This is a genomic window from Pseudomonas sp. HP_14 (assembly GCF_055283875.1).
Map to the genome: position 1 here is coordinate 173,015 of NZ_JBTOQI010000001.1, position 57,671 is coordinate 230,685.

Annotated in this window: 47 protein-coding genes and 1 pseudogene (2 of these 48 running past the window's edge); 25 read left to right on the forward strand and 23 right to left on the reverse strand. The window is 57.7% G+C overall.

The genetic code is table 11. The features are described from left to right. The 6 genes from ACYASS_RS00715 to ACYASS_RS00740 form a co-directional block, all read left to right on the forward strand. Positions 1-2,313 carry the 3' portion of a TonB-dependent receptor plug domain-containing protein gene (locus ACYASS_RS00715; RefSeq protein WP_463584665.1) on the forward strand. Its footprint begins 120 nt before the window's first position, so only the last 2,313 of its 2,433 coding nucleotides appear in the window; its start codon lies beyond the left edge, outside the window; its stop codon occupies positions 2,311-2,313. A gap of 473 nt (positions 2,314-2,786) precedes the next feature. Then, complete coding sequence (gene mexE / locus ACYASS_RS00720; protein ID WP_243247592.1) at positions 2,787-4,028, forward strand: multidrug efflux RND transporter periplasmic adaptor subunit MexE; 1,242 nt, start codon at positions 2,787-2,789, stop codon at positions 4,026-4,028. 12 nt (positions 4,029-4,040) lie between these two features. Beyond that, a complete protein-coding gene (locus tag ACYASS_RS00725) occupies positions 4,041-7,232 on the forward strand; it encodes an efflux RND transporter permease subunit (protein WP_463584666.1) in 3,192 nt (1,063 codons plus the stop codon). Further along, entirely contained in the window at positions 7,232-8,629 is a 1,398-nt protein-coding gene (locus ACYASS_RS00730) for an efflux transporter outer membrane subunit (RefSeq protein ID WP_463584667.1), read from the forward strand. Before ACYASS_RS00725 ends, ACYASS_RS00730 begins: the two co-directional genes overlap by 1 nt. Positions 8,630-8,816: 187 nt before the next feature. Next, positions 8,817-9,902: a HEAT repeat domain-containing protein gene (locus ACYASS_RS00735; protein ID WP_463584883.1), complete on the forward strand. Its 1,086-nt coding sequence runs from the start codon at positions 8,817-8,819 to the stop codon at positions 9,900-9,902. A gap of 368 nt (positions 9,903-10,270) precedes the next feature. Further along, a complete protein-coding gene (locus ACYASS_RS00740) occupies positions 10,271-10,633 on the forward strand; it encodes a histone-like nucleoid-structuring protein, MvaT/MvaU family (protein WP_243247595.1) in 363 nt (120 codons plus the stop codon). Between the two features lie 451 nt (positions 10,634-11,084). Here ACYASS_RS00740 and ACYASS_RS00745 read toward each other — a convergent pair whose 3' ends face one another. After that, entirely contained in the window at positions 11,085-11,636 is a 552-nt protein-coding gene (locus tag ACYASS_RS00745; protein ID WP_463584668.1) for a DUF4946 domain-containing protein, read from the reverse strand. Between the two features lie 152 nt (positions 11,637-11,788). Here ACYASS_RS00745 and gloA point away from each other — a divergent pair, with 152 nt between their 5' ends. Then, on the forward strand, positions 11,789-12,310 hold the full coding sequence (gloA, locus tag ACYASS_RS00750; protein WP_463584669.1) for a lactoylglutathione lyase: 522 nt from the start codon (positions 11,789-11,791) through the stop codon (positions 12,308-12,310). 65 nt (positions 12,311-12,375) lie between these two features. On the opposite strand, the gene ahpF is transcribed toward gloA, so the two are convergent. Next, positions 12,376-13,938, reverse strand: coding sequence for an alkyl hydroperoxide reductase subunit F (gene ahpF / locus ACYASS_RS00755; RefSeq protein WP_463584670.1), 1,563 nt, complete (start codon positions 13,936-13,938; stop codon positions 12,376-12,378). Between the two features lie 135 nt (positions 13,939-14,073). Next, positions 14,074-14,637 (reverse strand): alkyl hydroperoxide reductase subunit C, encoded by a 564-nt coding sequence (gene ahpC / locus ACYASS_RS00760; RefSeq protein ID WP_027902690.1) that lies wholly within the window; start codon positions 14,635-14,637, stop codon positions 14,074-14,076. A gap of 379 nt (positions 14,638-15,016) precedes the next feature. Between ahpC and ACYASS_RS00765 the strand changes: the two genes are divergently transcribed. Beyond that, positions 15,017-16,000: a DNA-binding protein gene (locus ACYASS_RS00765; RefSeq protein ID WP_463584671.1), complete on the forward strand. Its 984-nt coding sequence runs from the start codon at positions 15,017-15,019 to the stop codon at positions 15,998-16,000. Here ACYASS_RS00765 and ACYASS_RS00770 read toward each other — a convergent pair. From ACYASS_RS00770 to galU, 3 genes and pseudogenes are all read right to left on the reverse strand, one after another. Then, positions 15,997-17,655 (reverse strand): annotated as a pseudogene (locus tag ACYASS_RS00770) (hybrid sensor histidine kinase/response regulator); the annotation flags it as partial. The gene ACYASS_RS00765 and the pseudogene ACYASS_RS00770 sit on opposite strands and share 4 nt — an antisense overlap. A 145-nt stretch (positions 17,656-17,800) precedes the next feature. Further along, positions 17,801-19,159, reverse strand: a complete 1,359-nt coding sequence (gorA, locus tag ACYASS_RS00775; protein ID WP_463584672.1) for a glutathione-disulfide reductase — start codon at positions 19,157-19,159, stop codon at positions 17,801-17,803. 100 nt (positions 19,160-19,259) lie between these two features. After that, positions 19,260-20,093, reverse strand: a complete 834-nt coding sequence (gene galU / locus ACYASS_RS00780) for a UTP--glucose-1-phosphate uridylyltransferase GalU (RefSeq protein ID WP_087264076.1) — start codon at positions 20,091-20,093, stop codon at positions 19,260-19,262. A gap of 402 nt (positions 20,094-20,495) precedes the next feature. Here galU and ACYASS_RS00785 point away from each other — a divergent pair, with 402 nt between their 5' ends. Both ACYASS_RS00785 and ACYASS_RS00790 read left to right on the forward strand, forming a co-directional pair. Next, positions 20,496-20,684 (forward strand): hypothetical protein, encoded by a 189-nt coding sequence (locus tag ACYASS_RS00785; protein ID WP_243247601.1) that lies wholly within the window; start codon positions 20,496-20,498, stop codon positions 20,682-20,684. A gap of 106 nt (positions 20,685-20,790) precedes the next feature. Beyond that, positions 20,791-21,072, forward strand: a complete 282-nt coding sequence (locus ACYASS_RS00790) for a hypothetical protein (protein WP_243247602.1) — start codon at positions 20,791-20,793, stop codon at positions 21,070-21,072. Positions 21,073-21,078: 6 nt separating this feature from the next. Here the strand turns inward: ACYASS_RS00790 and ACYASS_RS00795 are convergent, their stop codons facing one another. Continuing rightward, positions 21,079-21,429 carry a hypothetical protein gene (locus ACYASS_RS00795; RefSeq protein WP_463584673.1) on the reverse strand — a complete coding sequence of 117 codons (351 nt, stop codon included), beginning with the start codon at positions 21,427-21,429 and terminating at the stop codon, positions 21,079-21,081. 167 nt (positions 21,430-21,596) lie between these two features. On the opposite strand from ACYASS_RS00795, the gene ACYASS_RS00800 reads away from it, so the two are divergent. The 3 genes from ACYASS_RS00800 (at position 21,597) to alkB (ending at position 23,051) form a co-directional block, all read left to right on the forward strand. Beyond that, entirely contained in the window at positions 21,597-21,902 is a 306-nt protein-coding gene (locus ACYASS_RS00800) for a DUF1883 domain-containing protein (RefSeq protein WP_243247604.1), read from the forward strand. A 25-nt stretch (positions 21,903-21,927) separates the two neighbouring features. Beyond that, positions 21,928-22,110, forward strand: a complete 183-nt coding sequence (locus ACYASS_RS00805) for a hypothetical protein (RefSeq protein WP_243247605.1) — start codon at positions 21,928-21,930, stop codon at positions 22,108-22,110. A gap of 263 nt (positions 22,111-22,373) precedes the next feature. Then, positions 22,374-23,051, forward strand: coding sequence for a DNA oxidative demethylase AlkB (gene alkB, locus ACYASS_RS00810; protein WP_463584674.1), 678 nt, complete (start codon positions 22,374-22,376; stop codon positions 23,049-23,051). Here alkB and ACYASS_RS00815 read toward each other — a convergent pair. The 4 genes from ACYASS_RS00815 to gnd are packed head-to-tail and all read right to left on the reverse strand — an operon-like array spanning position 23,035 to position 28,214. Next, positions 23,035-24,855 carry a glycoside hydrolase family 15 protein gene (locus ACYASS_RS00815; protein WP_463584675.1) on the reverse strand — a complete coding sequence of 607 codons (1,821 nt, stop codon included), beginning with the start codon at positions 24,853-24,855 and terminating at the stop codon, positions 23,035-23,037. The genes alkB and ACYASS_RS00815 overlap by 17 nt on opposite strands. 38 nt (positions 24,856-24,893) lie before the next feature. Continuing rightward, positions 24,894-25,712, reverse strand: a complete 819-nt coding sequence (locus tag ACYASS_RS00820; protein ID WP_463584676.1) for an HAD family hydrolase — start codon at positions 25,710-25,712, stop codon at positions 24,894-24,896. Then, positions 25,705-27,237 carry a glucose-6-phosphate dehydrogenase gene (zwf, locus tag ACYASS_RS00825; protein WP_463584677.1) on the reverse strand — a complete coding sequence of 511 codons (1,533 nt, stop codon included), beginning with the start codon at positions 27,235-27,237 and terminating at the stop codon, positions 25,705-25,707. Before zwf ends, ACYASS_RS00820 begins: the two co-directional genes overlap by 8 nt. Continuing rightward, the gene (gnd, locus tag ACYASS_RS00830; protein ID WP_122663415.1) at positions 27,237-28,214 is read right to left on the reverse strand and encodes a phosphogluconate dehydrogenase (NAD(+)-dependent, decarboxylating); all 978 of its coding nucleotides are present in this window, start codon (positions 28,212-28,214) and stop codon (positions 27,237-27,239) included. The genes zwf and gnd overlap by 1 nt, the downstream gene beginning before the upstream one ends. A gap of 332 nt (positions 28,215-28,546) precedes the next feature. Here gnd and ACYASS_RS00835 point away from each other — a divergent pair, with 332 nt between their 5' ends. Beyond that, the gene (locus ACYASS_RS00835; RefSeq protein WP_243247611.1) at positions 28,547-28,720 is read left to right on the forward strand and encodes a DUF6026 family protein; all 174 of its coding nucleotides are present in this window, start codon (positions 28,547-28,549) and stop codon (positions 28,718-28,720) included. Between the two features lie 253 nt (positions 28,721-28,973). Here ACYASS_RS00835 and ACYASS_RS00840 read toward each other — a convergent pair whose 3' ends face one another. Further along, a complete protein-coding gene (locus ACYASS_RS00840) occupies positions 28,974-29,465 on the reverse strand; it encodes a GNAT family N-acetyltransferase (RefSeq protein ID WP_463584884.1) in 492 nt (163 codons plus the stop codon). Between the two features lie 597 nt (positions 29,466-30,062). Between ACYASS_RS00840 and glgA the strand changes: the two genes are divergently transcribed. The 10 genes from glgA (at position 30,063) to ACYASS_RS00890 (ending at position 44,179) form a co-directional block, all read left to right on the forward strand. Continuing rightward, on the forward strand, positions 30,063-31,652 hold the full coding sequence (gene glgA, locus ACYASS_RS00845) for a glycogen synthase GlgA (protein ID WP_243247613.1): 1,590 nt from the start codon (positions 30,063-30,065) through the stop codon (positions 31,650-31,652). 14 nt (positions 31,653-31,666) lie between these two features. Beyond that, positions 31,667-33,481, forward strand: coding sequence for a malto-oligosyltrehalose trehalohydrolase (gene treZ, locus ACYASS_RS00850; protein WP_463584678.1), 1,815 nt, complete (start codon positions 31,667-31,669; stop codon positions 33,479-33,481). Next, positions 33,471-35,549 (forward strand): 4-alpha-glucanotransferase, encoded by a 2,079-nt coding sequence (gene malQ, locus ACYASS_RS00855; protein WP_463584679.1) that lies wholly within the window; start codon positions 33,471-33,473, stop codon positions 35,547-35,549. The genes treZ and malQ overlap by 11 nt, the downstream gene beginning before the upstream one ends. After that, positions 35,546-38,326 (forward strand): malto-oligosyltrehalose synthase, encoded by a 2,781-nt coding sequence (locus ACYASS_RS00860; protein ID WP_463584680.1) that lies wholly within the window; start codon positions 35,546-35,548, stop codon positions 38,324-38,326. Before malQ ends, ACYASS_RS00860 begins: the two co-directional genes overlap by 4 nt. Before the next feature lie 15 nt (positions 38,327-38,341). Beyond that, entirely contained in the window at positions 38,342-38,794 is a 453-nt protein-coding gene (locus ACYASS_RS00865) for a DUF2934 domain-containing protein (protein ID WP_463584681.1), read from the forward strand. Between the two features lie 160 nt (positions 38,795-38,954). Beyond that, a complete protein-coding gene (glgX, locus tag ACYASS_RS00870) occupies positions 38,955-41,150 on the forward strand; it encodes a glycogen debranching protein GlgX (protein ID WP_463584682.1) in 2,196 nt (731 codons plus the stop codon). Beyond that, positions 41,147-42,166, forward strand: coding sequence for an acyl-CoA dehydrogenase family protein (locus ACYASS_RS00875; protein ID WP_463584683.1), 1,020 nt, complete (start codon positions 41,147-41,149; stop codon positions 42,164-42,166). The genes glgX and ACYASS_RS00875 overlap by 4 nt, the downstream gene beginning before the upstream one ends. Then, positions 42,163-42,924, forward strand: coding sequence for a PIG-L deacetylase family protein (locus ACYASS_RS00880; protein ID WP_243247620.1), 762 nt, complete (start codon positions 42,163-42,165; stop codon positions 42,922-42,924). The genes ACYASS_RS00875 and ACYASS_RS00880 overlap by 4 nt, the downstream gene beginning before the upstream one ends. After that, positions 42,921-43,520: an SAM-dependent methyltransferase gene (locus ACYASS_RS00885; protein WP_463584684.1), complete on the forward strand. Its 600-nt coding sequence runs from the start codon at positions 42,921-42,923 to the stop codon at positions 43,518-43,520. Before ACYASS_RS00880 ends, ACYASS_RS00885 begins: the two co-directional genes overlap by 4 nt. After that, positions 43,517-44,179 (forward strand): glycosyltransferase family 2 protein, encoded by a 663-nt coding sequence (locus ACYASS_RS00890; RefSeq protein WP_463584685.1) that lies wholly within the window; start codon positions 43,517-43,519, stop codon positions 44,177-44,179. Before ACYASS_RS00885 ends, ACYASS_RS00890 begins: the two co-directional genes overlap by 4 nt. Positions 44,180-44,219: 40 nt before the next feature. On the opposite strand, the gene ACYASS_RS00895 is transcribed toward ACYASS_RS00890, so the two are convergent. From ACYASS_RS00895 to ACYASS_RS00910, 4 genes are all read right to left on the reverse strand, one after another. Then, positions 44,220-45,263: an alpha/beta hydrolase family protein gene (locus ACYASS_RS00895; RefSeq protein WP_463584886.1), complete on the reverse strand. Its 1,044-nt coding sequence runs from the start codon at positions 45,261-45,263 to the stop codon at positions 44,220-44,222. 528 nt (positions 45,264-45,791) lie between these two features. Continuing rightward, positions 45,792-46,349 carry a LysR family transcriptional regulator substrate-binding protein gene (locus ACYASS_RS00900; protein ID WP_463584887.1) on the reverse strand — a complete coding sequence of 186 codons (558 nt, stop codon included), beginning with the start codon at positions 46,347-46,349 and terminating at the stop codon, positions 45,792-45,794. 11 nt (positions 46,350-46,360) lie between these two features. Further along, complete coding sequence (locus ACYASS_RS00905; protein WP_243247073.1) at positions 46,361-46,645, reverse strand: LysR family transcriptional regulator; 285 nt, start codon at positions 46,643-46,645, stop codon at positions 46,361-46,363. Between the two features lie 186 nt (positions 46,646-46,831). After that, positions 46,832-47,437: a DJ-1/PfpI family protein gene (locus tag ACYASS_RS00910; RefSeq protein WP_122663430.1), complete on the reverse strand. Its 606-nt coding sequence runs from the start codon at positions 47,435-47,437 to the stop codon at positions 46,832-46,834. 134 nt (positions 47,438-47,571) lie between these two features. Here ACYASS_RS00910 and ftrA point away from each other — a divergent pair, with 134 nt between their 5' ends. After that, positions 47,572-48,525 carry a transcriptional regulator FtrA gene (gene ftrA, locus ACYASS_RS00915; protein WP_463584686.1) on the forward strand — a complete coding sequence of 318 codons (954 nt, stop codon included), beginning with the start codon at positions 47,572-47,574 and terminating at the stop codon, positions 48,523-48,525. Here ftrA and ACYASS_RS00920 read toward each other — a convergent pair whose 3' ends face one another. The 7 genes from ACYASS_RS00920 to ACYASS_RS00950 all read right to left on the reverse strand — a co-directional run. After that, positions 48,526-49,716, reverse strand: a complete 1,191-nt coding sequence (locus ACYASS_RS00920; protein WP_463584687.1) for a serine hydrolase domain-containing protein — start codon at positions 49,714-49,716, stop codon at positions 48,526-48,528. After that, complete coding sequence (locus ACYASS_RS00925; RefSeq protein ID WP_463584688.1) at positions 49,679-50,833, reverse strand: iron-containing alcohol dehydrogenase; 1,155 nt, start codon at positions 50,831-50,833, stop codon at positions 49,679-49,681. The genes ACYASS_RS00920 and ACYASS_RS00925 overlap by 38 nt, the downstream gene beginning before the upstream one ends. A gap of 128 nt (positions 50,834-50,961) precedes the next feature. After that, complete coding sequence (locus ACYASS_RS00930) at positions 50,962-51,594, reverse strand: LysE family transporter (protein ID WP_463584689.1); 633 nt, start codon at positions 51,592-51,594, stop codon at positions 50,962-50,964. Between the two features lie 55 nt (positions 51,595-51,649). Further along, positions 51,650-53,395, reverse strand: a complete 1,746-nt coding sequence (locus ACYASS_RS00935) for an FAD/NAD(P)-binding protein (RefSeq protein ID WP_463584888.1) — start codon at positions 53,393-53,395, stop codon at positions 51,650-51,652. Positions 53,396-53,406: 11 nt separating this feature from the next. Further along, on the reverse strand, positions 53,407-55,425 hold the full coding sequence (sbnA, locus tag ACYASS_RS00940) for a 2,3-diaminopropionate biosynthesis protein SbnA (RefSeq protein WP_463584690.1): 2,019 nt from the start codon (positions 55,423-55,425) through the stop codon (positions 53,407-53,409). Position 55,426: 1 nt separating this feature from the next. After that, positions 55,427-56,743, reverse strand: a complete 1,317-nt coding sequence (locus ACYASS_RS00945; RefSeq protein WP_463584691.1) for a SidA/IucD/PvdA family monooxygenase — start codon at positions 56,741-56,743, stop codon at positions 55,427-55,429. Further along, a protein-coding gene (locus ACYASS_RS00950) for an ABC transporter substrate-binding protein (protein ID WP_463584692.1) crosses the window boundary here: on the reverse strand, positions 56,740-57,671 show its 3' portion. 103 nt of this gene lie beyond the right edge of the window; 932 of the gene's 1,035 nt are visible here — the last part of the coding sequence; the start codon falls outside the window, past its right edge — the gene reads right to left on this strand; it ends in the stop codon at positions 56,740-56,742. Before ACYASS_RS00950 ends, ACYASS_RS00945 begins: the two co-directional genes overlap by 4 nt.

The following is a 57,671-nucleotide window of genomic DNA, read 5'->3' on the forward strand; positions in this document are numbered from 1 at the left end:
AGCACCGTTACGGTGATCTCCACCGGCGTACGTGGACAACAGCGGACAGTGGCAGACAGTCCTGCGCCTATTGACATCATCAACAGTGATCAACTGCTAAAAACGGGCCGCGCAGAACTCTCTGAAGCGATCGCCAAACTGCTTCCCTCCTTCAATTTCGGCACCAATATCGCGGGCTACAACTCGGTGACCCGGCCGCTGAGCAATCGAAGTCTGGGGCCGGCTTACACGCTGGTACTGGTCAACGGCAAGCGGCGGCACAATGGCGCAGTGGGTCAGCGAGGCTCTATCGATAACAGCGGTGCCAACGCAGTGGATATCGATCTGATCCCGGTCAGCGCCGTGGACCATATCGAAGTGCTCAAGGACAGCGCTGCCGCTCAGTATGGTTCTGACGCAGTTGCTGGCGTGATCAACATTATTCTCAAGGCCGGTGATTCCGGCGGGCACTATGAAAGCACCTACGGCAAGCTATTCTCGGGCGCTGGAGAAACCCTGAAGATTGCAGGTGACCAAGGCTTCACCCTTGGCGAAAAAGGCTTTTTCCACTTTTCAGCGGATGCCCGCAAACGAGGTGAAGCCTCCTGGAACGACAAGGCGGACAGTAGCGTTCGGGCGTTCAGCGACCCGGCAAAAGAAGCGTCCTGGGACCGCGTGGCCATCAAGAACGGCGATCCGGATTTGAAGGCCTTTAACCTCGCTTACAACGCCGAATTACCGCTGGAAGATCTGACGTTGTACTCCTTCACCACCTATGGCGAGCGCGACGCAGAGGCAGCTAACTATTTTCGCCTCCCCACCGGCACGGCATCGGTGCCCGAAGTGTTCCCCGACGGTTACTACCCGTTGAACAACATCAAGGATACCGATTACCAGTTTCTGTTCGGTGGCAAGGGTGAGGCCGCCGACTGGAACTGGGACCTGAGCACCACCTACGGACGGAACAACGTTCACCACTCCAGCGACTTGAATATCAATCCGTCACTGGGCACGGCGTCGCCGACCAAATTCGACAATCTGGCGACTTTCCGCTTTGAGCAATGGGTTAACAACCTGGACTTCACCCGTCGCTACGACAGCCTGTTTCAGCTGACCCCACCTGTGCAAGTATCAGCGGGGCTGGAACATCGCTGGGAACGTTTCAGCACCTTCGCGGGTGCTCCGCAAGCCTATATTACCGGCACCTACCCTGCCGCCTCTGGCGCTCAGGCGGCCGTGACCATTCGCCCGGAGGATGAGGTCAACCTGATTCGCAACAACTATGCGGGCTACCTGGACCTTGGCTTTGATCTGACGGATCGCTGGTTTCTCGACGTCGCGGGGCGGGTTGAACATTACGACGACGATTCAGGCAATACCTTTGGCCTGAAAGTGAACTCCCGTTACGAACTGACCGATACGGTTGCCGTACGTGGCACTGTCGGCACCGGCTTTCGTGCCCCTTCCCTGACCCAGATCGGCTATACGGTTGCGGACAATCGGGTCGCTGTCGATGTGAACGGTAACGTGGTCCCGGCCGTGACCCGCCTGACCCCGTCAGGCAGCAACCTGGCCGCAGCGTTGGGCGGCGATGATCTGAAACCGGAGAAGTCGCGCAACCTCGGGCTGGGATTGACCTGGCAGCCGGCACCGCGAACCAGTGTTACGGCGGATGCTTACCTGATCGACATTGATGATCGAATTGCACTGACCAGCAACATTTATGATCAGGGCAACGGGGTGATCAACGGCATCCTCACCGCTCAAGGCGTTCCCAGTGGAACGTGGGTCAACTATTACACCAACGCATTCGACACCCGTACGCGGGGTCTGGATATCGTTGCCGACCACACTACCCCGCTGGATGCCTGGGGGGAGGTGCGCTGGAGCCTAGGCTTCAACTGGAACAAAACCACTATTGAAGGCGTGCGTGATACGCCTGCTGCGCTGGCCAGTTCCGGTGTCACCCTGGTAGGTCGTGATCGCGAAGGCGATCTGACCGAAGCATCACCCAAGACCAAATGGATACTGGGCGCCAACTGGAAGGTCGATGACCTGGCGGTAAACCTGCAGACCAGCCGATACGGCGCAGTCAAGACACTGGCCGTCAATCCCAGTGGCGATCGTAGCTTTGGCGCCAAGTGGATAACCGATCTGGACGTCAGCTACACCTTTATTGATCAACTGACGGTAAGCATCGGCGGGACCAACATCTTTGACGTGCGGCCATCAAAAAATGCGGTTTACAGCAACCTCGGCCTGGCACCGTATGGCAACCCGCCGTTCTATCCGGGTGGCGGTTACTGGTACACCAAGCTGGCTTATGATTTTTGATTCGACCCCGCCATCCTTGTTGGAGCGAGGCTTGCCCGCGAAGAACGATTTCCCGGTAAAGCTGATACACCGCAGCGACTGATTCGCGGGCAAGCCTCGCTCCAACGGACTAGCCGGGCTATATGGGGGATTCTATGTTTGCCTGCAATCCCGAAGGACCGGCCGGGCGGCGCTCCGCTTTAACCGGTCCTACGCAAAAGCAAGCTCATGTGGGAGCTGAGCTTGCTCGCGATGAACGATTACGCGGTGTGGCTACTGGCTGCGTCTCATGCATCGCGAGCAAGCTCAGCGCCTACAGTGAATGGCTTGCAAAATTCTCGCCTGCAGCGCAATGCTGTGAACCGCTGGATTGTTACGCCTGCCGAGATACTCAATATCATTCCGAATGATATTAACTTTTGTTTCATTCGATTCGTGCAATACAACCCTCAAGAACAGAATCCGCCCATCTTAATATTCCGGCGGACATTCCCATGGCTCAGAAATTCAATCAATTGCGCTTTCCACTCGCCGCGTTGGCGCTGGTGGTGATAAGCGCTTGCGGCGGAGCGCCTGAAGCGACGGTCGCGCCTGCGGCAGCCAAAGTCAGCGTTGCCAAGGTTCTGGAACAACCCGTCAACGAGTGGGATGAGTTCACCGGCCGCCTCGAAGCCCCCGAAACCGTAGAGATTCGCCCTCGCGTATCCGGTCAGATCGATGCCGTAGCCTTCACTGATGGCGCGCTGGTCAAGAAAGGCGACGTGCTGTTCCAGATCGACCCTCGCCCGTTCCAGTCAGAAGTGCGCCGCCTTGAAGCACAACTGCAGCAAGTTCGCGCGACGGCAACCCGCAGTGAAAACGAAGCCCAGCGTGGTGAGCGCCTGCGGACCAACAACGCTATCTCCGCTGAACTGGCTGATTCGCGCACCACCACTGCACAAGAAGCCCGTGCCGGTGTAGCGGCCATTCAGGCCCAGCTGGACCTGGCAAAACTCAACCTGAGCTTCACCCGCGTGACGTCGCCTATCAGTGGTCGCGTCAGCCGCGCCGAAATCACGGCCGGTAACATCGTAACCGCCGACGTGACGCCGTTGACCAGCGTGGTTTCCACCGACAAGGTTTACGCCTACTTCGACGCCGATGAGCGTGTCTTCCTTAAATACACGGAGCTGGCTCGCAAAGGCCAACGTGGCCAGACCACTCCGGTGTACCTGGGGCTTTCCAATGAAGTTGGCAACCCACACCAGGGCCAGATGAACTTCGTCGACAACCAGGTCAACCCGCGTACCGGCACCATTCGCGGTCGCGCTGTATTCGACAACAGCGACGGCAGCTTCACCCCGGGCCTGTACGCACGGGTCAAACTGGTTGGCAGCGGTACCTATTCCGCGGTGCTGATCAACGATGAAGCGGTCGGCACTGATCTGGGCAAGAAATTTGTGCTGGTCATGGACAAGGACAACAAGCCCTCTTACCGCCCGGTTGAGCTGGGGCCAAAAGTGGAAGGTTTGCGCATCGTGCGTAGCGGCCTGAGCAAAGACGACACCATCGTCGTCAAGGGCCTGCAACGTGTGCGTCCAGGCCAGCCGGTTACCCCGGAAGTCACTCCGATGGCCAGCGCCGAGACACTCGCCGCGCTACTCAAACAACGCCAGGCTCTGGAAGCCAGCAACTTGCCGCAAGTGAAGCCTAAAGCACCTGAAAAAGTTGCCGGCATCGCCGCGCCACGCGGTTAAGGGAAACCACTGATGAACTTCTCTCAATTCTTTATCTCGCGTCCGATCTTCGCGGCAGTGCTGTCGCTGTTGATCCTGATCGCCGGGTCGATTTCACTCTTCCAGTTACCGATCAGTGAATACCCCGAAGTCGTACCGCCAACCGTGGTCGTTCGCGCCAACTTCCCGGGGGCCAACCCCAAGGTGATCGGCGAAACCGTCGCGGCTCCGCTGGAGCAGGCGATTACCGGTGTCGAAAACATGCTGTACATGTCTTCGCAATCCACCGCCGACGGCAAGATTACCCTGACCATCACTTTCGCGCTGGGTACTGACCTGGATAACGCGCAGGTACAGGTTCAGAACCGCGTGACCCGAACCGAGCCGAAACTGCCCGAAGAAGTGACGCGAATCGGTATCACCGTGGACAAGGCGTCGCCCGATCTGACGATGGTGGTCCACCTGACCTCGCCGGATAAACGTTACGACATGCTTTACCTGTCCAACTACGCCATCCTCAACATCAAGGACGAGCTGGCTCGCCTTGGCGGTGTCGGTGACGTGCAGTTGTTCGGTATGGGCGATTACTCGTTGCGAGTCTGGCTGGATCCAAACAAGACGGCGTCGCGTAATCTGACCGCGACCGACGTTGTAAACGCTATTCGCGAGCAGAACCGTCAGGTCGCTGCGGGCCAGTTGGGCGCACCGCCCTCGCCTAGCGCTACCAGCTTCCAGATGTCAGTGAACACTCAGGGCCGTCTGGTCAGCGAAGAAGAATTTGAAAACATCGTGATTCGCTCCGGCGCCGATGGCGAAATCACTCGTCTGCGTGATGTCGCGCGCATCGAACTGGGTTCCAACCAGTACGCCTTGCGCTCATTGCTGGATAACCAGCCTGCTGTGGCGATTCCAATCTTCCAGCGACCTGGCTCCAACGCCATCGACATCTCTAACGACGTTCGGGCGAAGATGACCGAGCTGAAACAAAACTTCCCTGAAGGCATGGATTTCAGCATCGTTTACGACCCGACGATCTTTGTTCGCGGCTCGATTGAAGCGGTTATTCATACCCTGTTCGAAGCGTTGATTCTGGTTGTGCTGGTGGTGATCCTGTTCCTGCAGACATGGCGTGCTTCGATCATTCCATTGGCTGCGGTACCGGTATCGCTGATCGGTACGTTCGCCGTGATGCACATGTTCGGCTTCTCACTCAACGCGCTATCGCTGTTCGGACTGGTTCTGGCCATCGGTATCGTGGTCGACGACGCCATCGTGGTGGTGGAAAACGTCGAGCGAAACATCGGACTCGGGCTGACCCCGGTCGAAGCCACCAAACGGGCCATGAAAGAAGTGACAGGGCCAATCATCGCCACGGCACTGGTGCTGTGTGCGGTGTTCATCCCGGCCGCGTTCATCTCCGGATTGACGGGGCAGTTCTATAAGCAGTTTGCCCTGACGATTGCGATTTCCACGGTGATTTCGGCCTTCAACTCCCTGACTCTTTCTCCGGCGCTGTCAGCCGTGCTGCTCAAGGCTCACGACGCGCCAAAGGATCGTTTCTCGCGCGGCCTCGACAAGATATTCGGCGGTTGGTTGTTCCGACCGTTCAACCGCGTGTTCGAACGCGCCAGTAACAGCTATGTAGGAATCGTCGGTCGAGTGATCCGCAGCAGCGGCATTGCCCTGGTGCTTTACGGCGGCCTGATGGTGCTGACCTACTTCGGTTTCGCCACCACACCGACAGGCTTCGTGCCGCCTCAGGACAAACAGTATCTGGTGGCTTTCGCCCAACTGCCGGACGCGGCCAGCCTGGACCGCACCGAAGACGTTATCAAACGCATGTCCGACATTGCCTTGAAACAGGAAGGTGTTGAAAGTGCGGTAGCGTTCCCTGGCCTGTCCATTAACGGTTTCACGAATAGCCCGAACGCCGGCATCGTGTTTGTGACCCTCAAGCCTTTTGAAGACCGTAAAGAAGCCAGCCTGTCGGCGGGTGCCATCGCGGGTGCATTGAACGGCAAGTTTGGCGAGATCCAGGACGCCTACATGGCGATCTTCCCGCCACCACCGGTACAAGGTCTGGGCACCATCGGCGGTTTCCGCCTGCAGATCGAAGACCGTGGCAACCTCGGTTACGACGAGTTGTACAAAGAGACGATGAACATCATCGCCAAGAGCCACAGCGTGCCGGAGCTGGCCGGGCTGTTCACCAGTTACACGGTGAACGTGCCGCAAGTCGATGCTGCCATTGACCGTGAAAAAGCCAAGACCCACGGCGTGGCCATCAGCGACATTTTCGACACCCTTCAGGTGTATCTGGGCTCGCTGTACGCCAACGACTTCAACCGTTTCGGTCGTACTTATCAGGTCAACGTTCAGGCTGAACAACAGTTCCGTCAGGATGCCGACCAGATTGGTCAGCTCAAGGTCCGCAACAACCTTGGCGAGATGATTCCACTGGCGACCTTTATCAAAGTCAGCGATACCGCTGGCCCTGATCGCGTCATGCATTACAACGGCTTCATCACGGCTGAAATCAACGGCGCTGCGGCTCCGGGTTACAGCTCGGGCCAGGCTCAGGCGGCGGTGGAAAAACTGCTCAAGGACGAACTGCCTAATGGCATGACCTATGAGTGGACCGAGATCACGTATCAGCAAATCCTGTCAGGCAATACCGCGCTGCTGGTTTTCCCGCTGTGCGTACTGCTGGCCTTCCTGGTGCTGGCTGCTCAGTACGAAAGCTGGAGCCTACCACTGGCGGTGATTCTGATCGTACCGATGACACTGCTGTCGGCCATCACTGGTGTGATCCTGTCCGGTAGCGACAACAACATCTTTACCCAGATCGGACTGATCGTATTGGTGGGACTGGCCTGTAAGAACGCGATCCTTATCGTCGAATTCGCCAAGGACAAGCAAAGCGAGGGCATGTCGCCGCTGGAAGCCGTACTGGAAGCGTGCCGTCTGCGTCTGCGTCCGATCCTGATGACCTCCTTCGCGTTCATCATGGGGGTTGTGCCACTGGTGTTCTCCAGCGGTGCCGGTGCAGAAATGCGTCACGCCATGGGTGTAGCGGTGTTCTCGGGGATGCTCGGGGTGACTTTCTTCGGCTTGCTGCTGACACCGGTGTTCTACGTGCTGATTCGTAACTTCGTCGAGCGCAAAGAGGCGCGCAAGGCAGCCAAGGCACAGAGCCTGCAAACCCTGAACCCGGAGGCGCATTGATGAATTCGTTAAAGCTGTTCATGCCGAGCCTGCTGGTTCTCGCACTGGCGGCCTGTGCGGTCGGCCCTGATTACAAGGCACCCGATACCGCTGCAGCCAAGGTCGCTTCGGCGGAGAAAGGTAATTATGACCGCAGCCATCAGCAAACCGTCTGGTGGCAGCAATTCGACGACCCGACGCTTAATCAGTTGGTCGCAAAGTCGCTCAACGACAACCGCGAACTGCGCGTCGCCTTCGCCCGCCTCAAAGCGGCCCGGGCGATCCGCGATGATGTCAGCAATGACGCCATGCCCGTGGTGACCAGCCGGGTCAGCAGTGATCTCGGCAAAGGCCAGCAACCTGGCATCACCGAGCGCCGGGTCAGCAGTGAACGTTACGATCTGGGCCTGGACATGGCCTGGGAACTGGACCTGTTTGGGCGGATCCAGCGTGAACTGGAAGCCAGCGAAGCCGATCAGGACGTTGCCGAGGCCAATCTGTATCAGCTTCAGGTCACCCTGATCGCTGAAGTGGTAGATGCCTATGGCCAGTTGCGCGGTGCGCAGCTACGTGAAGGCATTGCCCGGGAAAACCTGAAAAACCAGCAGGAATCCCGCGGTGTTACCGAGCAACTGCGCGATGCCGGTGTGGGTAACGAACTTGATGTCGTGAGAGCGGACGCCCGCCTCGCCGCCGTCGAAGCTTCGGTCCCACAACTGCAAGCTGAGCAGGTTCGTCAGCGTAATCGCATTGCGACTTTGCTCGGTGAACGCCCGGAAAGCCTGAGTGTTGATCTGAGCCCGGCGAAACTGCCCGCCATTGCCAAAGCACTGCCCATTGGTGATCCGACGCAGTTACTGCGTCAGCGTCCAGACATTCGCTCGGCAGAGCGCCAACTGGCCTCCTCGACTGCGCGGATTGGTGTCGCAACCGCTGATTTGTTCCCTCGAGTCAGCCTGAGTGGTTTTCTGGGCTTCACCGCGGGACGTGGGTCGCAGATCGGCTCCTCAGCCGCACGGGCATGGTCGTTAGGGCCGAGCATATCCTGGGCAGCTTTTGATCTGGGCAGCGTGCGAGCGCGAATCCGGGGCGCCGATGCAGATGCTGAAGGCGCGCTGGCCAACTACGAGCAGCAAGTGCTATTGGCACTGGAAGAGTCGGAGAATGCGTTCAGCGACTATGACAAACGTCAGCAGCGTCTGGTCTCTCTGATCCGGCAAAGTGAAGCCAGTCGTGCGGCTGCCAGCCTGGCGTCGATCCAGTATCGCGAAGGCACCGCAGATTTCCTGGTCCTGCTGGACGCGGAGCGCGAGCGTCTGGCGGCCGAGGACTCACAGGCTCAGGCTGAGATTGAGCTGTATCACGGCATTGTCGCTATCTATAAAGCACTGGGCGGAGGTTGGCAGCCACAGGCTTGATGGATTGAATGCTTGAACCAGGAAGCCCCGATTTCGGGGCTTTTTGGTGTCTGGCGTCTAGTGATATGTACCCATAAATCACTAAATGTAAGAGCTATAGATACCGGTCACTCAACATACACCGTTTGACACCAAGCCATCCCTCCACGAAGCTGCAAGCCGTAAAGAAATGGATATCGGTGTGCTCATGCCTTTTCGAGGCTACTTTTCAAAAAACACTGCCCGTCGCCGTATCGGACTGGTAGCCGCTTTGATTCTGATCGTGCTGGCAGGCGTTGTTTACCTGACACGACAATGGTCAACCCCGCCTGCTCCGCCAGTGCTTAGCCAGACTTACGGCGAGGCCCTGGAAATTGCACACAACGGAAAGCCTGGCGCTGCAAGGGTCCTCTATCAGCACCTGGCCCGCACCGACCTCTCCGACATTCGTCGCGCCAGCCTGCTGGCTGAACTCGCAAACTACCCAAGTCCTCAGGCATTAAGGTTGCTGGATGCGGCACTGCAGAATGATTCGGTGCTGGTCCGCCAGGCAGCGATTGGCGTCACGCAAAAAATGCTACCTGACGGCAAGCGCAGTATTCTGCTGGGGCCAATGCTCGAGGATCGGGAGCCTGCGGTTCGCTTCGACGCAACATGGGCGCTGCTCGACCTGTCTCCGGATGAACTGGGCCTGTATTACGCAGCCTTGCAGCACAGTGTTGAACTCTGCGTGACCGCCCTAAAGGCCCAGCCCCCTTCGGGCACCAGCCAGGTGCAACTGGCACGTTTGCTCGCGCACAACGGTGATAAACCCTCTGCGTTGGCTGCCCTGCAAGTTGCGATGGACTTGGAGCCAAAAAACCTCGAAGCATCCATCGCCTACCTGGAGCTACTCGACCAGCCAGGGCAAACCGAACGTGCACGCCAGCTGCTGGCCCGCCTGCTGGCCCAACATCCGCAGTCCTCCAGGCTACAACATGCCTTGGGCATGTGGCTCCTTGACCACGAACAGAGCGAATACGCGCTGCTTGCACTGGCCAAGGCGGTTGAACTGGAGCCCGACAATACGTCTTACCGCTATGATCTGGCGGTAGCACTGCACGACCTTGAGCAACTTGAAGCCGCGCAGAAACAATTGGCAGAAATCCTCCAGCGCCAGCCTGCCAACCGCCAGGCAAGGATAATGTTGATTCGATACTGGAAGGAAACCGGGCAACTGCAAAACGTACAGGTACTGCAAGCCGAGCTTGAGCAGCAAAACCCGGATGACCCAGCCCTGCAACAGGGGCTTTAGCTGTAAAGGACTGCCGAGCGAAAAAAATACGCTGTTTGGGGTAGCCGCTAATATCAGAAATAACTTACAGCCGAGTTCATCTGATAAGACAACGTGAGTGGCGCGGCCACCAACTCTAGTCATTCACGTCGCTAGTTAATTGCATCAAAACTATTTTCTAACTCAAAAAAAAAGTGCATGATTTGCACGCTACTGATTTAAAACCACCTTTTTTCATCACAGCGAAGCGACAGGAAAGCGTTAATCCCTCGGGGAAAAACGCGACCTTGGGTTCCGTTAAGGCACCTTCAATACACGCACTCTTCCCAAGCGCTTGTCTTATCGTTTTGTGACGCTGGTAACAGCCAATCACCGTCGGAGTATGTTATTTGTCCAGACTTGCCGAGTTTCGCGCAGCAGAAAAAGCCCTTCAGGAACAGCTGGCTCAGCTGGAGTCCTTGAAGAATGATGCGGGCCTGAAAAAGGAGATCGAGTTCGAACAGAAGCTTCAGGCTTTGATGAGCAGCTATGACAAGGGTCTGCGCGACATCATTACGATCCTTGATCCAAAAGGCTCGTCGTCCCTGCCCGTAGCAGCCGGGCCAAAGCGCCGTCGCGCACGCGTCGTCAAGGTTTATCAAAACCCGCACACCGGTGAACTGATCGAGACCAAAGGTGGTAACCACCGCGGCCTGAAGTCCTGGAAAGAGCAATACGGTGTTGAAACCGTGGATTCATGGCTTCGCGCCTGATCAAACTCTGCCCGTTAAAAAGCCCTGCCTCTGCAGGGCTTTTTTTATAAAAACGACAAGTCTCTGACGTCAGATATAACTCTTTAAGATTAACCGCTGTTCGCGTGTCGCCTGCGCTCTGGATATAGTTCGAATTGAGTTACGCGGATCACGATGCCTATTACTGTTCAGCCTGCGAGTACGATACCTATGTATATGCACGGCTCGTCGCCGTCCTCGACACGCATATGCCGCAACGGCCATCAGCAATCCACGCTAATAACAACCAGCATTATCATTGGTACTTGTCAGAATATTCCGATATTTATAAGTACGGGCGTTCCAGATTTTTCTCACGGGCTTCACGTTTTTTTCACAGACCGTCTTCCACTATAGAGGCTGCTAAAGGATTAGCGCCCCATGCCCGCTTCGGCGGGCCTCTTTTTGCCTGAAATTCGTGCATGCCACGGATTCACTGCGCTCCGCCTAGCCGCAATGTATTGCGAATCTGCATGGCTTCATCACTGGTAGCCGCGTAACCGGCAGCAGAACCTGCGTATGACAGCGACCATGCTGTATCAGCGGTCGCCGCGGCCACCAGTGTCTGAGTCATGACGTGCACCCCGTTCTGAGTGATCGTACAGCTGGTCTCCATTGCGGGTAGCTTGCTGAGCTCCGTCGCGTGAATGCGAGTACAGACGCTCTGGAAGCCACTGCGCGCGAAATTCACCTGTACAGCCTTACGCATTTCCAGCAGCACGCCCTCGACATTCACCTGATGGCCTGATTGCAGACGGGACTCGGTAAGCTCCATGACCATGACCGGGTTACCCGCCTCGTCATTTTTGGCTGCCCGTTGCCTGGATTGAGGCGAAGGCTGCCCGGCAACGGGCTGAGTAGCGCCCAGCTCTTCAACCTGCCAGCCGCTCGGCCAGATGATAACCGCATCACCCGCGTGAGCCCCTCCGACGACCAGCGTCAGAAAAAAACCAATGAATGAATATCTGTATCGCGGGTCAATCATGAGGGCACCACCCAAGTACATAGGCGACAAAGTCTGACCGCCCGCAGCTTCGGGAACAAGGGCTGTCACGCGGCAATTGAGTCGCAGGTTTGGCTTCGACGCGGGCGGCCCGTATCATTTGCCCATACAGAAGACCTCAACCGGAGATATCCATGAGTTTGCAAGACCTTAATACCTTCCCTGGCGTAACCGCAGAGCCTGAGGTTGCGACCCGGCAATTCGTGTTCAACCACACCATGCTGAGGGTCAAGGACATTACCGCGTCACTGGACTTCTATACTCGCGTATTGGGTTTCAGTCTGGTTGAAAAGCGTGACTTCCCCGAAGCCGAATTCAGCCTGTATTTCCTGGCACTGGTCGACAAAAGTCAGATTCCTGCAGATGACGCGGCTCGTAACGTGTGGATGAAGTCCATTCCCGGCATTCTCGAGTTGACGCACAACCACGGCACCGAAAAAGATCCAGCGTTTGCCTACCACAATGGCAACACTGACCCTCGAGGGTTTGGGCACATATGCATTTCCGTGCCGGACGTGCATGTTGCCTGCGAACGCTTTGAAAAACTGGGCGTGAACTTCCAGAAGCGCCTCGCTGACGGGCGCATGAACAGCCTGGCATTCATCAAGGATCCGGACGGCTACTGGGTAGAAATCATCCAGCCGACACCACTGTAAGCACAAACAAAAAGGGCCTCATGAACAATCATGAGGCCCTTTTTTATTGCCTGAACATTATGTGGTTACGCTGGCGCAGAGGTTCGGATCAAGTGATCGAATGCGCTGAGAGAGGCTTTGGCACCCTCCCCCAGGGCAATGATGATCTGCTTGTAAGGCGTGGTGGTGACGTCGCCTGCAGCAAAGATACCTGGAAGCGAAGTTTCCCCACGGGAGTCGACAACGATCTCGCCGCGTGGCGACAGCTCGATACTGCCTTTGAGCCAATCGGTGTTGGGCAACAGACCAATTTGCACGAAGATACCTTCCAGTTCTACCGTGACTTCCTCACCGTTCACACGGTTTTTGTAACGCAACCCGTTGACCTTCTGCTCATCGCCGGTGACCTCAGTGGTCTGCGCGTTGGTGATAACCGTTACGTTAGGCAAACTGGTCAGCTTGCGCTGCAACACGGCGTCAGCCCGCAATTGCACATCAAACTCCAGCAATGTGACGTGAGCCACGATACCGGCCAAATCAATGGCAGCTTCGACGCCGGAGTTACCGCCGCCAATCACCGCAACACGCTTGCCTTTGAACAACGGGCCATCGCAATGCGGGCAGTAAGCAACACCTTTGTTGCGATATTGCTGCTCGCCCGGAACGTTCATTTCCCTCCAGCGTGCGCCAGTGGCGAGAATAACGGTCTTGGCCTTGAGGCTCGCGCCGCCGGAAAATTTCACTTCGTGCAGGGCGCCGTCCTTGCCGGGAATCAGTTGGTCTGCACGCTGCAGGTTCATGATGTCCACTTCGTATTGCTTGACGTGCTCTTCAAGCGCTACAGCCAGCTTCGGACCTTCAGTGTGCTGCACTGAAATGAAGTTCTCGATAGCCATGGTGTCCAGCACCTGACCGCCGAAGCGCTCAGCCGCCACACCGGTACGAATACCTTTGCGCGCTGCATACACGGCCGCTGCTGAACCAGCCGGGCCACCGCCAACTACCAATACATCAAACGCTTCTTTGGCATTGAGTTTCTGTGCCTGACGATCACCAGCACCGGTGTCGATTTTGGCCAGAATTTCTTCCAGACCCATACGGCCCTGACCAAACAGTTCACCGTTCAGGTAGATGCTCGGCACCGACATGATATGGCGATCGGTGACTTCGTCCTGGAACAGCGCACCATCAATAGCGATGTGTTTGATGTTCGGGTTGAGCACTGCCATCAGGTTCAGCGCCTGCACGACGTCCGGGCAGTTCTGGCAAGACTGGGAAAAATAGGTTTCGAATGTGAATTCGCCTTCAAGTGCGCGAATCTGTTCGATGGTGTCTGCGCTGGCCTTGGATGGGTAGCCGCCAACTTGCAGCAGTGCCAATACCAGCGAAGTGAATTCGTGGCCCATCGGGATACCGGCGAATCGCAGGCTGATGTCTTGTCCCGGGCTGTTGAGCGAGAACGACGGGGTACGCACGTCGGTGCCGCTGTCATTAAGGGTAATGTCTTTCGAAACGCTGATCACGTCATTGAGCAACGCCAGCATTTCCTGGGATTTCGCGCCGTCATCGAGGGACGCGACGATCTCGACCGGGCGGGTAAGACGCTCCAGGTACGATTTCAGCTGGGCTTTAAGATTGGCGTCCAACATGCGGGCGATTCCTTTAGCAATTAGAAAAACAGGAAGTAGAAAAAACAACGCCCAGGCGATAGTCGCCCGGGCGTTGTTTGGGGCGATGCGGTTTACGTGCTTAAGCGCTCAGCGCCCCAAGCCGGTTCATACGGCTTAGATCTTGCCAACCAGGTCCAAAGATGGAGCCAGAGTGGCTTCGCCTTCTTTCCATTTAGCTGGGCAAACTTCGCCTGGGTGTGCAGCAACGTACTGAGCAGCTTTGACTTTACGCAGCAGCTCGGAAGCGTCGCGGCCTACACCACCGTCGTTCAGCTCAACGATTTTGATCTGACCTTCTGGGTTGATCACGAAAGTACCGCGGTCAGCCAGACCGGCTTCTTCGATCAGTACGTCGAAGTTGCGGGACAGGATGTGAGTCGGGTCGCCGATCAATGGGTACTGGATTTTGCCGATGGCTGGCGAAGTGTTGTGCCAGGCAGCGTGTGCGAAATGGGTGTCAGTCGACACGCCGTAGATTTCAACGCCCAGTTTTTTGAAGTCGGCGTAGTTATCAGCAAGGTCTTCCAGTTCGGTCGGGCACACGAAGGTGAAGTCTGCTGGGTAGAAGAAGACGACAGACCATTTGCCTTTGAAGTCAGCTTCAGACACGTCTACGAAAGAGCCGTTCTGGAATGCAGTGGCTTTGAACGGTTTTACCTGGCTGTTGATGATAGGCATCGGTGAATCTCCTAGTGGGTTGTTAATTCGATGAGACAGAGCTTACGCATAATGGCCTATGTAGGCTCATTGGCAAACCTCATGTGCACGATTGGTTTTGACTATAAGGGAGGCTTATTAATAGAAGGAAAGGTAATTTCGCTTTTGAAGGTCAAAAGGCCCGCGAAGGCTCAAGCTCGGCAATTTCTCCACCTCCCCCTCCCCTGATCTCGCACCCTTGGGCGAACTTTCGATTCGCGGCCAGCGTGCGAGACGCCGAAAACAAGGCTCTTAACCTGCACCGGCAAATAACCAGCCCAAAAAAATCGATTCGCTATAGCAACTCAAATAGTATGTAATTACAGGGTACATACCACAGTATGAAATAAAGGATCACGAAATGGCTCGCGGCGGCATCAACAAGGCATTGGTACAGGCAGCAAGACTTGCGCTACTGGCCCGCGGTGAGCACCCCAGCATCGATTCAGTACGCATTGAAATGGGCAACACCGGCTCGAAAACCACCATCCATCGCTATCTGAGAGAGCTGGACGAAAGCGATCGGGCAGGCACAACACCTTCGGACATCACTGATGAGTTGACCGAACTGGTCACCCGCCTCGCGCATCGCCTGCAAGGCAAGGCCCAAGAGACCATTGATGAGGCTCAGTCGCGCTTCGATGTAACGTGCCATCAGAAGGATGAAGCACTGCATCAGGCACACCGTCAGCTCGAAAAGATGACCGCGCGCTGGAATCGCAAGACCGAACAATTGAAGGAGCAGGCAACGACGCTGCTTGCCACCCGCGAACGACTGCAGACGGAGCACACCCAGAATGCTCGTCTGACTCAAGCCAATCAGGATTTGATGAATCGACTCGCAGACAAAGACGAGCAGATTCGCTCACTGGAAGAAAAAAACCTGAAAGCCCTCGAATCCGCAAAACAACAGCGTGAGCAAGAGCAGCGACGATACGAGGAGCACGCTCTAGAGCTGCAGACAGAGTTGCGTCAGACGCAAAGCCTGGCGACGCAACATCAGCAAGATATCACCCGGCTTACGCGGGACAATGAGCGACTATTGGCAGAGAACCGCAGTGCTCAGCGAGAGCAGGATGCTCACAATGACCAGCTAACCAAAGCCTCGGCTCAAGCTGCCAGCACGCTGGAACAGTTACAGAGCACGCAAACCCGCTGCACCGTGCTTGAAGAGCGCGCTCGCCTCGCACAACAGGACAGCGCCGAGGCCCGGCAGCAGCTTACTGATCAGCTGCAGCAGAATCGGGTATTGGAGTTGATATTGATCAAGACCGAGCTGGCACTGGAAGGCTTGCGAAACGATCATTCCACAACGACCGCCCCCTCAAAGCATCACCCCGATTAGCCCTGATCGTGGCGCTCAAGCATGGTCCTGACGCGCAAACCCAACTCATCCACGGTAAACGGCTTGGTCATCATGTCCATGCCGCACCCAAGGAAGTCGCCTCGAACCTGAGCCTCTGGCGCATAACCGGTCATGAACAGCACGCGTAAATCAGGCCGATACTGCCTGGCTATTTCGGCGAGCTGACGACCATTCAAGCCCGGCAGTCCCACATCGCTGACTAACAAATCAATACGCTGCTGCCCCTGCAAGTAAGGCATGGCAGCCTTGCTGTCGCCCGCCTCCAGAGTGGAATAGCCAAGCTCATGCAGCACATCAACCACCAGCATGCGCACAGGCTCTTCGTCTTCAACCACCAAAACACACTCGCCGCTGACCGCTCGCGGTGCCTCCAGCCCAGTCACGACTGCCGTGATGCGCTCACCAAGGTCTTGATCACAAGACAGGTAAAGATGAACCGTCGTGCCCTGCCCCTCGACACTGTCGATCACAACATGACCACCCGTTTGCTTGACGAAACCGTAGACCATCGACAAACCAAGACCCGTACCCTGGCCGATAGGCTTAGTGGTGAAGAATGGATCAAAGGCTCGATCCAGAACATCGTCAGGCATACCTGATCCGGTATCACGCACACTCAGACGAACATATTCACCAGGCGAAACCTCTCCCGAGCGCCCCTCAACCCTGACATGCTCACTGGCAACCGTTAGCTGACCACCGTCAGGCATCGCGTCCCGAGCATTGATGACAAGGTTCAGCAACGCGTTTTCCAATTGATGTTCGTCGGTACTGGTGAGCTGCAGCCCCTCGCTCAGCTCGATACGCAACTCAATGCTTTCGCCGGTCGTGCGGGCCAGCAACTCCTGCATGGATGTCACCATCTGATTCACATCGACAGCACAGTTGTTGAGCGATTGTCGACGGGCGAAAGCCAGTAGCCTGTGAGTCAGAGCCGCAGCGCGATTGGCTGAGGTCATGGCCGCACTGATGTAGCGATCAATCTCTCCCGTCCGGCCAGCAGCAATGCGTCGCTGCATCAAGTCCAGAGCACCAAGTACGCCGGTGAGCATGTTGTTGAAGTCGTGGGCGATACCGCCGGTTAGCTGGCCGATGGCGTCCATTTTTTGCGCATGACGCAGGGTTTCTTCGGCCTGCTCACGCTCGGCCATTTCGATTTGCAGCAGCTCGTTGATACTGGCCAGCTCACGAGTACGCTCGGCCACTCGCAACTCGAGGCTCTCATTGAGCTCGCGGAGCGCTTCTTCTGCATTGACCTGGGCGGTAATGTCAGTGTGAGTACCAAGCCAGTGGGTGATATGCCCATGCTCATCGCGGATCGGCAAGGCGCGAGCCAGAAACCAGTTATAGCCACCGTCCTTGCCGCGTAGCGGGAACGTGTCTTCCCAGATCGAGCCCGTTGCGAAGCAGTGCACCATCCGCGCGGTGACCCGATCAACATGCGCCGGGTGATGAACCGAGCGCCAGCCCAGCGCCCGCATGGCTTCCAGAGAAGCCCCGGTATAGTCATACCAGCGCTCGTTGTACCAATAAATATTGCCCGCGGAGTCCGCCGTCCATGCCAACTGACTCATATTGTCGGCCAGGCTACGGAATTGACGCTCGCTCTCCAGCAACGCGTCAATGTTGCGCATGGGGCCTATATCTTGCTCATCGAAGGTCAATGGCATTGCCGCCCAATAGTATTGACTGCTCATCGCAGGTGTCCTTCCTGGAATATATGATCGACCCGGCCTTCATCCTGAATCCCGGGCATAGCTCTATCTACACAAACGGCGCCTAACGATCAACCGGGGAGCGCATGGTGACAAACTCTTCAGCGAGTGTCGGGTGCACACCCACCGTATCGTCAAACTGACGCTTGGTCGCGCCAGCCTTCAATGCAATGGCCAACCCCTGAACGATTTCACCCGCCTCCGGACCGACCATGTGGCAGCCGAGCACGACGTCTGTGTCGGCGTCGACGACCAGCTTCATGAGGGTACGTTCCTGGTTGTCAGTCAGGGTCAGTTTCATCGGACGGAAGCGGCTTTCAAAAATCCGCACGTCATGACCCGCTTTTTTTGCATCTTCCTCGGTCAACCCAACAGTGCCGATGTTCGGCAGGCTGAAAACGGCGGTCGGAATGTGCATGTAGTCCACAGCGCGATAATCTTCCGGCCTGAACAGGCGTCGGGCGACGGCCATGCCTTCAGCCAACGCTACAGGCGTTAATTGAACTCTGCCGATCACATCACCGATAGCCAGAATCGATGGTTCGCTGCTCTGGTAATTATCGTCGACCTCGACGAAGCCATTCTTGTCCAGTTTGACGTTGACGTGCTCCAGACCGAGATTGTCGAGCATAGGTCGACGCCCGGTGGCATAGAACACGCAATCAGTGTTCACTTCTTCCCCGCTTTTGAGGATGAGTTGCAGTCTGCCATCGGATTGTTTTTCAATGCGTTCGATATCGGAATTGAACCGCACATCCATACCGCGCTTGGTCAGCTCCTCGTGCAAGTGGGTGCGAATGCTGCCATCAAAACCGCGCAGGAACATTTCGCCGCGGTACATCAGCGTGGTATCCGCCCCGAGCCCATGAAAAATCGAGGCAAACTCGACGGCGATGTACCCGCCGCCCACGACCACGATGCGCTTTGGAAGCTGCTTGAGATAAAACGCCTCATTGGAGGTGATGGCGTGCTCGCGACCCGGGATATCCGGCACCTGCGGCCAGCCTCCGGTAGCGATCAGAATATGTTCGGCGCTGTAAATCTGGCCATTGACCTCAACTTCATGAGGCCCTTTGAGCGCCGCATGGCCTTCGAGCAACGTAACGCCGCTGTTAACCAACAAGTTGCGATAGATACCGTTGAGATGCTGGATCTGCCGATCCTTGTTGGCAATCAACGTTGCCCAGTCGAAGCCGGGTTCACCGGTTGACCAGCCGAAGCTTTTGGCCTGCTCGAAATCCTCAGCGTAATGGGCGCCATAAACCAATAGCTTTTTGGGTACACAGCCCACGTTGACACAGGTGCCGCCCAGGTAACGGCTCTCGGCCACCGCCACGCGCGCACCAAAACCCGCAGCGAAACGCCCGGCGCGAACACCGCCAGAACCGGCACCGATTACAAAGAGGTCAAAGTCGTAAGCCATGTAAATCTCCTAAGCAGAGCTACAGCATATCAGCCAGAAACGACAAAGCCACCCGAAGGTGGCTTTGTCCTACAAGCAAGTCTGAAGAATTCTCAGAGGCTTAGCTGCCTTTCTTGTAGAAATGCTCGAAGCAGAAGTTGGTTGCTTCGATGTAGCCTTCAGCGCCACCGCAGTCGAAACGAGTGCCTTTGAATTTGTAAGCCAGCACGTTGCCTTCTGCTGCCTGCTTCATCAAAGCGTCGGTGATCTGGATTTCACCACCCTTGCCTGGCTCAGTGGCTTCGATTTTCGCGAAGATGTCCGGCGTCAGGATGTAACGACCAATGATCGCCAGGTTGGAAGGTGCATCTTCCGGCTTTGGCTTTTCAACCATGTCGGTTACACGAAACAGACCCGGCTTGATTTCTTCACCGGCGATAACGCCGTATTTCTGCGTTTCGTTCGCAGGTACTTCCTGAATGGCGACGATTGAGCAGCCATAGTGCTTGTGCAGCTTGACCATCTGGGCCAGCACGCCTTCGCCTTCAAGGTTCACGCACAGGTCATCTGCCAGTACGACGGCAAAGGCTTCGTTACCGATCAATGGACGACCGCTGAGGATTGCGTGGCCCAAGCCTTTCATTTCGGTCTGGCGAGTGTAGGAGAAGCTGCACTCATCGATCAGCTTGCGGATACCAACCAGGTATTTTTCCTTGTCAGTACCTTTGATCTGGGTTTCCAGCTCATAGCTGATGTCGAAATGGTCTTCCAATGCGCGTTTGCCGCGACCGGTGACAATGGAAATTTCGTTAAGGCCCGCAGCAAGAGCTTCTTCCACGCCGTATTGGATCAGTGGCTTGTTGACCACTGGCAGCATCTCTTTAGGCATGGCTTTGGTCGCTGGCAAAAAGCGAGTGCCGTAACCGGCTGCGGGGAACAAGCATTTCTTGATCATAAAAGTCCTTCATGAGGGCTATTGGCGTTAGCGGCGCAGTCTAATCAGGCGGCGATCACCTTACAATGCCCCGCCTCTGGCCTTTCGATGCCATGGTAGAGGAATCCTCGAGCAGATAGTTCCACTCGATTTCAGATTTAAGAACATCAGAGAACACTTAACGCTCAATGCCATACCCGCCGAACCCGCTTCATTCGAGCTAAAAGGTCCCGGCTACGCGGGTTGATTCACCCAGCCAGGACTGCATTGAAAGGCCCTTCCAAGCGTAGCCCATCACCATGCAGCGCGTAGGACTATTCCTTGACTGATACCACGCAGACGCCCTCCTGACACGACGCAGGAGACAGCAATACAAGCCGGGCTTTATGATGTGTGGCTGCACACACCAAAGAGACTGCTGCAATGTCGCAAGAAAAAAACGTAAACGGTTACCTGATTAAAAAGCTTCAGGACGGCCAATGGTGGGCCTGCTCTGCAGACGGGGAAGCGATAGCGGGCCCATTTGCCAGCGAAGAAGCCGCCGTTGAAGTCGCCGCTGTGTTGCAGGACCAGCCAAAAGCCGCACGTCGACGCCCCTCAAACAAAGCCTGATCGCAAAAGCGTTGAATGATGTCGGAACGATGGCCCCGATGTTCAGTCATAGCACCAACGACGTTTGACGCACCTTATCCCCGTCTCATTCAAGAAGTACGAAAACATGATCAGAGTTTTGTCCATTATTGCTGTACTGGCCCTTACCGGCTGCGCAACCGCCTCTAACACCTACCTCAAAAACGGCCGACAGGGCCTGAACATTGACTGTTCGGGCGAGGCGATGTCATGGGCAAGCTGCTACGAAAAGGCAGATGCATCCTGCGCAGGTACTGGCTATGAAATCGTGGGCACCGACGGCACGCCGCGCCCTCCCGAAAGTGACAAGACCCTCGGGGTTGACGTAGGCAACTACAAAAATCGCAGCGTGCTGGTCGTGTGCAAATAAAAGGGTTTAACCCGAGATGCAGAATGTCGCTGCATGCTGCACATCCTTGGGGCGGATCGGCACATTGGACAGCCGCTCGTAAACCTTGATCGAACTGCCGCCTGAACGGTTTTCGACATCCAGAACTGCGGCAGGATCCTTACTGAACTTCTGCGCGACAATCACCCGCAAGCCGTCGTGGTGTGGCTCTATCAAAGGAGGCTTGCGGCTGTCGGCAATCTTGCCAACGAAACACTCGGTATATTCCTTGGGAGTTTTGCCAGACATCACGTTCATGGTCGCTGGGGTATGTTCGATATCTGCGACGGTGGCACAGCCAGTCATCGCCAGAGCCAAAATTACGACAGCCAATTTCATACAATCCTCCCGGTAAAAGTGCTACGACAAGCTTGGCGGGAATTAAATCCCGTATAAAGTCGTTTTTAGCGCGCAGACTGCAATAAAACCTGAATCGCTGATAAATGCCGACCCGCGTCATGCTATCGTTTTGATTTTTCGAAAAAAGCCTTACGCCGGAGACACCCATGAAATTCGTACACCAGCGCGAGCACCTCAATGAAGACGACCTGGTCGTCATCGAGTGTTCTCAGCTCTGCAATATTCGCCTGATGAATGACTCGAACTTCCGCACCTTTAAAAACGGCGGACGCCATACCTATCACGGCGGTGCGTTTGACAAATTTCCGGCCAAGATCGCCGTCCCCAGTACCGGATTCTGGAACATCACCATCGATACTGCGGGGCGCAAGATGGATTCCAACGGTGGGCGCAAGACCAGTTTTACGCACTCAATCAAAATTGTCCGTCGTTCAACGTCTCGACTGAGCTGATCGTACCCATACTGAAGGAGCCAACGTGAACACGCCTGCCCCAAGAACTACCAAATTTGCTGTCAGCTACAAACTCAACGGCGAACGCCGCTTCGAGTTCGCTCAATTACAGTCGGCATCTGTAGAAGAAGCAAGGAATGCCCTGCAAAAAATGCACGGCGATAGCAGCGATGTGATCAGCGACGTAAAAGTCAGCAAGGCCCTTTAATTCCGCCATTGAAAAAGATAGCAAACGCTCTGCGGAAGCTGCGCGGGCGTCTAGGTCACCCCTTGGCCTCGCGGCAAACGGGCGGCCTGTAGGAGCCAACTTGTTGGCGAGACATCAGGCCTGCCTGGTCAGAAAGTCCGCCTCGCCAACACGTTAGCGCCTACCGAAAGTGCATTTCAATTCAGGGTTCTTCTACAGTTCGATAGGAGCCGCGCCGCGCAGTATCGCAGCAGACATTGGGTCCGTAGGAGCCCCCCAACGCCATGAAACGGGAAAGCACAACACCGACCACGTTCGACCTGTTCGCCGAGGAGCCAGCACCCAGCTCCGGCACCGAACAGATCGGTCCCTGCTCATGGGTATTGCGCGGCCTGGCACTACCTGAAGTCGATACCTTGCTGGCAGCACTGGAAGACATTCTGATCAGAGCGCCTTTCAGGCATATGGTGACGCCGGGCGGTTTCACCATGTCGGCGGCGCTGAGCAGTTGCGGCAGCTTTGGCTGGATGACCGACCGTACGGGCTACCGCTACACCCCAACCGACCCCCAGAGTGGTTTGCCATGGCCGGACATTCCAACGGATTTCATGATGTTGGCCCAGCGCGCAGCGCATAAGTGTGGTTTCAATGGGTTTGTTCCGGATGCCTGCCTGATCAACCAGTACATCCCCGGCGCCAAAATGTCTTTGCACCAGGACAAGGATGAAAAGCACTACGAATGGCCAGTGGTATCGGTTTCTCTGGGGTTGCCTGCAATCTTTCTGTTTGGCGGACATCAGCGCCACGACAAACCCCAGCGGATACCGCTCATGCACGGCGACGTGGTGGTCTGGGGTGGTGAGGACCGGCTGCGTTTTCATGGCGTACTGCCCATCAAACCCGGCCATCACCCCTTGCTTGGAGAACAGCGCATCAACTTCACGTTCAGGCGCGCGTTTTAACCTCACCAGCAGCGCGGGACTTCACCGGGCAGATCACCCGATGCAGGTTGAGCGCAGTGTTAATAATGCCAATATGGCTGAACGCCTGAGGGAAGTTGCCCAGCATGCGCTGTTCGCGAGGGTCGTATTGTTCGGCGAGCAGACCCAGGTCGTTGCACAGCCCGCACAGTCGATCAAATAATGCAGCAGCCTCCGGCTCCCGCCCCATGAGCACATAGACATCGGCCAACCAGAACGAACACACCAGAAACGTCCCTTCGTGCCCCGCGACGCCATCAACGCTGTGCTCGGTGTCATATCGCAACAGCAAGCCGTCCTGAATCAGACTGCTCTCGATGGCCGCAACGGTACCCACCACGCGCGGATCGTCGGCCGGCAGAAACCCCGTCAAGGCTATCTGCAGCAGGCTGGCATCCAGCGCGGGCGAGCCATACGTTTGGGTAAAGCTGCCGATGGCCGGGTCATAACCGTTAAGGCACACATCGGCATGAATATCGTCAGCCACCTTGCGGTAATGATCCGCCAGTGCCCGATCTTCATCACCTTGCGCCAGCTCGGCGAGCAACGTGGCGTTTCGGTCAAACGCCACCCAGGTCATGACCTTGGAATGAGTAAAGTGGCGAGGCTCGGAGCGAATTTCCCAGATGCCCTTATCCGGCAAGTGCCAGACTTTTTCGAGAAACGGCATGATCACTCTGGAAATCGCAATGCTGCGCGGCGGTCGCGGCAAACCGCCCTTGATCGCCTGAATCATGGCGTCGGCAACTTCGCCATAGACGTCCAGTTGCATTTGCGTGGCGGCTCCGTTGCCTATGCGTACAGGGCGCGAAGCCTCATAACCGTTGAGCCAGGGCAACTCGAATTCTGGCAACCGCCTTTCACCACCAAGCCCGTACATGATCTGGATCTGTTCGGGATTGCCTGCAACCGAGCGCATCAACCATTCACGCCAGGCCGCTGCCTCCTCGAAATAACCGAGATTCATAAACGCCAATAGCGTCATGGTCGCATCGCGCAACCAGCAATAGCGGTAATCCCAATTGCGCTCACCGCCCAACTGTTCCGGCAGCGAGGTGGTGACTGCCGCAACAATGCCGCCCGTGGGCTGGTAGGTCATCGCTTTCAACGTGATCAACGAACGCTTGACCTGCGCGGTCCATGGCCCCACCTCGGGACAGCGATCCGAGAACTCAAGCCAGAAGTACTCGGTTGCCGCCAGAGCAGACTCGGCGTCGACCCCCTCGTGAACAGGTTCGTAAGACGCCTGATGGCTCAGCACAAACGCCTCGCGCTCCCCAGCGTCGATACGGAAATGGCAACCGGTGTGATGATCAAGCGCCTTCAGGGGTTCTGGCGCGTGCAGCACCAGCATTTCCGGCCCTGCTACTGCACTCAGGGTCTGACCACCCTTATTTTCAACCCAGGGCACGCTGCTGCCGTAATCAAAGCGAATAGCCAGATCCATGTCAAAAAACACATGCCCGCTCAGGCCGACGACAATCCGTACGACATGGCTGCCCTCGCCCGGCGGCATGAAATCGACCAGCATTGCCCGCCCGGTTGAAGTTTCAAACACGGTCTCGAGAATCAGCGTGCCTTCCCGATAGCGCCGTTCGGTACTGATCAACGGTCCGCTGGGGGCTATTTTCCAGCGCCCGTTATCCGTGTCGCCGAGCAAGGCAGCGAAACACGCAGGCGAATCAAATCGAGGGAAGCACAACCAGTCCAGCGAACCATCTCTGGCCACCAGCGCGGCCGTTTTGCAGTTGCCCAACAGTGCGTAGTCTTCGATCAACGCGGCCATGAACAAGCATCCGTAATCAGTTGAGCATCAACAGCCAATCAGCGTGGCAGCAGGTAGCGCTCGATAGCGCTGGCAACTCCATCTTGCAGGTTAGTACCGGTGACGACGTCGGCCTCGTTGCGCACGCTCTCTTCAGCCTGGCCCATGGCGATTGAAAGCCCGGCTTTGTGAAACATGGCAACATCGTTACCTCCATCGCCAATTGCCGCAGTGTGGGCCATGTCGACACCCGACTGCCCGGCCAGAATGACCAGAGCATTGCCCTTGTTGGCGTCCAGAGCTGTTACATCGAGGTAATACAACTGTGAACGCGCAGCATGCGCCTGCCCTGCGATCAAGGGATTGAGTCGACTTTCAAGCTGCTTCAGCAAGTCAAAATCGGTACTGGCGGCGACAATCTTGTCGACGCGATCCAGCCACGGCTCGAAGCTTTCAACCTGGACCGGCTCGTAGCCCAGCGTCGTAAGTTCATGCTCGACGTAGGCACCTTCCGGGTCGATCAAAAACCATTGATCATCGGCAAATACCCATACCGCCACCTCGTATCGGGAAAACAATTCGATACAGGTTCGGGCGGCCACCGGGTCGATACGGTAGGCAAACAGGACACGCCCATCTGGGGCAACGATATTGGCGCCGTTGAACCCGGCTGTGGGTAACTGGACGCCCAGCGCTTCGATCTGTTGCCGCATGGCGCGTGGTGGACGACTGCTTGCCACCGTAAAATGGATTCCGGCATCACGCAGCCTCGCAACAGCGTCAATAGTCGCTTGACTCAAACTGTGATCAGGCCGCAGCAATGTCCCGTCGATATCCGACAGTACAAATCGAATGTTTGATTGATGCTCTTCAGGCATTGATATCCCGCCATTCTCGACCGTCTTTGCCCAGCAACGTATCCGCCGAAGTGGGTCCGTCCTCTCCAGCGGCATACAGCTCGACCTGAGGGTTGTTCTTCCAGGCATCCAGAAATGGCTGTACGGCACGCCATCCGTTTTCAATGTTATCAGCACGCTGGAACAGGGTCTGATCCCCGGTCAGGCAGTCGTAGATCAAGGTTTCATAGCCGGTAGACGGCTGCATCTCGAAGAAATCCTTGTACTCGAAGCCCAGCTCGATGTCTTCCATATGCAGGTTGGGCCCGGGACGCTTGGCGTACAGGTCAAACCACATGCCCTCGTTGGGCTGGATCTGAATGCGCAGATAGTTGGGTTTGATGCGATCAATCTCGGTATCACGAAACTGTGCATACGGCGCTGGCTTGAAGCAGATAGCAATTTCGGTGCTGCGTTTACTCATGCGCTTGCCGGTGCGCAGGTAAAACGGCACCCCGACCCAACGCCAGTTGTCGATCATGACCTTGAGTGCAACAAAGGTTTCAGTGGTGCTGTCAGGATCAACCTTGTTTTCCTGACGATAGCCCGGCACCTCCTCATCGCCCTTGCGGCCTTGCGCGTATTGGCCACGGACAGAGTTGGCCAGGGCCTCCTCTTCACTCCAGGGCCTAATCGCGCCGACGACCTTGGCTTTCTCACCGCGAACCGCGTCTGCACCGAAGGCGGCTGGCGGCTCCATGGCAACCATGGCCAGCAACTGGAACAAGTGATTGGGAACCATGTCGCGCAGTGCGCCGGTATGCTCATAGAAACTGCCACGCGTCTCGACCCCGACAGTTTCCGCTGCGGTGATTTGCACGTGGTCAATGTAATGGTTATTCCAGAACGACTCGAACAGAGCGTTGGAAAAACGACTGACCAGAATGTTCTGGACCGTCTCCTTGCCCAGATAGTGGTCAATCCGGTAGATCTGCTTCTCGGTCATGACCTTGAGCAGACACTCATTGAGTGCAACAGCGCTGGGCAGATCCGAGCCAAACGGCTTTTCGATCACAACCCGACGAAATGAACCAGGCTCCTCGCTCAATAACCCGGAGGAGCCCAGCCGTGTAGCCACTTCGCTGAAAAAACGCGGAGCAGTGGCGAGATAGAAGACGGCGTTGCCGGTACCGGTGCTGTTGATCTTCTCGGCAATATCGCCATAAGTCGAGTCCTCGAGAAAGTCGCCCTGTACGTAGCTGATCCGTCCTGCCAGCTTGCGCCAGAGTTCAGGATCGAGGGGATCCTTGCCGTCGTCCGCGACCTTGCTGGCGGCCTCCTGACGGATGAAATCCTCAAGCTTCTTTGCAAAATCGACGTCGCTGATCGCGTTATGGTCCACGCCGACGATATACAGGTTTTCATCAACCAGACCGTCCCTGCTCAGGTTGTAGAGCGCCGGCATAAGCAGGCGCTTCACAAGGTCCCCATGGGCACCGAACAGGAACAGCGTGGTGGGTGGCGCAACTTCAGGCTTTTGCCGGGTACTGCTGCGCGATAATCCCATTACTTGGGACCTTCCTTGTGACCACCGAAGCCAAAGCGCATTGCCGACAGCATCTTGTCGGCATAAGAGCTCTTCTGGCGGGAGCGGAAACGGGCAAACAGAGCACTGGAAAGAACCGGAACGGGTACCGCCTGCTCCATCGCGGCTTCGATTGTCCAGCGACCTTCGCCACTGTCAGCCACGGCGCCGGAGTACGCATCGAGTTGCGGGTCAGTGGCCAGAGCATCAGCCGTCAGATCCAGCAGCCACGAAGACACCACGCTACCCCGACGCCAGACTTCAGCGATATCGGCCATGTTCAAGTCGAAACGCTGCTCGGCAGGAAGGTTCTCGGAGTTCTTCTGCTTGAGGATGTCGAAGCCTTCGGCGAAGGCTTGCATCATGCCGTACTCAATACCGTTATGGATCATCTTCACGAAGTGGCCAGAACCCGCCGGGCCGGCGTGAATATAGCCACGCTCGGCACGGTCATCGGCAGAGGTGCGACCTTTGGTGCGTTCTACCGAACCCATGCCTGGGGCCAGCGTGGCGAACAACGGATCCAGACGCTGAACCACATCAGCTTCACCGCCAATCATCATGCAGTAGCCACGCTCAAGCCCCCATACGCCGCCGGAAGTACCCACGTCGACGTAATGAAGGCCCTTGGCTGTCAGCGCCTGCGCGCGACGGACATCGTCCTTGTAGAAAGTATTGCCACCGTCGATGATCACATCATCAGCATCCAGCAACTCACTCAGAACATTGATGGTCTCTTCAGTCGGCTCACCGGCAGGAAGCATGACCCACACGGCGCGGGGCTTTTCCATGGCCGCTACCAGCGCGGGCAGATCGGCTACGGCAATCGAACCTTCCTTGGCCAGAGCGCTGCGCGAAGCTTCATCACGATCGTAAACCACGGTAGTGTGGCCATTGAGCATCAGGCGTCTTGCAATATTGCCGCCCATGCGGCCCAGTCCGATGATTCCAAGTTGCATGCTGGTGCTCCGTAATTCGCAAAAACAAAAAATGTTACCTCATTGTACAGCTCACTTCGTTGTGAGCCAGCCATGAGCATGATTTTTAAGGCCCTGTTTTGCCGCTAGACCAGAGCCTGCGGGGCCTGTAGTATGGCCAATAGACACCAGCGCGAATGTGACGATTATTGAGATCAAGAAACGTTCGCGACAATTGAAAATAAAAAAGTTCCATTTTCCCGCAAAAGAAATCAGAATTGCCGCCGATAGAGAGGTAAGCAGAGGCGAGTCGGCGCATCGATAGTCATTTGCCAGGACCTTTCATGTTGAATCCGCCATTTGCGAGGTGAGCAATGGGCACTGTACTACCGGCAACTGCACCACAAACTCTCTATGTCACTGTCCGTCGTGACGAACTGCGCCAGCTTAAAGAAGAGCGCGAACAATTGCTGAGCAAGGTCGCTCATTTGAGCCTCATGCTGCAACAAGCGCAATTGATGCACTCCGGCACTGCCCTGCAAGCCTGAGCCCTGCCTGCTCGTTGCCTCTGTGTAACGTAGCCTGACGAATAGCGGCAAGCCCGATCGGCCGGCTTGCCCCCCCGGCAATATTCTCCCCTGAATCCCTTTCTTTCTTCGGCGACATCTCTCTATAGGTGCGACGTCTGCTGCGCGATAGTTCGTTTGCTGCACGCCTTCAGAAGCTCCGACCCGACACCCTGTCTAACGTTCAAACCCGCCAGCGGTTTAACGGACAAGTGATCAGGCCGGTTATAAGCAATTAAAGCGTCTTCTGCCAGAACATTGCCTTGCCCATCTGCGGATCCAGCTCATAACCCGCAAAACCAAGCTTGCGATAGGCTCCCTGGGCAATCAGGTTACCCTCCAGCACCTCAAGCGTCAGTTTGCAGCACCCACGCTGGCGAGCGATTTCTTCTACCTTGGCGAGCATCTTCTGACTGATGCCCAGGCCTCGGTACTGCCCCAGTACCGCGACATCGTGAATATTGACCAGCGGGCGACACTGGAAAGTTGAAAAACCCTCAAAGCAGTTGATCAGCCCGACCGGCTCCCCGGAAATAAAAGCCAGAACGCTGAACGCATGTGGACGCTTGGCCAATTCGATCGCCAGTTGTTGTTGGGTATCGGCCGACAACGACTCACCACCTCCCATAACATCCTCGGCGTACTGATTGAGCATGAAGCCAATCGCTTGCGCGTGTACCGGGTTGGTGTAACTGGCTTGCAGTACCAAAACTTCAGGGCTATCCATTACGTCCTCTTGCAACTGCTTGATCACAGGCATGGTTGACTCGAACCGAGCCGGGTCGTCGATTCTATCCCGCCATGCGCGAAAATGTTTCGATCAACTCAGAGGAAAATTCTACAGACGCCCTAATAACAGGCGACCCACGCACCATGAAATAGCGCTTGTGGCTGTAGGGGATGATTCTTGCCCCATGTAGTCTCCTTCAATGCACTTGTCGGAGGCGCCCGAGGCATCATCGTCAAACAATCCGACGATCGGTAATTCTCGTGCTCCACAGCAGGTTCTTCGCTCTAACAAAGAGCATTGAGTCATCTGGCCACTAGTTTTTCTGGATTATCACACGCCCCACACCCGCCTCCGAAGCCCATTCCAGACATTTCCCACAAAAAAAGTCGAAACTTTCTCTTGAGCCCACAGGTCATCTCTTAAGAGCGCCTATGCTGTTGGCTATGCCCGCATTTTGGCGCTACCAAGCTGTCCGTGAATCACGCAAACAGTAAATGGGTACTGATCTTGCGTAGCGCATGTGTGCTCGGCCATAGGACATGGCCAATAACAAATCTAATGCAGTACCAACACTGTATTGAATGGGAGAAATCGATGATTAGCGCCGCTGTCAAAACCCAGAAGGGAGAGAGTTTTAATCAGCCGGCCAGCGAGCTGACTCATCTGCCGGTCTTCGCTACGACGAGCGTTCCACAGCTGCAGCTGCCTGCCGTTTCACAGCCAACAATAGTGGCAAGCAACAGACGCAAAGTCTTGTTTGTCACTTCCGAGCTGGCTGACCTGGTGAAAACCGGTGGGCTTGGTGATGTTTCTGCTGCACTGCCGCGAGCCATGCGTCACCTGCACGACGTCCGAGTGCTGATTCCCGGCTACCCGCAAGTGCTGAATAGTGGCAACCCGATTCATGTGATCAGTCAGTTAGGCGGTCATGCTGCCCTGCCACCCTGCAAGATCGGCCGTATGGACATGAAAGACGGTCTGGTGATTTATGTGCTGATTTGCCCTGAACTGTATGAGCGCGAAGGGACGCCTTATGCGGACAATCAAGGGCGTGACTGGTCCGATAACCATATTCGCTTCGCCCGTCTGGGACTGGCTGCTGCAGAATTCGCTGCGGGTGCGGTAAAAACCCAATGGTGTCCAGAGCTGGTTCATGCCCACGACTGGCCAGCGGGTCTGGCTCCTGCCTACATGAAGTGGCGCGGGCAGACGACACCGACCATCTTCACCATCCATAACCTGGCTTATCAAGGCACCGTGAGCACAGCGTCCAGCCGCGAGCTGGGTATTCCGGATGAAGCGCTCAGCGCAGACGGTATGGAGTTTTACGGCAAGCTCTCGTTCATCAAAGCCGGTATGGCCTACTCCAGCCATATCACCACGGTCAGCGCCACTTACGCCAAAGAAATTACCACCCCTGAATTCGGTTGCGGCCTGGAAGGCTTCCTTCAGCACAAAGCCAATCGTGGCCAGCTCAGTGGTATCCCGAATGGCATCGACGCCAGCTGGGATGCGGCAACTGATGAGCATCTGATTTGCCACTTTGCGCCCAACGAATGGCAGCGCAAGGAGATCAACGCCGATCACGTCCGAGAGTTGTTCGAGCTGGAGCCGTCTACCGGCCCGCTGTTCGCCGTCGTTTCGCGACTGGTTTATCAGAAGGGCCTGGACCTCACCATCGGCGTCGCCGAGCACATCGTCAACAATGGCGGCCAGATCGCAATCATTGGTCGTGGCGAGCCTGAGGAAGAGGATGCCATGCGAGCCCTGGCGGAACGCTTCCCTGGCCAGATTGGCGTGCGTATCGGCTTCAACGAGACCGACGCCCGTCGCATGTTCGCTGGCAGTGACTTCTTGCTGATGCCTTCACGTTACGAGCCATGCGGGCTGAGCCAGATGTATGCGCAGCGTTTCGGTTCGCTACCGGTCGCCCGCAACACCGGCGGTCTGGCTGACACCATTGAAGATGGCGTCACTGGTTTCCTGTTCGACGAGTCAACCGTCGAAAGCTACACCGAAGCATTGAACCGTGCATTCAAGGTGTTCTCCAACCCTGCACTGATCAACGCCATGCGTTGCCGGGCAATGGCAGCACCTTTCAACTGGCACCAAGCGGTAGAGCCTTATGCAGAGCTCTATCAGGACCTGCTGAAAAAGAATGTGGGTACTGCTCTTCACTATTGATCAAGGAATAACGGATGCCTTTGCGTACGGACGAGAGCTGGCGCCACGGCGCCGTCTTGCTGGATTCTGGCTATACTCGGTTTGCCCTCTGGGCGCCCGACGCCTACTACGTCAGTGTTGAACTTGAGGGTGGCCAGTCTCTGGCCATGCTCCCTCAGAACGAAGGATGGTTCATTCTCGAGGCCCGCTGCCCAGCGGGCACTCGATACCGCTACAACATCGACGGGGAACTTGAAGTCCCCGATCCCGCCTCACGTGCCCAATCCTCAGACGTCCACTCGCACAGCGTGGTGGTCGACCCTCTCGCCTACGAATGGCAAAACACCGGCTGGCAGGGGCGTCCCTGGCATGAAGCGGTCATTTATGAGCTTCATGTGGGTGCGCTGGGCGGTTATGCGGGGGTAGAAGCCCATCTGGAACGTCTCGCCGAACTGGGTGTGACCGCCATCGAGCTCATGCCGATTGCGCAGTTCCCCGGCACACGCAACTGGGGATACGACGGTGTTTTGCCTTATGCGCCGCAATCCTCTTACGGTACGCCGGAGCAACTCAAACACCTGATCGATACCGCGCACGGTCACGGCCTGATGGTGATTCTTGACGTCGTTTACAACCATTTCGGCCCCGACGGCAATTATCTGGGCCGCTACGCCAAAGGCTTCTTCCGTAACGACGTGAAGACGCCATGGGGCGATGCCATCGACTTCCGGCGTCGTGAAGTACGCGACTTCTTTATCGACAATGCGTTGATGTGGCTGCTGGAGTATCGATTCGACGGCCTGCGAATGGATGCAGTACACGCCATCAATGATGCGACCTTTCTCCAGGAGTTTGCCCACAAGATACGTGAGCAGATCGATGCTCCAAGGCACGTTTGGCTGAACCTCGAAAACGAGTTCAATCAGGCCAGCCTGCTCGAACAAGGCTATGACGCACAATGGAACGACGACGGGCACAACACCTTGCACGTGCTGTTGACTGGCGAAACGGACGCGTACTATTCGGACTTCGCCCATCAGGCCACTGACAAGCTGGCCCGCTTGCTGAGTCAGGGCTTTGTCTATCAGGGCGAACCCACCCGGCACGGCCACACCCGTGGTGAGTCCAGCAGTCATCTGCCGCCCAGTGCTTTCGTATTATTCCTGCAGAACCATGACCAGATCGGCAATCGTGCTTTCGGCGAACGCTTGCCGCAAATCTGCCACGGTCCTGCGTTACGTGCGGCCACCGCGTTATGGCTCCTCTCCCCCATGATCCCCCTGATGTTCATGGGCGATGAGTGGGCTGCCAGCGAACCGTTTCTGTTCTTCACCGATCATCACGGCGAATTGGCTGATGCGGTGCGCGAGGGGCGGCGTGGGGAGTTTGCGGACTTTGCGGCGTTTGCTGACGAAGAAAAACGCGACCATATCCCGGACCCGAATGACCCGGCGACATTCGAAGCGTCCAGACCGGCGTTTGACGCGGTGTACCTGGAAACCGATAAGGGCACCGATCACCAAAACTGGCTTGAACTCTATCGACAACTGCTGGCAATCCGTCACCAGCAAATCGTGCCGCGTTTGCCCGGCAGTCATGCATTGGGCGCAGAAGTGCTAAGCGAAGGTGCGGTTTCCGCTCGCTGGCAAATGGGCGACGGCGCAGTCCTGCGTATTGACCTCAACCTGACAGAACATGCGGTCACCGCTCCCGAATGGAAAGGCGGCAATGTTCTTTTTGAAACCCTGCCACATGCGGCAGAACTTTCCCGACGAGGCATCCTCAATCCATACACGGCCATTGTCAGCCTGATAGCAACCGATGTTCTGGAGGAACAGGATGAGCAATGAGCAATTGGAGAACCTGGCGACCGAAGCAGGCTTATCGGTCGACTGGATTGATGCAAACGGTCGCGCGCAACGCGTCAGCCCCGAAGTCCTGAGTAAAGTACTGGGCTGCCTGGGCTTTGCGGCTGATGACAACCTGCAGATCGACGCCAGCCTGCAGCGCCTGAAAAACGCTCATCACCAGCAGACACCACCGCCACTGCTGACCGTAGACCATGGCAGCAACCTCGACTTGAGCGCCTGGTTCGAACCCGGCACGCCGTTCGTGCTGCATCTGGAAGACGGTGCAACCATCGACGCCAACCTGACCGCCAATGCCGCCCTGCCCGGTCTGGCCCCGGTCGGCTATCAACAACTGAACATTGCCGGTCAGCACCTGACGATTGCCGTAGCACCTGCAAGCTGCTTCAGCCTGGCCCAGGCGAAAGACAGCCGAGTCGCTCGCGCATGGGGCCTGACGGTGCAGTTGTATGGTTTGCGTCGCGAAGGTGACGGTGGCTTTGGGGATACGCAGGCACTCGAAAGTCTGGCCCGTGCGGCCGGTGAGCGCGGTGCCGACGCGCTGGCGATCAGCCCGGTGCACGCGATGTTTGCCAATGACCCGCACCGTTACAGCCCCTACTCACCGTCGAGCCGACTGTTTCTCAACAGCCTGTACTCCTCGCCAGGCACGATTCTGGGCGAGCGCGCCTTGCGCATGGCTATCGATGAATCAGGCCTGGGCGATGAGCTAAAACGCCTTGAAGAGCTGCCGTTGATTGACTGGCCTGCTGCGGCCAGCGCCAAGTGGAAAGTACTGCGCAAGCTGTATGACGCTTTTAGCGGCAGTGATCACCCGTTGCATGAAGACTTCAACAGCTTCCGCCACAACGGCGGCGAAGCCCTTGAAAACCATTGTCGCTTCGAAGCCATTCGTGATGAATGTCCACGTCTGGGCATGAGCGACAACTGGCATGAATGGTCAGAAGAATTCAAGAATCCGCGCAGTGAGGCGATTGCCCGCTTCGCAGCCAACCACAGCGAGCAAATCGGCTTTCATGCCTTCACCCAATGGCTGATGGCCCGAGGGCTGGAGCGAGCGCAGACCGCCGCTCGCAGCAGTGGTATGAGTGTTGGCCTGATCGCCGACCTGGCCGTGGGCGCTGATGGTGCCGGCAGCCAGGCGTGGAGCCGTCAGGATGAATTACTCTCGGCGCTCAGCGTTGGCGCACCACCCGACATCCTGAACCGTGCAGGTCAGAGTTGGGGGATTTCCGCGTTCTCGCCCGAAGGCCTCAGACGCAATGGTTTCCGAGCCTTTATCGAAATGCTGCGGGCCAACTTCGCTCACGCGGGAGGCCTGCGCATTGACCACATCATGGGCTTGCAGCGCCTCTGGGTGGTGCCGTTGGGTTCCCCCGCCAGTGAAGGCGCGTACCTGAATTATCCGCTCGACGACATGCTCCGCCTGCTAAGCCTCGAATCGTGGCGTCACAAAGCAATCGTTCTCGGCGAAGACTTGGGTACGGTCCCTCCAGGTCTGCATGAAAAACTGGCGGCCCGGGCAATCCTGGGCATGCGAGTGCTGCTTTTCGAACAACACAACGCACACTTCAAGCCGATTCTCGATTGGTCCGATCAGGCGCTCGCCACCACCAGTACCCATGATCTGCCGACACTGGCGGGATGGCTGGCTGAAAACGATATCGCCTGGAACCTGCGCCTCGGCATGGTCGACGAGCAGCAGGCGCAACACTGGCGAGAAGACCGGATACGCGAACGCGACGGGCTGCGTCAGGTGCTGAGCCAGAACTCTACTAATTTCAGCGACGGACGTCCGGATGCAGAACAAATGATCGACGCCAGCATCCGCTACATCGGCCACACCCGGGCACCTCTGGTGCTTTTGCCGATGGAAGACGCCATCGGCCTGACCGAACAATTCAACCTGCCCGGTGATACTCCGCAACACCCGAACTGGCGCAGACGTATTCCCGGAAAAAGCGCGACACTTATGGATCATGAAGCCGTGGCTCGACGCGTTGAACTGCTTTCTCAGGCTCGCCTGCAGGCTGCGGAGCGTGACCAATGAGCCCCCGTCTGGATACCCTGCGGGCCACACAGCGCCTGCAATTTCACAAAGACTTCACCCTGGATGACGCCGTAGCGCTGGTGCCCTACTTCGCCAGTCTCGGCATCAGCCATATCTATGCGTCGCCGTTGCTCAAGGCTCGCGCTGGCTCCATGCATGGCTACGACGTTGTGGACCCACGCGTGATCAACCCGGAACTGGGTGGCGAACCCGCGCTGCGCCGGCTGGTCGGAGCCCTGCGCGAAAAGGGCATGGGCCTGATTCTGGACATCGTGTCCAACCACATGGCCGTCGGCGGCGCCGACAACCCGTGGTGGCTTGATCTGCTGGAATGGGGACGCCGCAGCCCTTATGCGGATTTCTTCGATATCCAGTGGCACTCACCGGATCCACTGCTGAAAGGCCAGCTACTGCTGCCGTTTCTCAGCACCGATTACGGCACGGTGCTGCAAGCCGGAGAAATCCCGCTGCGCTTCGATCCCGAGCATGGCGTGTTCTACATCGAGCACTATCAACACCACTTCCCGATCAACCCCGGCACCTACGGCCCGCTGCTTGAGTCCGACGAGAATCCATTGCTGGATGAACTGAGCAAGCGTTTCGCAGCGCTCGATCAGTTCCCCCAGGCGTGGGAACGCGCCAGGCAGGCTCGTGCCGACCTCGTCGAGCTGGTCAAAGATAAATCGATCGCCAAGGTCATTGACCAGGCACTGCAGCGCTATGACTCACGTCAGCCTGAGGGTTTTGAACGCCTGCACCGCCTGCTGGAGGCCCAGCATTATCGCCTCGCGAGTTGGCGGACTGCGGGCGATGACATCAACTGGCGGCGTTTCTTCGACATCAACGAACTGGGCGGCTTGCGTGTCGAACGGCCTAACGTGTTCGAGGCGACTCACGGCAAAATCTTCGAGCTGATCAGCGAAGGCCTGGTGGACGGCCTGCGTATCGATCACATCGACGGCCTGGCGGATCCTCGCGGGTACTGCCGTAAATTACGTCGACGGGTTAACGGCCTGCTCGCCGCCCGTCCTGCGGGCGCTGAGCTGGAGCATCTGCCGATCTTCGTCGAGAAGATTCTTGGACCCGATGAATCACTGCGCGAAGACTGGGGCGTCGATGGCACCACCGGTTATGAGTTCATGAATCAGGTGTCGTTGTTGCAGCACGACCCTAAGGGCCAGGAACCTCTGGCTGAACTCTGGAGCCGCATCAGCGAACGTACCGCCGACTTCGATCAGGAGGTGCTCGAAGCGCGCGACCTGGTACTGCACGGCACGCTGGCAGGCGACTTTGAAAACGTCGCCCAGTCTTTGCTGCAAGTAGCCCGTAGCGACCTGATGAGCCGGGACCTTACTCTGGGTGCAATTCGCCGGGCCCTGCTTGCACTGGTGGTGAATTTCCCGATCTATCGAACCTACATCAGTGTCTGTGGACGCTCTGCCGAAGACGAGCGCTTCTTCCAGCAGGCAATGGAAGGTGCGCGCGGCATGCTGAGTGAAGGTGACTGGCCAGTGCTGGATTACCTGCAGCGCTGGTTGGGCGGCGAACCGTGGCGCACATTGCCACGAGGCAAACAACGCAAGCTCAACAAGAACGCTTGTGTGCGCTTCCAGCAACTGACCTCCCCGGTAGCTGCCAAATCGGTGGAAGACACCTCCTTCTATCGCAGTGCGGTGCTGCTGTCGCGCAACGATGTCGGGTTTCATCCGCAGCATTTCAGTGCGCCCGTTCAGGCATTCCATGACGCCTGTATCGCTCGCAGCGAAGCCTTCCCGGACAACCTGCTGACCACCGCAACCCACGACCACAAACGCGGCGAAGACACCCGTACACGTCTGGCGGTGCTCAGCGAATGTGCAGGATGGTATGCCGAACAGGTAGAACGTTGGCGCCAGTTGGCGATCCCGCTCAAGGGCGAAGAAAACCCCATCAGTCCGGGCGATGAGCTGATGCTGTATCAGGCAATGCTCGGCAGCTGGCCGCTGGACATGCAGGAGGATGCATTCGAAAACTACGCTGAGCGCCTCGTCAAATGGCAAGAAAAAGCCCTGCGCGAAGCCAAACTGCAAAGCAGCTGGAGTGCGGCCAACGAGCCGTATGAGCGATCCTGTCGTGAGTTCCTGCAAAGTATTTTGCTTAGCCCTCAGGGGCTGGCGCTGCGTCAGTCTTTGGGAGCCACGGCCAATCGCATCGCCACCACCGGCGCGCTGAACAGCCTGGCGCAAACCTTGCTTCGTGTGACAGCGCCCGGTGTTCCTGATTTGTATCAGGGCACCGAGTACTGGGATTTCAGCCTGGTGGATCCAGATAACCGCCGCCCTGTTGACTACGCGGCCCGCCAACGAACATTGAATCAGACATCAACCGTCAGCGACCTGCTGGGCTCCTGGCAGGATGGCCAGATCAAGCAGGCACTGATCCATCAAGTGCTTGACCTGCGGGCCAGACACTCTGCGCTGTTCAGTCGCGGAGAGTATGTGCCGCTGCAGGTGGTCGGTGATCACGCTGAGCAGGTGATGGCGTTTGCCCGTGTTCTTGACGGAGAACAGGCTATCGTTGTTGTGCCACGTTTGTGCAATGAACTATTGGGTACAGCCCAAACTCCATTCATCAATGCTGAAAACTGGGGGGACACGCGGGTCGTTCTACCGTTCGCGGAGGCAAATCTAAGTTGGAAGGGACTTTTTTCAGACGCCGTAGTCACAACAGACAAGGAGTTGCTGCTCAGCGCAGCACTCGAGGAATTTTCTGTAAATCTGTTTATTCAGTCTAAGTAATTGGGGAGTGTCGAGATGAGTGCCGACGAAAAGCGAATTCGCGAGTTTGCGTACCAGATATGGGAGTCCGAAGGAAAACCTTCGGGCCAGGATGCACGCCATTGGGAAATGGCTCGCAAACTGGCTGAAGCCGAAGCGTTGGCACCCGACAAGTCCACGGCACGCAAGGCTGCAAAGCCGAAGCTGCCCAAGGTTGACGGCGCTAAGGATCCAAAACCTGCCACCAGCAAGGCTAAACCGCCAGCGGCTAAATCTGCGCCAAAGCCTGCACCTAAAGCTGCAGACAAGTCTGCGGTGAAGCCTGCTGCCAAACCTGCGGCGAAGCCGACTCCTGCCAAAAGCAAACCAGCAGCTACTCAGGCCGAACAACCTGCGAAACCTGCCGCCAAGCCAGCAGCCAAGACAGCGCCAGCTAAACCTGCAGCAAAGTCATCACCCAAAAAACCAGGTAAACCACCCGCGCCCTGATTCCTCCAGGACGCTGCTTGAACCCTGTACCGCAGGGATCACCGTCGCATCGATTGTGACCTGCGGTAATCCAGACTTATTTCTTCGACTTGTTGAAGCGCCGTTGCTTCGACTGCGGTCTCGGCCGCCCCGAAAAAACACCAGCCGTCAGGAACGCACAATGAACACGCAGTCCAAAAACGCAAAAAAAGAAAGTCAGAAAAGCGCATCCGCACAGGCTGAACAGGTCGAAGCCAGCGTTTCCCGTATTCGCGAAGGTCTTCCCTTCCCGCTGGGCGCCAGTTGGGACGGCCTCGGTGTCAACTTCGCGATCTTCTCGGCTAACGCCACCAAAGTTGAGCTGTGCCTGTTTGACGCCAGCGGCGAAGTTGAACTTGAACGTATCGAATTGCCGGAATACACCGACGAGATCTACCACGGTTACTTGCCTGACGCTCACCCAGGGCTGATTTACGGCTACCGTGTCTATGGTCCTTACGACCCGCAGAACGGCCATCGCTTCAACCACAACAAACTGCTGATCGACCCGTACGCCAAGCAATTGGTGGGCGAACTGAAATGGTCCGAAGCGCTGTTCGGTTACACCATCGGTCACCCGGATGGCGACCTGAGCTTTGACGAACGCGACAGTGCCCCATTCGTCCCCAAGAGCAAGGTCATCGACCCGGCCTATACCTGGGGCCGCGATCAACGTGTCAGCGTGCCGTGGGACAAGACCATCCTGTATGAAACCCACACTCGCGGTTTCACCATGCGTCATCCTTCGGTACCTGATGAATTCAAAGGCACCTTTTCCGGATTGATGGTGGCCGACGTGATCGACCACATTCGCAAGCTGGGTGTGACCTCCGTCGAACTGTTGCCGATTCATGCGTTCGTCAACGATCAGCATTTGCTGCAAAAGGGCATGACCAACTATTGGGGCTATAACAGCATCGCGTTTTTCGCCCCTGATCCGCGTTACCTCGCGCACGGTAAAATTGCCGAGTTCAAGGAAATGGTCGCGCACATGCACCATGCCGGCCTGGAAGTGATTCTCGACGTGGTTTACAACCACACCGCAGAAGGCAACGAGCTTGGTCCGACCCTTTCCATGCGGGGTATCGACAACGCCTCGTACTACCGCTTGATGCCGGATGACAAACGTTTCTACATCAACGATTCCGGGACGGGCAACACCCTCGACCTGAGCCACCCTTGCGTACTGCAGATGGTCACCGACTCCCTGCGTTACTGGGCCTCGGAAATGCACGTCGATGGCTTCCGTTTCGACTTGGCGACCATTCTCGGCCGTTACCACGATGGCTTCGACGAGCGTCACAGCTTCCTCGTGGCCTGCCGTCAGGATCCAGTGCTGCGTCAGGTGAAACTGATCGCTGAGCCTTGGGACTGCGGTCCAGGCGGCTATCAAGTGGGTGGTTTCCCACCGGGCTGGATGGAATGGAACGACAAATTCCGTGACACCGTTCGTGCGTTCTGGAAAGGCGATGAAGGCCAGTTGGCGGATTTTGCCGGGCGTATGACCGCCTCGGGCAACATGTTCAACCAGCGTGGTCGCAGACCCCAGGCGTCGGTCAACTTCATCACCGCCCACGACGGTTTTACCCTGCACGACCTTGTCTCCTACAACGACAAGCACAACGAAGCCAACGACGAGAACAATCAGGACGGCAGCAACAACAATCTGTCCTGGAACCACGGCGTCGAAGGCCCGACTGACGATCCGCAAATCAATGAACTGCGTCTGCGTCAGATGCGTAACTTCTTCGCCACCCTGTTGCTGGCACAAGGCACGCCGATGGTTGTGGCGGGTGACGAGTTCGCACGCACCCAGCACGGCAATAACAATGCCTATTGCCAGGACAGTGAGATTGGCTGGGTCAACTGGGACCTGGACGAAGATGGCAAGTCGTTGCTCAAGTTCGTCAAACGCCTGATCAAACTTCGTCAGACCTACCCGATCCTGCGTCGCAGCCGCTTCCTTGTGGGCGATTACAACGAAGAGATCGGCGTCAAGGACGTCACCTGGTTGTCTCCTGATGGCAACGAGATGGGCATCGAGCAGTGGGAAGACGCTCACGGGCGTTGCCTGGGCATGCTCATGGACGGCCGGGCTCAAGAGACCGGTATTCGTCGCCCGGGGGCCGATGCAACGTTGCTGCTTGCCGTCAACTCGCACCACGACGGGGTCAACTTCACCCTGCCGCAAGTACCGGAAGGCGCACACTGGACCTGCCTGGTCGATACCAATCAGCCCGACATGAAAGCCAAGGAACAATTTGGTTTTGGTGAGCACTACACCATCACCGCCCGCTCACTGCTGCTGTTTGAATTGCAGCATGATGAACAGCCATGAGTGAGGCGCTGAGTGAGTTTCTTGCCTGGCGCAAGCACGGCTATGCCGATACGCGCGCGCTGGGCGAATGCTTACAAGCGTTGATCGGCGAGGGGCTGGACCAACTGCCCTCACCTGCCAGCGGCCAGATACTTGAGCGTTGGCAGGCGTTGGCGTGTGTTGCCGGGCATGATCTGGGGCTGTGCAAACTGTATGAGGGCCATACCGACGCGTTGGCCATCATGCAGGAAGTCGGCGCTGGAACTCCGCATGCGGGAACCAGTTGGGGCATGTGGGCGGCTGAGCCGCCCCAGGCTCGGGTCAATCTGCAGCGCAAGGGCGACGTGCTGCACGTCAACGGCCGTAAAGCCTGGTGCTCGGGCGCAGCGGTACTCAGCCATGCATTGATGACGGCCTGGAATGAAGATGGCCAACAGCAGTTGCTCGCCGTCGACCTCAAGCAGTCCGGGGTCAATATTACTCAGGAAGGTTGGCGCGCCGTGGGAATGGGCGCCACAGGCAGTGTCGAGGTGGAATTCAGCCGCGCTGAAGGGGTGGCCGTCGGCAAGCCCGGCGATTACCTGGCCAGGCCCGGCTTCTGGCAGGGCGGCATAGGTATTGCCGCGTGCTGGTATGGCGCTTCCCGAGCCTTGGCGCAGCGCCTGTTAACGCAGGCGTGCAAATCTCCCGAACCTCATGCGATGGCCCATCTGGGTGCCGTGGACGTCGCGCTCTACAGCGCATGGACGACTCTGCAGCATGCGGCCCAGACCATTAATCAGTCACCGACCACGGACGCGCAGCTTCTGGCACGTCGTAGCCGGGCGGTAATAGAACACAGTGCCGAGCAAGTCATTTTGCATGTCGGCCACGCACTGGGTGCAGGTCCTTACTGCAAGGATGCGCACTTTGCCCGACTGATCGCCGACCTTCCGGTTTTCCTGCGTCAGAGCCATGCCGAGCGCGACCTGGCAGCGCTTGCAGATCTGACCACTACGCAAGCATTACCTGCGCCATCAAGGATGTGGCAACTATGAGCAAAGACAACCCTATTGTTGGCAGAGGCACGTCTCTACAGGCCTGGAATGGCTCGAAGAAACTGGCCGGCCTGCCATTAATCAGCGCAGGTGAACTGGTCCCGGTCAATTCCCGGGCGGTGATTATCGCGCCCCATCCGGATGACGAAGTACTCGGTTGTGGTGGCCTGATGCATCAACTGGCACAACTGGGGCGACCGCTGAAGCTGATTTCAGTGACTGACGGCAGCGCCAGCCATCCCGGTTCGGCAACCTGGCCGGCCGAGAGGTTGAGCGTGGTTCGCCCGCAAGAAAGCGCTGAAGCGTTACGCCGCCTGGATCTGCCCATGCACAGCCTGAAGTGGATCCGGGGCGGCTTTGCGGATACCACCGTCGCTCAGCAGGAAGATCAACTGACGGCCTTCATCGCCCGCTACCTGCAGCCCACTGATGTGGTGTTCACGACCTGGGCAAATGATGGCCATGCTGACCATGAAGCGGTAGGTCGCGCCAGCGCACGGGCCGCCCATTCTGTCGGCGCACGCCTGCACGAGGTGCCTGTCTGGGCCTGGCATTGGGCATCCCCTGAAGATGATCGATTGCCTTGGGAACGGGCACACAAGATCCCGCTTGACCCACAGACCATCGCCCGCAAACGCCACGCTGCCCACGCCTTCGCCAGTCAGCTCGAAGGTGATCCGCACATCGGCCTGGAGCCGGTTCTGGCGGCTGATGTCCTTGAGCGTTTGATGCAGCCTTTCGAGGTGGTCTTCCTGTGAGTGTCGATGACCGCTATTTCGAGCAGCTCTTTCAGGAAAGTGATGACCCTTGGGCGTTCAAGCATCGCTGGTATGAACGCCGCAAACGGGCGCTAACCCTCGCCGCCCTGCCCCGCGAGCGTTATGTGTCGGTATTCGAGCCCGGCTGCGCCAATGGTGAACTCAGCGCCGATCTCGCCACCCGCTGCGACCGGTTGCTGGTCTGCGACACCAACCGCTCGGCGGTTGAACTCGCACGTCAGCGGCTCGCAGCGTTCAACCATGTGGAGGTCATGCATGCTCGCCTTCCTGAGCAATGGCCGAAAGCACGCTTCGACCTGATCGTGTTCAGCGAACTGGGTTATTACCTGGATGAAACCGATCTGAATCGCTGGATCGATCATGCCCTGGCTTCCCTGACAGGAGACGGTCAAGTGCTGGCCTGTCATTGGCGGCCAGCTATCGAAGGTTGCCCGCTTGATGCGCAAACGGTTCACGCAATCCTTGCAGACCGTCTGGACATGACCCGGCTTGTCAGCCATCACGAAGCAGACTTTCTCCTGGAGGTATGGAGTCGTGATGGAACATCAGTCGCAGAAAAGGAAAAGCTACGATGATTGGCGTACTCATTCCGGTTCACAACGAAGATCAGTTGCTAGGGCAATGCCTGCAAACCGTATTAAAGGCGGGAGAGCATCCTGCACTGGCCGCCGAGCAAGTGGTCGTCCTGGTGGTGCTCGACAGCTGCACGGATGAATCCTCTGTGATTGCGCAGCAGTACAACGTCCAGACCCTTGAAGTCAGCGTCCGCAACGTCGGTCAGGCCCGCGCTGCCGGAGCGGCTGTATTGCTTGAACAAGGCGCCCGCTGGATTGCCTGTACCGATGGCGACAGCACCGTCGCCGAAGACTGGCTGGTGGAGCAACTGGCCCTGGACGCCGACGCGGTGTGCGGCACCGTGACGCCGGGCATCTGGCAGGACAATATTCCGCGTGAGGCGCAGATTCGCTATCAACAGGGCTATCAACATCGTGACGGCCATCGCCACGTGCATGGAGCCAATCTGGGCATCAGTGCAGCCGCATACCGACTCGCGGGCGGCTTCCCACCGCTGGCCTGTCACGAGGACGTGCATTTGATTCGTCAACTGGAACTGAGCGGTGCCCGCATCGCCTGGAGTTGCCGCCCCAGAGTCACCACCAGCACGCGACTGGAAGCGCGTGCCGCAGGCGGTTTTGCGGACTATCTGCGGACACTTGTGGCAGAGCCGGGCTAACGATCACGGCCAAGACTGATCAGTGCCAGGCCAACCCCAGTCAGGGTTCTTGATGGGCAGTCTGCAAACCGCTGTTGCGCAATTCCGGCATGCCCAAGGCTTCCTCGAAGAAACGCACGGCCTCTGCACTGAGGTTGCGATGGATATCCTCCCGGTCGACGCCCTCGCGGTCATTGCACATCACCGGCGCAGTGGCGCGTAGCTCATCGCTGCACGGAGCCATGAACACGAAGTGCCCGGCCCCGGCCAACAGCTTGTACTCCGGCGTCTGCGGTAATTTACGCGCCAACGCTTCGGCATTCTGATCTACCGCCAGAAGCTCATCCCCGTCACCGCTATACAACAGCACCGGGACATGCACGTCTGCCAGCGTATGGCGGCCAAACATCAACGTCAGTGGTGCCATCAACATCAGCGCGCCCACTCGCGGATCAGCCTGAGGATGCAGATCGTCGCGATCCAGCAGCAACTCGCCCCCGGTTTTGCAGGCGTCCCGATCGTCCGGGCGCTCAGTGCAGTAGTTTTTCAGTCGCTGTAGATCTGGCTGCGCACCGGCAAGGATCAGGGCGGTTTCGCCTCCTGCCGAGTAGCCAATGACCCCGACCTGGTCAGCACTGATGTAAGGCGCCAGCGCCGGGTCGAGCAGCGCACTGGTGATCGCTTCGGAGATTTGCAGGGGGCGCCCGTACAAATTGCTGACGCTGCCCAGCCTGCTGTGGTCGATGGTGTTGTCGCCAGGGTGGATGACTGCCACGACGACGAAGCCTTGTCTCGCCAGCGAGGTGGCCAGGTCATGCAGCGCCAGTGGGGTTCCGGTGTTGCCGTGGGACAGCAGCACGAGAGGAAAACGGCCCAGCGCTATGGGGGCTTCAAGCCCTGCGTCTACGGTGTAGCCCTGAATGTTGCTGGATTGCTCAATGGCTGTAGAGGGGTAGAACGCGATTGCCTGCATTGGCTGGGAGTCGAGCGGATCAGGGAAGCTGAGGCGGTGGTAGCCGACACTCCAGGTGTCGTCAGCCTGAGCCTGCACTGAAATCAGGCTTTGGGTCAGGCACACCAGCAATAGTGCACAAAGACGTACCATCGGGCGATCCAACCTATGCAGGTCCGAAAGGAAACCATCCAGCGGTGTAACCCGGTCTGGAGCGAGCGTCATGCTCTGTCGCTCATCCTGGTAACAACTGCTTACAGGTATCAGAGTCGCGACTTTGAAATTAGTGCACAAGTTGGGCCAAAAATTGGCGAGAAATTTATGGTTGGCCTACCTCAGATGCGTTGAGTTTTAGTCTTACGACCGTAATTAGATATTTCGTATACATATCCGTTTTTCGGTAATGGCTGCCATTGGTTGCGCTTTTACAGCGCCTCGTTTTTGAAAGGAGCCGGAAGCCGGCCCAGCCAAAAGTAAGCAAAAGGCTCTTGCCCCACCACTGGGTGCCTCAGATCAAAATCAAAAGCGTGGCGGCCTTAGAGCCGACCTGATTGTTCGAACTTGCCGGGCTTCTGTAGGAGCTGCCGAAGGCTGCGAAGCGGTTCATCAGACGACGAAAAGCGTTGGCCGTGATGACGTCTCGCGAACAAGTTCGCTCCTACCGGTCCGCGGTGAAACCGCTCACCCACCCACCGGCAACCTCTTCAGCACTTCAACCACCTCATTAGCCGCATTGGACAGCAACGACCCCGGCCGGGCGACAACACTGATACTGCGCTCAACCTCAACCGGCAAACGCACACACTCGTACAAAGCACTCGGTTCCGGTAACAAACGACTGGGCAAAATAGTCATGCATTGCCCCTTGCCGACCAGATCAAGCAACGTCGCAACGCAACTGAGCTCCCCACGGTGACTCAGACGAACCTGAGCAGCAGCCAACTGACCATGCAAACGCTCCACACCGGCATGACGCCAGGAAACATAACGGACGCTCTCGCACAGCTCATGAAACGGACGCGGCGTCAACGAACGGCTTCGCGCAGCCACCAACACATAAGCATCTGCCCATCGCATATGTTCAACATGATGCTCATCCAGCACCGCACTCGGCAGAATCAGAATGTCCGCCGCCTCCCTGCGCAGCAGGTCCAGGCCAGGATGCTGTTCGCTGCCATGCACAACATTCAGATGCACGCCTGGATGCAAACGGGTCATGGTCTCGATGCACCCGGCCAGCGACGTCTCGTCTATATGATTGCAATAACGAATCGTGACACTGCCGCTGAGCTCATTTTTTTTAGTTGCTCAAGGGTCGCCAGCAGACTGTCCAGCGTCCGGCTGATGACCTGGCCTTCAGGCGTCAACGTGCAACCCGCACGGCTGCGGATGAACAGGCGCTTGTTGAAATAGTCTTCGACTTCTTTGATGGCATAACTGATGTTCGACTGGCTGCACCCCAGAATCGCCGCAGCTTCCGAAAAGGAACCGTGGACAGCAACGGTCTGGACGACTTTGAAGAAATGGGTATTCATTATTTCCTGCACTCTAGCGTAAGCGTTGAAGGCTCTGGACTGCACGTTGGAGGGAGATAGTGGCGCGCCGCAAGCCTGATGTGCCAGCTTGTTGCGAAAAACGGTGGGAGGTCTGGCGTGTATGACGAAGGTCAGCAGGCAGTCATCTGGCCGACCACGTCAGCCAGATGTTTAACGCAGTCAGCGTCAGTCGTTTTCAGTCCAGTCGAAATCCATTTGCAACGCAGTACGCTCCGCCAGCTCGCGACTGTGCAGACGTTCCACAAGGTGCAGGCTCATGTCGATGCCAGCGGAAATACCGGCCGACGTCACGAAAGCGCCCTCGTCGACCCAACGCAAGGTGCTGAGCACGTCGACGGACGGAAACATCTCCTTCAAGTCGTCAATGTCCTCCCAGTGAGTGGTCACCTGCTTACCGGCCAGCTTGCCGGTCTTGACCAATAGAAAGGCACCCGTGCAGACTGCCGCCACGACGCGTTCAGGCGCACACTGGCCGGTGATCCAGCGAATCACGTCAGCCTTTTCCAGTTCGGCATTGACCACGCCTCCCGGAACAATCAGGCAGTCGATCACCGGGTGGTCATTGATCGAGTGGTCGGGGTCGACTTTCAGCCCGGCGCGCGCCCGGATGGGGTCGGTAGTGCGACCGATGGTAAATACGTTGAACAACGCCCGGTCATCGCGGCTTTTGCGCAAATGCATGCGGGTCGCGGTGGTGAAGACTTCGTACGGACCTGCGAAGTCAAGAACTTCAACGTCGTCATAGACGTAGATACCGATGTTGATAGACACGAACGTACTCCCTGGATCGCACCGGCGACCGCTGGCAAATGTTGAGGCAACCGCCTGATTTCAGGGTTTCAGGTTAACCAGTACATTTGCACCGCACTACTGGCGGAAATGCCAATATCCGGTAACATCGTGCCATGAAAAACCATCTCGTCGTCGCCCTCATCTACAACCAGCTGTGCACCTTTGAATTTGGCTGCACGGTAGAAGTATTCGCCCTGAAAAGACCCGAGCTGGGTGTCACCTGGTACGAGTTCGCCACGTTCCCAGTGGATGAAGGCGAGATTACCGCCGCAGGCGGTATTACCATCGTGCCCACGCCGGGTGAAGTACTGCTGGAAAATGCCGACACGATCATTGTGCCCGGCTGGCGCGGCGTCGAATCGGAGGTTCCTGCCAGGCTGATTACCCAGTTGCAGGCCGCTCATGCCCGAGGCGCACGCATCTGCTCGATTTGTACCGGTGCATTTGTACTGGCTGCGGCAGGTTTGCTGGAAGGTAAACGCGTCACCACCCACTGGCGCTACACCGATCTGCTGGCCAGCATGTACCCGGAACTGACCATCCAGCCCAATGAGCTGTATGTCGATCAGGGGCAGATCGTCACCGCAGCGGGTTCTGCTGCTGGCCTGGACATGATGCTGCATCTGGTGCGCAACGATCACGGTGCGAAAGTCGCGAACATGGTCGCCCAGCGAATGGTGATCCCGCCCCACCGCGAAGGCGGTCAGTCGCAATACGCTTCACGTCAGCTGGTGTCTTCCAGTGAGGGACCGATTTCCAAGCTGATGGACTGGATTCGCAGTGACCTTCAACGCCCGCACAGTATCAAGGAGATGGCCGACCACGCGGCCGTCAGCACCCGCACGCTGCACCGCAGTTTCATGGAAAGTACCGGCCTGACCCCGAATGACTGGCTGCTGGGCGAGCGTATCGCTTATGCCAAGGAACTGCTGGAGTCATCCAACATGCGTCTGACTGAAGTCGTCGACGTCGCGGGGTTTGGTTCCGAGGAATCGTTCCGCCGCCACTTCCGCAACATGGTGGGTATCAGCCCCAGCAGCTATCGCAAGCAATTCACCAGGGCTTGATCAGTCGCGGCGATAAATCGCCGCGACCAGCGCATCCGGAAACTCGCCCCAGGCACCAGCGACGGCAGTGTTGGTCATGGCTATCAGACTCGCCCCAGCCTGCGGGTCGACCCAATAATGACAACCATACACGCCACACCACGACCAGGTTCCAGCACCCTGTAGTTGCCCGGCCTGAGCCGGATCAGTCAGTAACAAAGGACCGAGACCGAATTTCCAGCCGGGTCCTCTGCCCTCGATGAGCACATCGCCAATCGCATTACTCAACAAACTTGACGTGCTCGAACGGCTCAATAACGGCGCACCACCCTGTCGCAAGCACTCCAGCAGCCGCAAATAATCATCAGCGCTGCCGACCATGCCTGCACCCGCAGACGACCATGCTTGAGGAGCAGTATGACGGCAGGCCGAGACGCTGGCCCTGCCGCTCTCCAGAAGCAGCTCATCAGTGCGCCCGATACGCGTAGGGAGTTCCGCATGATCCTTGTAGGCACCGGCGAGGATTTGCGGACCTTCGACGTGGAAACCGCTGGCGCTCATGCCCAACGGCCGGGTTACCCAATGGGCAATGGCCTCGGGCAATGCCATGCCGGTGACACGTTCGATGACCACCCCAAGTACCTCGGTGGCGATTGAATAACGCCATGCACTGCCCGGCTTGAACAGCAAAGGAACGCTGGCCAGTCGCTTGAGGTTTTCAGCCTGGTCAAAGGCCACGAGGTCCAGTCCGTCGCTGACTCCGGCCTGCTGGTAGGCGTTGCCGGAAGGCAACCCGAAGCCGTAAGCCAGCCCTGAGGTGTGGGACAACAGATGGCGCAATGTGATGACCGGAGCCATCCCATCGGCCAGCCTTGGCACGAAATCCGGCAACCAGCGTGTCAGCGCATCATCCAGGCGCAACATGCCGTGCTCGTGCAGACGCAGAACACAGACTGACGTGATCAGCTTGGTCAACGACGCAAGCCTGAAAGTATGCTCACGGGTGACGGCAATCTCTGCCTCGCGATCTGCCCAGCCCCGGGCAGACGCGTAACGGACCACGCCATCCTGCGCCAGCAACAACACGCCTCCGACAATCCGGCCCTGTTCGACAACGTTCCGCCAGACCGTATCGAGGCGTTTGATCGTCGCCTCGTCGATGATCAAACGCTGATCAATGGCCATGAACTGCCTTGCAGAATATCTGTGCATACGTCTGCGCCGAGTGGCGGATCGGATTGGTATGCGAGCAGCCATCGGCAAACGCCATCTCGCCAATCAGTTCCGCGTCACGTTCATCGATACCCAACTCGCCAAGGGTATGCGGGATGCCGATCTGCTCACGCAACGCCAGCAGCCATTCCATCACCCCACTAAACCCGGGCGTGGAAAGACGAAGCGCCAAGGCCAGCTCCTCCATTTGCGGACCGAGCGCGGGCTGATTGGCCTGTAGCACATAAGGCAGCAGGATCGCGTTGAGCAACCCGTGGTGGTGGTCATACAAAGCGCCCAGTGTCTGGGCAATGGCGTGCACACCACCGAGCCCGCGCTGAAAGGCCGCGGCGCCCAGGCAGGAAGCAACGAGCATTTCCTGCCGGGCCTGTACATCAAGGCCGTCGGCCACAACCTGGGGCAAGAACTGTTTGATCATCTGCATGCCCTTGACCGCCACCGCTTCGGCCATCGGGTGATAGACCGGCGAACAGTACGCCTCCATGCAATGGGTCAAGGCATCAACACCGGTTGCAGCGGTCAGGTGAGCCGGTAAACCCAAGGTCAGGTTGGCATCAAGAATGGCTACCCGCGGCATCATCCGGATATGCAGAATGGTCCGTTTGACCCGTGCCTGCTCATCGGTGATCACTGCGGCCCGGCCTGTTTCCGAGCCAGTCCCGGCAGTGGTCGGCAGCGCAATTATCGGGGCTATACCGTACGGATCGGCACGTAGGTGATTTTCACCGATGTCTTCAAAATCCCACAGCGGGCGCGTTTGTCCGGACATCAGTGCGATGGCCTTGGCGGCATCCAGCGCAGAACCACCGCCGAAAGCAATCACGCCGTCGTGCCCACCCGCCTTGTAGGCGTGTAGCCCTTCAGCCACGTTAGTGCCGGTTGGATTGCCTTTGACCTGATCAAACAGACCGCAATGCCCAAGTGTTCCGCGGCACTGCGCCAGCGCCTGCTGAATCATGTCAGTTCCACCGAGGAATCGGTCGGTCACCATGAGTGGCCGCCGGATACCGCTGGCTTCGCAGGCCTGAGCCAATTCCCGTACCCGGCCAGGCCCCACCCGAATTGAAGTGGGATAGTGCCAATCATTGTTTTGCATGGTGTTCATCCTTGTTCAAATGAATAAGCGTCCGGGAAGGCGGCATTCCTGAAGGTAAAAATGCGGCGAATGGAATGGCCTCTTCCCGAATAGCTTCGGTCCCACGGGTTCTGTGTGAAATCTGCCGATCAGACAGGCCACAGACCGATCAGCAAGCGCAGACCGAAAGCGACCATGAACAACCCGGTAATGATGTCGATGGTTTTTTTCATACGTTGGTAGCGGGCTTGTACGGCGGGGATGGAAAACAGTGTGGCGAGTAGCACGAACCATGAAACGGCCAACACCGCGATGATCGATACCCCGGCAACACGCACCCACGTCGGCAGCCCAGGCGTCGAAACGGTCGTGAATACGCTGGTGTAAAAAGCCAGCGCCTTGGGGTTGGTCATGTTGGTCAGCAAACCGAAGCGGTAGGCCCGTCCCAGGCTACCGATGCCCAGTTCACCAAGGTTGCGCGGCTTGGGTTGCGCACCAGCATTGCGCAGGCTTTTGCTGCCCAGCCAGATCAGATACGCGCCGCCCAGCAACTGCAACGCGGGTTGCGCCCATGGCAATTGCTGGAACACCAGACCCAGGCCGGTACAGGCCAGCAACGCCCAGATAATGCTGCCTGATGCGACGCCCAACCCGGCACAGATCCCCTGTTGCCTGGACTGGCTGAATGACAGTTGGGTAATGACCAGAAAGTTCGGGCCGGGGCTGATGATCAGCACGATAAAAGCGCCAGCGAGGGCGGTCAGCAAAGTGATCTCGACCATGGAGATAATCCTTTTTTAACGGAGAGTTTGAAGTGATGGCGTTCAACCGCCGGGGCTAATGCACAACGCAACCGGCTGCTTCGGCACGCAGCGCCCTCAGGCAGGCCTGCACCGCAATGTGCGCCTCCAGCGGCGCCTTGCAGGCAGGATCAGGTGTTGGCACGTAATGGTTGTAGAAGCGACTGCCTTCGACTGCGGGCCCCAGCACCCAGAGGTGCTGGTTGACGGTCCCGTCACGCCGTACGGCGCGGCTTGAGGTATCAATGGCGACGCCATCCGCGGGGTACGGATGGGCCATCCTGATCAATCCCTGCCGCAGCAAGTCATCGATCAAGGCGCAACGGTTCTGGCTCAAGCCGCTATGGGCATTGCGGGCCCGAATCAGGCTATCGACCTCAAGGTTATCGACCTCATTGATAGCCATCGGCGGTAGCAGCCGGACCACTCCGGCATCGATCAGCGCCAGCAAATCCTCGTAGCGCTCCTTCTGCGGGCCGCCCACCAGACGATTGCCGAGCCTGGCCCACGCGCTGTAAAACGCCTGGGTCGAGCAATCACTCAGGCCGTTGTGATCCACAGCCAGGCGCAACAGGTCGCGGCAATCACGCCAGACCTCCAGCGCCTGCGTGAGCGGACTGTTCTCGGTCCCAAGGCGGCTGCGGGCCAGATCGTTGGCAATCCATCCGCGAAACCACTGGGCGTAGGTGTGCGGCTCACCCTGCCAGCGTTGAGTGTTCAAATAGTCCTGCGGATCGAACGCGCCATACGCCTCAGCCAGCGTTGCGAATGCTTCAGACCGCGCTTCAACGCTGCTCGCCCCCTGAAGTACCCGGCGAACATCCTCTGCTCGCTCAGCTTGTTGCAGACGAGCCATGGCGACATAAAAAGCCGCGCGCATTTCATCCTTGATCAGCGGCAGCACATGCTGAACGAAGTCCAGTCGGCCATCGGGGCAGGTTTCACGCTGCACTGCGATGGCCTGAGCGGTGAAAAACATGCGCTGCGGCACAACCGCTGACGGAGTCCATTGCGGGCGGCAATGAAATGGCAGGCCCGAACGGGAAAACAGCTCAATCTGCGGCTCCAGCCCTGAAGGCGTGTAACGCCAACCGGTGACGCTGTCGTCCCGCTCGAAACGCCCGCCCCGACCTTCAGTCAGCGATGCGATGCAGTCCATTGCGCTCAGCCCCAGCCCCTCAACCGCGACGCGCTCACCCGTACATTGCACGGCAGGTTGCGGCGCATGCCCGGTCGTCACGAAGACGGCATCGGCCTCACACCGCTGCCCGTCAGCGGTGTGCAGATAAAAGCCCCGATCATCAGGCGTCGGGCAACAGCCGGTCACAATGCCCCGGTGATGACGGACGTCCACGTGCGCCGGGCATAACCGCAACAGGTAGCGATAGCAATCACGCAGGTAGCGACCGAGCAGCTTGCGCGGTACGAAGTCACCAAACTCGATGGGCCTTCCCGCGTGGCTGTTGCTGACATGGCCTCGCTCATCCAGTCGTAGCGTCTCAGCGGTGCACCATTGCAAGAACGTCAGCCTGGGAGGATCACCGGCTTTCCACACTGGAAAGGCCGAGGAGAATGCCGACAACTGGCCTGCCATGGTGTTGAGCATCAGGTAGTCAGGTTGCTCGGGCGCATGCAGACCGCTGCCGGGTGGCTGCGGGTCAAACAGCTCGATAAGCAAAGCCTCGCGGGGATCGATTCGCGCTGCACGGATCAATTGCTCCAGCACACTGAGGCCCCGGGACCCCATGCCGATGATGGAGATGCGTTTCGTGTCGATGTTGATTGGCATGGGCATCACCAGCGCTTCGATTCGAAGAAGAAATCTGCGACCGGCAATGCGCTGCCCTGCTCCAGCGCGCGCTCATAAACGCGCTTGCCCACCGCCAGATCGAGCACGCCCAGTCCGAATGGCGAGAAGATCGTGGGCCTGTCCGGGCTGACCTCCACTTCACCGAGCATGAGTTGCGCCAGCGTACCGGTGATAAACGAACGGCTCTGATAACGCTGCACGGCGAGATCCGGCGATGTCCCGGCCTTCAGACAATGCTCGACATCGTCAACAATGTTATTGGCCTCGGCGATGATTTCCGGGCCCAGATCGCGCAGGGAAATGTTCAGCAGAATCTGCTCAGGCCGAAAACGCTGTTCGATCACATAAGGACTCGGTGCCGTGGTGGCGAACACCACGACATCGGCCTGCAATGCCGTATCAAGGTCTACTGCCTGGCAGGCCAGCTCATGCTGCACAGTGGCATGCCCGATCAGCGCGGCCGCTGAACCGGCATGCACATCGAAAACGTCCAGCGCATCGACCTGCCAGCCATCGCTGACGAACATGTCGAGAATTGTTCTGGCAATGAACCCTGCCCCCACGACAGACAGGCGACCAATTGTTCTGTGTTGTCTGTTCAGCCACCGAGTGGCCAGTACCGCCGACGCAGCTGTGCGCATCGCACTGATCCGGGACGCCTCCAGGCAGGCGTAGGCGTATCCGGTGCGGGCATGGTTGAGCAGCAAAACCGCCGAGGCGCGTTGCAGGCCGGTGTCGATATTGCCGGGAAAGCTGGAAATCCATTTGATACCACTGACCGGCTGCTCACCGGACAAGCTGGCGGGCAAGGCGATAATTCGATTCGCCGGGGCTTGCGGGAAGCGCAGGAAATAGCTGTCGGGGTTGATGCTGCGTCCGGCGTGATGTTCCAGATAAGCCTGCTGAACGTCGTCGATGCACGCCACCGGATCTTCAGCAAGAATCTGCGCAACGGTTTTGCCGTCGACCACATGAAAAGCCGATTGTTTGAGGCGCTCGCTACGCAGATCGGTGGTCAGGGAGGGTTCAACCGACAGGTCGTCCAGCGTCATCTGCAGTACCTGACTGCCGAAGCGTTGCTCCACCCACGAATCATCGTAGAGCGTGTCCAGATAACGCTCCCCCCAGTCCGGCGACAACGCGACCACCACTGAACCGGGTTCAATACGCTCGCGCCAGGCGTGCACTGCGGCAACCACTGTAGCGGTGGACCCACCCACCAATAGCCCCTTGGTGCGCGCCAGCACGCGGCACATGGCGATGGTTTTCTGCTCGGGGACCATCTCCAGATAATCAATGCCCTCGGCATTGAAAATCGGCGGTCGCTGACTGGTGCCCAAGCCTGGAATAAAGCGCTTGCCGGGCGGCGTATCGAAGGTCACCGAGCCGACGCTGTCCACTGCAATAATGACCGTGGCCGGGTGATGGCGCCGGAAATACTGCACACAGCCCATCAGCGTGCCTGTAGTGCCTGCGCCGACAAACAGATAATCCACGTGACCAAAATGCCGACCGATGGACTGTGCAGTCGTTCGCGCATGGGCACGAGGGTTGGCAGCGTTTTCGTACTGGTTGAGCCAGACGTAACGCGAGTCAGCCGCAACCTTCTGACGTATCAGCGCAATGCGCGTACCGAGGAATCCGCCGTTGGCATCCGGTTCTTCGACTTGAATCACTTCGGCACCGTAAGTGCGCATCAAGCGAATGTTGTGATTGGAGCTGTTGGGGTCCACCACACAGGTGAACCTGATCCCGCGCTCGGCGCAGATCATCGCCAGCGCTACCCCCAGATTGCCCGACGACGATTCGATCAGAATCGTATCCGGGTTGATCTGGCCGCGAGCACACAGATCGTCGACCAGGCCAACGGCGGTCTTGAGCTTGATCGAGCCCGCCGGATTGAGGGATTCGAGCTTCAAAAAGAACTCAGGCCCAACGCCTTTGACGTTGAGAAAGGTCTGGTCGTGGACGATATCGGAAATATTGTTGTAGGTAGGGGTCATGTCATTCAGCCAGAAGCGGTTCGTGGGTGTGCGCCTGAACAGCCCGTTCAAGGCCTTGAGCAATGCGCCCGGCGCGCAATGCCATCAGCGAAAAGGACTGGCTATCACTGATGCCATGGCTGCGTTCTGAAAGACCGTTGACCCACACCTTCACGTCGCACTGCCCTTGAGTGGCCACGCGATAATCGCGATCGATCACCAGCCCACCATCCAGATCGGCCTTGAGCCAGGGCTGCAGGTTGCTCAACAACGGCGGCAGCACAGGCTGCTGATAGCCAGTACCCAGCACGATGACGTCCACCTCCACGACCTGACTGAGCAAACTGAAGGTATCGGTCAACGTGACCCGGTAGCCGTCAGGCGTTTTTTCCAGTTGACTGATTTCGCTGTAGCCATGGGTTCGCAGACGCTGACGCCCGGCAATGCTGTCCTCGTAAATCACGGAAAACAGCTTCTGGCTTTCATCCGGATCAATCCCGGCGTAATTGGTCGAACTGCTCCACTGCAAAAACTGCTGGCGGGCCTCAGGGGCCAGGCTGTGGAAGTAATCGACGTGGTCCGGGGCAAAAACCCGATTGGGGAACTGGCCCAACTGGGTCAATTTGAAACCCGCAGAACGGTGCACCGAATGCACGAGAAGATCGCTGTCACGGGCTATCAACTCCAGCACCGACTCGCTGGCGCTCTGCCCCGAACCGACTACCAGCCAGCGCTTGGGCAAGGCGTTGCCGAACGCCTGCAAACGGGTCAGAAACTGCGAAGTGTGAAACAGCGTCGCCCCCAGCAAGCCGGAAAACTGCTCGGGTATGCGCGGCGTGCTGCCGCTGGACAGCACGATGTTACGAGTCTCGAAGCTGCCCTTCTGCGTTTCGATCCGTACGAGTTTGAGGCGGCCATCGCGAATCACCGGCAGGATTTCCCTGACCGGGGCGTTGAAGTGTGTCTGGCTGTCCACTTGCGCCGAGACCCAGCGCAGATAGTCCGACCACTCATGACGGCTGGCGGGACGCCCCAGCAAACCGAAATCGAACAGGCGGCCTTTGTCCTTGAGGTACATCGCAAACGAAAACCGGCTGCGCGGATTACGCGGTGTCACCAGGTCACGAAAGACGTGGTGGTTGATGTCGGTGCCACTGAGCAACAACTCACGATGCCAGTGAGTCTCGTGAGCCGCTTCGAGAAAACACAGGGAGAGATCCCCTGGCGGCGTGCCAGCTTCCCGTGCGTCTTCAAATACGCACGACAGCGCGATCCCTGCCGGGCCAAAGCCGATGCATACGGCGTCTGCGTGAGCGACTCCAGGTGTTGATGCGTTCATTTGCGTTCCATCCATAGTGTTGAAGGCATGAGGGTTGAGGGCGTTGCCGAATCGCTGGAGGCGTTTTCAGCGCACGATCCGGTTACCGCGCGCAGACCGTGAGGGCCGACCTGCCATAGCCGGTTACAGGCGCCCCTGAGCTCACCCTGATCGAAGCTGACGTCGCCCAAGGGCGTGCTGAACGTTGTGTGATTGAGGGCCTGAAGCAGATCGGCGCGGCGCCACTCACGGTTCGCCAGCACACCCAGCACGTGAAACAGCAGCAGGCTCTCCCGGTAGTAGGTTTCGGGGGCCGTCTCGAATAGCGCCTGGTGCTGGACGGTGCCGTGACACCGACCTGACTCATCATCGGGACTGCCGAAGCCGATGACCCAGGTCGTGGAGTCGTCAACGGCGGCGTTACCCAGCCAGCGCGAGGCGGCGTCATCAGTGAAAATCAGCGGCCGCCGACTGCCGCTGGCCCGACGTTGCCGCCAATGCTCACAGCTGCTGCGCAGGCGTCCGGCAAAAACCTCCACCTGCGCCTGTTCACGCTCATGGGTTTGAGCTATGCCGTAATCGGCTGCCGCCTGAGCGATACCCTTGGCAAGGGCCCGCCCATGAGCACTTTGATCGGCGACGACATGAAGGGTTTTCCAGCCTCTAACCTTGATCCAGGCAAGCAGATCCCTGGCCAGTTGGCGATCCGATGGGCAGAAGCGAAACACGTTGTGGTGGTCACGCGTCAGGCAATCAATAGTCGCCGCGGGGGTCAGCAGTGCAATGCCTGCCTGCCGATAAACCGCCGCCGCACTGACCGCCGCGTCGGATGAAAAATGGCCAACCACCAGATCAACGTTGGCCGCGACCATTTCACGAGCGACCTCTTCGGCACGCACCGGGTGGGCGCCGTCATCCAGAAAGTGCCACTGCACGTGCGCGAGGCCCG

Coding starts and splice junctions, on each gene's coding strand:
- mexE (WP_243247592.1), top strand. CDS start 2,787: ATGGCTCAGAAATTCAATCAATTGCGCTTTCCACTCGCCGCGTTGGCG.
- ACYASS_RS00725 (WP_463584666.1), top strand. CDS start 4,041: ATGAACTTCTCTCAATTCTTTATCTCGCGTCCGATCTTCGCGGCAGTG.
- ACYASS_RS00730 (WP_463584667.1), top strand. CDS start 7,232: ATGAATTCGTTAAAGCTGTTCATGCCGAGCCTGCTGGTTCTCGCACTG.
- ACYASS_RS00735 (WP_463584883.1), top strand. CDS start 8,817: ATGCCTTTTCGAGGCTACTTTTCAAAAAACACTGCCCGTCGCCGTATC.
- ACYASS_RS00745 (WP_463584668.1), bottom strand. CDS start 11,636: ATGATTGACCCGCGATACAGATATTCATTCATTGGTTTTTTTCTGACG.
- gloA (WP_463584669.1), top strand. CDS start 11,789: ATGAGTTTGCAAGACCTTAATACCTTCCCTGGCGTAACCGCAGAGCCT.
- ahpF (WP_463584670.1), bottom strand. CDS start 13,938: ATGTTGGACGCCAATCTTAAAGCCCAGCTGAAATCGTACCTGGAGCGT.
- ahpC (WP_027902690.1), bottom strand. CDS start 14,637: ATGCCTATCATCAACAGCCAGGTAAAACCGTTCAAAGCCACTGCATTC.
- ACYASS_RS00765 (WP_463584671.1), top strand. CDS start 15,017: ATGGCTCGCGGCGGCATCAACAAGGCATTGGTACAGGCAGCAAGACTT.
- gorA (WP_463584672.1), bottom strand. CDS start 19,159: ATGGCTTACGACTTTGACCTCTTTGTAATCGGTGCCGGTTCTGGCGGT.
- galU (WP_087264076.1), bottom strand. CDS start 20,093: ATGATCAAGAAATGCTTGTTCCCCGCAGCCGGTTACGGCACTCGCTTT.
- ACYASS_RS00785 (WP_243247601.1), top strand. CDS start 20,496: ATGTCGCAAGAAAAAAACGTAAACGGTTACCTGATTAAAAAGCTTCAG.
- ACYASS_RS00790 (WP_243247602.1), top strand. CDS start 20,791: ATGATCAGAGTTTTGTCCATTATTGCTGTACTGGCCCTTACCGGCTGC.
- ACYASS_RS00795 (WP_463584673.1), bottom strand. CDS start 21,429: ATGAAATTGGCTGTCGTAATTTTGGCTCTGGCGATGACTGGCTGTGCC.
- ACYASS_RS00800 (WP_243247604.1), top strand. CDS start 21,597: ATGAAATTCGTACACCAGCGCGAGCACCTCAATGAAGACGACCTGGTC.
- alkB (WP_463584674.1), top strand. CDS start 22,374: ATGAAACGGGAAAGCACAACACCGACCACGTTCGACCTGTTCGCCGAG.
- ACYASS_RS00815 (WP_463584675.1), bottom strand. CDS start 24,855: ATGGCCGCGTTGATCGAAGACTACGCACTGTTGGGCAACTGCAAAACG.
- ACYASS_RS00820 (WP_463584676.1), bottom strand. CDS start 25,712: ATGCCTGAAGAGCATCAATCAAACATTCGATTTGTACTGTCGGATATC.
- zwf (WP_463584677.1), bottom strand. CDS start 27,237: ATGGGATTATCGCGCAGCAGTACCCGGCAAAAGCCTGAAGTTGCGCCA.
- gnd (WP_122663415.1), bottom strand. CDS start 28,214: ATGCAACTTGGAATCATCGGACTGGGCCGCATGGGCGGCAATATTGCA.
- ACYASS_RS00835 (WP_243247611.1), top strand. CDS start 28,547: ATGGGCACTGTACTACCGGCAACTGCACCACAAACTCTCTATGTCACT.
- ACYASS_RS00840 (WP_463584884.1), bottom strand. CDS start 29,465: ATGGATAGCCCTGAAGTTTTGGTACTGCAAGCCAGTTACACCAACCCG.
- glgA (WP_243247613.1), top strand. CDS start 30,063: ATGATTAGCGCCGCTGTCAAAACCCAGAAGGGAGAGAGTTTTAATCAG.
- treZ (WP_463584678.1), top strand. CDS start 31,667: ATGCCTTTGCGTACGGACGAGAGCTGGCGCCACGGCGCCGTCTTGCTG.
- malQ (WP_463584679.1), top strand. CDS start 33,471: ATGAGCAATGAGCAATTGGAGAACCTGGCGACCGAAGCAGGCTTATCG.
- ACYASS_RS00860 (WP_463584680.1), top strand. CDS start 35,546: ATGAGCCCCCGTCTGGATACCCTGCGGGCCACACAGCGCCTGCAATTT.
- ACYASS_RS00865 (WP_463584681.1), top strand. CDS start 38,342: ATGAGTGCCGACGAAAAGCGAATTCGCGAGTTTGCGTACCAGATATGG.
- glgX (WP_463584682.1), top strand. CDS start 38,955: ATGAACACGCAGTCCAAAAACGCAAAAAAAGAAAGTCAGAAAAGCGCA.
- ACYASS_RS00875 (WP_463584683.1), top strand. CDS start 41,147: ATGAGTGAGGCGCTGAGTGAGTTTCTTGCCTGGCGCAAGCACGGCTAT.
- ACYASS_RS00880 (WP_243247620.1), top strand. CDS start 42,163: ATGAGCAAAGACAACCCTATTGTTGGCAGAGGCACGTCTCTACAGGCC.
- ACYASS_RS00890 (WP_463584685.1), top strand. CDS start 43,517: ATGATTGGCGTACTCATTCCGGTTCACAACGAAGATCAGTTGCTAGGG.
- ACYASS_RS00895 (WP_463584886.1), bottom strand. CDS start 45,263: ATGGTACGTCTTTGTGCACTATTGCTGGTGTGCCTGACCCAAAGCCTG.
- ACYASS_RS00905 (WP_243247073.1), bottom strand. CDS start 46,645: ATGAATACCCATTTCTTCAAAGTCGTCCAGACCGTTGCTGTCCACGGT.
- ftrA (WP_463584686.1), top strand. CDS start 47,572: ATGAAAAACCATCTCGTCGTCGCCCTCATCTACAACCAGCTGTGCACC.
- ACYASS_RS00920 (WP_463584687.1), bottom strand. CDS start 49,716: ATGCACAGATATTCTGCAAGGCAGTTCATGGCCATTGATCAGCGTTTG.
- ACYASS_RS00925 (WP_463584688.1), bottom strand. CDS start 50,833: ATGCAAAACAATGATTGGCACTATCCCACTTCAATTCGGGTGGGGCCT.
- ACYASS_RS00930 (WP_463584689.1), bottom strand. CDS start 51,594: ATGGTCGAGATCACTTTGCTGACCGCCCTCGCTGGCGCTTTTATCGTG.
- sbnA (WP_463584690.1), bottom strand. CDS start 55,425: ATGACCCCTACCTACAACAATATTTCCGATATCGTCCACGACCAGACC.
- ACYASS_RS00945 (WP_463584691.1), bottom strand. CDS start 56,743: ATGAACGCATCAACACCTGGAGTCGCTCACGCAGACGCCGTATGCATC.